The following is a 55,975-nucleotide window of genomic DNA, read 5'->3' as shown; positions in this document are numbered from 1 at the left end:
TTCTGCGCCTTTCGTTGCCCTGACCGAGCTGATCAGCTTCTACGGCACGACGGAAATCCCGATCGAGATGGTCGATGTCCACTTCATGGAAGCGCCGTGGGAGAACTGGATTTCCTATCTGGAAAACAGCCCGACCTATCATGCGCCGGGTTCGACCACGCCGACCCTGATCCTGCATGGCGAAGCCGATACCCGCGTTGATCCGAGCCAGTCCTACATCCTCTACCGCATGCTGAAGATGACCTCCGAGGCTCCGGTGCGCCTGGTGACCTATCCGGGCGAGGGACATGGCAACCGCATGGCGGCGGCCCAGTATGATTACGGCCATCGCGTTCTGCGCTGGATGCAACATTATCTGCAGGGCGAGGGCGGCGAGCCGCCGGCCGCTGACCTGCCGATGGCAGAGATGCTGGGCCTCGAGGACTAAGGTCCGTGCCCATTGCTGAAACGATAAAGGGAGGCCACACGGCCTCCCTTTTTTGCAAATCGCGCCGGCTGGACCCTAGCCAAACCGGGCCCGGAAGCCGACGCGGAAGGTCATGCCGTCATAGTCGCGGACCGAGATATTGGAGTCGTTATCCAGATAACCGACTTCCGCATAAAGCGCCTGGTTCGGGGTGACGAGATAATCGAGACGGGCGCGGGCTTCCCAGCGGTCGTCTTCGCGGGGCAGCGGCTCGGCGGTGGAGAAATCACCCTCGTAATCACGCTGGGCAAAGGCGAAGTTGACCTCGCCGGCCCAGTTCTCATTGAACTGGTCCCAGATACGGCCACGCACTTCCCAGCCATCAAAGGCGAAGCGGTCGGCATCGGCATCGGCGGTGGTGATGGAGGCGCGGACCGCAAGATTGACCGGGAAGGTCTCATCCTTGTAGCGGCGTTGTTCGATACCGGCGCGCCAACGGGTCTGGTCGAGCCCGTCCGTGGCCTTGTCCGTGAAGTCGTAGAGATCGGTCTGCAGCGAGAGGATGGTCTCGTTGTGCTCGTCCGGGCGGTGGCGCCATTGCGCATGGCCGCGCACGCGCGAATAGCGGTGATCGCCATCGCGGTAATTGAAACCGGCATCGACCCAGAAACGCAGCTGGTCTTTTTCGCCCCTGGGCGTCCAGTATTGCAGGCGCGTGGTCAGCAGCTGGCTGTCGAGATCATCGCGGTCGTCATATTCGCGGACCCGGAATTGTTGCTCCAGGCGCCAGACCCGGCCATGGCCCTTGGGCATGACAAGCGAGGCCCAGTTATTGCTGTCAAAGGCGTTTTCCAGGGTCAGGCCGATATCCGGATCCGCCGCATCCTCGACGAAGGTCTCGCCGCGGGTGAAGGCAGTGTCGGTGCGAAACTGTGTCCGCGTCTCCTGGGCATGAACCCCGGTGCTCAATGTACAGGCCACGGCGAGGCCAGAGGCTGCGAGTGCCAGTGTCTTGTCCATTCTTCCCCCTCCTGCCGGTTCAGCCTGGAAATGGTCGCGGCGTGAACCTGTAACGGGCCCGAAATCCTGTCCTGTCGAGCCACTATCAGTTTGCACATAATCCTGCCACGACGCTATGGTGAAGTTCGCGGTGGGACGTATGACAGGGGGCGCGTTAAACGTGGCGTGGGTATGGCGGAAACTGTTTCTCTTCAGGGCGATGCACCGAAAAAACAAGCCCGGGATCAGGCTCTGAACGATCATTTCCGCTCTGTGGACAGTGCGCCGCAGGGTATCAGCGTGAAACGCCCGCGGGTCGCGGCGGACGGGTTTATCGTCAGTTTCACCGCGCTGAGCATCCTCGCCTTCTCGCTGTTTGCCTGGATCAACGCGCAGGTGCCCGATACGATCCCCAAGGATCTGATCTTCTTCACCGCTGACCGGGTCAATGCGATCCTGCCGATCCGGACCTTTTTCCTCGTCTTCTTCCTGGTCTATGCGCTCTATGCCCATGGCGGGCTCTGGGCCAAGCTGCGGCTGGGATTCTCGCTGATTGCCAAACTGGTCGCGATCAGTCTTTTCGTCGACGGCATGGCTTTCCTGTCGTGGAATTTCGCCGCCTCGACCTGGCCGGTCCAGGTGCAGCAGATATTCGTCGGTCTCGTTGGCCTTGCCATCTTTCCGCAGACCATTTTGAGCCAGGCCCGCCTGCCGGTGGATTCGCGCTCGCCGCTGCGGCGTCGCGGCCGCGTGTGGGAATACATGCTGCTGATCAGCGTTACCGTCTTTGCCGGCCTGTTCGCCGCGGTGATGGCCTATTGGTACGCACCGGAGCTGGAACAATTGCACGCCATCGCCCTGCTGGGCGGGATGGGGCCGGGCGTGTTTCTGGCCCAGCAGGTCCTGACCATGACATTGGGCCTGTTGGGGCTGACACGGAACTTCTTCTCCGGCTGGCGCAAATTCAGCCCGCCCATCGCCGTGCTCGTGCCGGCCCATAATGAAGCCCATCTGATCGCCCAGACCATCGATGCCATTGATGAGGCCGCGGCTCATTATGATGGCCCGGTGCGTATTGTGCTGATGGATAATTGCTCCAGCGATGAGACGGCCCGGGTGGCACAGCAGGCGCTCGACAATTGCCGCTGCGCCCGTGGCGAGGTCATCGACAGCCCGGTGCCGGGCAAGGCCAAGGCGCTCAATCACGGTATCAACCTGATCGATGAAGAGTATATCGTCCGCATCGATGCCGACACGGTGATCGCACCGAAATCCCTGCGCAAGGCTCTGCGCCATTTCGCCAGCCGCAGTGTCGGCGTGGTCGGAGGCCTGCCACTGCCGCTGAGCAATAAGGGCACGTTGAGCAAGTTCAGAACCATTGAAGTGCTCAACCGTCACGGCTTTACCCAGGTCGCGCTGGGGGCGTTTAACGGCATTATCGGCGTGCCGGGCATGTTCGTGGTCTACCGCCGCGATATCCTGATCCAGGCGGGCGGGATCACCGAGGAAATGAATGGTGAGGATACCGATATCGTCCTGCGCATGACCAATCTGGGCTTCCGCGCGGTATCCGATCCGCGTATCCGTTTCCGTACTGAAGTGCCCGAAACCATGGTGCATCTGCGCGAACAGCGCACGCGCTGGTTCCGCAGCCTCTATCACGTCACCGCGCATAACCGCGGCATCTTGTTTGAAGGCCGGACCATTACCGGTTCAGTCGTCTTGCCCTTCACCCTGATGAACGGCGCACGGCGGGCCATGATGGCGCCCTTGGCTATTTTCGGGGCCATTCTCTACTTCGTCTATGGCGGGGTCTATCTGCACCCGGAAATCCAGACTGTGCTCGCCGTCCTGCTCGGCATGCCCTTTGTCATGGCGTGTTGTGTGGTCACGCTGTGGGGACGGCCGGACCTCGTGCTCTACATGCCGTTTTACATGGGGTTCCGGCTCCTGCGCTCCTACTACACGCTCGGCGCGGTGCTGACGCTGGTCTATCCGGACAAGGCCTCCGAGCGGGCCTTTGACGCGCCCATGCCGCTGTCGCGTGAGCGCACGCCACGCCGCCGCAACTGGATCCAGAAAGCCCTCGACCCGGCCAATCCGGCCGAGGCCCTGGCCCGGGCGCAGCGCGGGGACGCTGAGCGGGGCAAGGAAAAGGTCTAGGACAAACGGAAAGAAAAGCCCCGCCGCATCGGGTGATGCGGCGGGGCCTGGTGTGCCATGCGGCCGGCGCTAGTTCAGTTCCAGCGCCGAGGCATCATTGTGCAGGATGGCGATCGAGGTGCGCCCGATAGGGGCGCCGCTGAGCCGGGCTGCACCGGGCTGGGCAAAGCCGATCAGGCCCGGGACCGACACAATCGCATCGGGATTGCGGCGCGTCGGAGCGGGCACTTCCGACGCGACCCGTTCCAGCACCGTCAGACCTGTGACATTGGTGATTTCCGCGGCCCGAAGCGGACCGGAATCGCGCAGGCGCAGGGCCCCATCATCAATCACTGAGCGGGCCGCGGCATTGGCCGGGATGTGATTGACGGCGATGAAGGGCGTACGGCTGGTAGCCGTGTCCGCATCGCTCACCGATACCAGCGTGTAATTCACCCCGACCGGGACGAATTTCGCCGTGGCTTCGGCCATGAAGCTGAGCGCGGCCAGGCGGGCCTCACCGGTCAGCCCGTCCGGCAGGCGCAGCTCGACCCCTTGGGCAAAGGCGGCCGGCAAGCCGGCAAGCCCCGGCAGCACCGGGCGCGCCGCCTCATAGGCCAGATGTGACGTCTCCACCAATTGCACCGGGTAGCGCTGCGCGGTGACAGCACACCCACCCAGTTCGCGATGGCGCTGGATGGTGATCTTCAGCGAATTGTTCAGCGACTGCATATTGGCAGGCAGGTCGACCATGACCGAGTTCAGACGGCCGGTTTCCAGGTGCTCGCTGCCGATGATCTGATCATTCAGTGTCGTATGCACCAGATTGGTGAAATCCCCGGGCCCTTCCGGCAGGCGGATATCCAGCTGCAGGCGGCTCGGCGCAAGTCCGCTGGGATATTGGGCCGGCTCGTAATCGACCGTCCAGCTGCGCGTCTGCGTGACCTGCTGCACGCTGGTATCGACCCCGAGGGTGTCGAAGGTGACCCGGTTCTGCCGACTGATCTGGTCGACATATTCCGTCGAGCCGACAGCGCTGGACCGGGCTACCGACAAGACGTCGCCGGTCAGGAAGCCGACCGCGGACAGGTCCTGCGCAGCGGTCAGGGCCAGAAAGGCACGGCCATTGCGGCGCCAGACCAGGCTGTCTTCGTCTGCATTGAGCGCCTCAAATCCGGCCGCCAGCAGCGCATCGCGGTCATCCAGCAAGATCAGGCCGCGACCGCTGACGCCGCCGGAGTGTGCCGTCTGGGCGCTGACAAAGCGGACGCGATAGCCCAGCCGCGTGAGCCGTTCACCGAGACGCACGCCGAGCTCGGTGAAGCGTTGTCCTGCGTCATCATCGGGGATTGAAATGGCGATTTCATTGGGCAGCAGGGCCACGACATCGCGCACGGAGCTGATCTCGTCCTCGATCGAGAATTCGACAGCCGAGACCGCATCAACATGCAGCACCGCGCCGACCGAGCGTTCGTCATGGCACAAATCATCGGGCAAATCGCCGAGCAGCTGGAAGCTGAGATTGATGTCCTCGCCATTCCAGGCGCTGGCCGGAAGGCGCAATATCCATTCAAAATCGCGCACACCGGTCGACAGGACGCGTTCCGAGATGCGCCGGCCATTGGCCATGATCCGGATCGAGGCGACGGTCTGGGCGGAAACCTCCTGCTTGCCGACCAGGCGGATCTGGACGTCCTCGACACTGGCGTCGCGAATACGCGGCAGCCGGACCGAGGCATAGGACGGGTAGCCGGCCAGAAGCAGGCCTTCATCGACGCCGACATCGGCCAGGGTGATGGTGGTTGGTCCGCCGGCGGAGGCGAGTGCAGCGGTTCGGCTTAGACGCTCAAGAACGTCGGAAAGCCGCTGACCGAAACTGCTCTGACCGGCATTCAGAGCTCCGGTATTATACAGTGTGACGACGCTGCTGACCGCGATGGACATCATGATCAGCGAAAACCAGGGCCGCTTGCGGCGCGGTTGTTTTTCCTTCGACAAGACCCTTCCCCCCGAGCGTAGCCCCAAACGCTCTGATGTGTGCTGCGATAGTCCCTCGCATTCACTTTTCTAGGTGTCGAATTTGTAAGAATTGAGACTGGAATGGGGCAGTGTGGGCCATCAGATCAGTGACTTGCCACGTCGTGTCGCAAGCCTCTGTTTTTTAATGGGACTGAAGTGGAGGTGTCAGTCGCAACAAGCGTTCCGGCGCTTTTGGGCTGATGCAGGATGTAGCGGATTTGGCGGTCAACCCGGCCAAAATCGCCCGCAATATTACCGGAACTGAACGCGATTGCCTTATTTGCGCCCCCGCTTGGGCGGGCGCCGGGCGCGCCCCGGGCCATCAGAGCTGTTAATCCAGTCCGACGGCCCGGTTTGCGATTCGAGATCGCCTAGAAAAGGCCTACCACGGCGGCATGGTGCGGCCGGGCGTCCACGGTGCGTTGACACCGGAGAGGGCCTCCTCGAAGGCCGGGATGCTGTCATCCGTGAGCGTCATCAAACGCTCGCGAATGCCGGCGAACTCAGTTTCGGCAAAGCCCAGCTGTTCCTCATGCGCCGGCGAGGGGCCATAGGTGGCATTGCCGGTGCCGAGCTGGGCAAAGCCGAGACGCGAACCAACAGTCGAGGTCTCCGCGCCATAGCGGCCATTAGTGGTCTGGTTGCCGCCGAGCGCCTGCTCGATCGCAAACAGCTCCTGGCGCAGCGCCTCAAGCTGATCGTCGAGCTCGCCCGGTGCCGTGCGCGAGCGGTGCAGGGCCGATTGCAGACGGGCCAGGCGTTGCTCGGTCAGGCCAATGGTCGCATTGGCGGCAGAGACCTGACGCTGCATCTCGGCAAGACGTTCCCAGAAGGCCACGACTTCATCATCCGGCGAGCCGGGCAGGGCGCCTTCGGTGAGGCGTTCCACCTCGAAGCTCTGCGCCTCGCCGATGGTGACCGTCTCGCCATTATGCTGGCGCACGAGCTCGACCGAATACGTGCCCGGCGCCACCAGGAAGCCGGACGTATTGCTGTCCGGCGTGTCCGGCTGCGTCACCGCACCCGTACCCGGATAGGTCAGGTCCCAGGCGACGCGGTGGAAGCCGGAGCCGACCGGGCCGGCCAGGCGGCGCACCACATTGCCATCGACATCGCGCACCACCAGCCACATGCGCGGCGGGGCTTCACGGCGTTCCGCCTCAATGACGTCAAAGCCGGGGAAGGGGGTGTCCTCACCGGCCTCGACCAGCGGGGCTTCCGCTTCCTGGCGCACTTCTTCGGAGGTCTGCAGGCCTTCGGCCATGTAATAGGTGAAGGTTGCGCCATAGGCCGGGTTTTCGGCCTGGAAATAGCCGTCACCCTGATAACCGCGGAAGTCGAAACCGAGTTCGTGCTGGGGCTGATACCACCAGGCCCGGCGGACCGGGAAGAGGCGGGTCTCATTGGCCAGCATGTCTTCGGAAACTTCGCGCAGGGGCGTGATGTCGTCGAGGACATAGATGGAACGCCCGAACGTGCCGACGACGAGATCATCTTCGCGCTCATGGATCAGAAGGTCGCGCGCCGGGATCGGCGGCATGCCGGCGGTCAGCTGAACCCAGTTATCGCCGCCATCCACGGTGAAATAGACGCCGAACTCAGTCCCGATGAACAGGAGGTCCGGGTTTTCATGATCCTGCACGATGCGCCAGACCAGGGTGTTGTCCGGCAGACCATTGGTGATCATGCGCCAGGTCCGGCCGTTATTGTCCGAGCGCAGGAGATAGGGTGAGAAATCGCCCTGTTTGTGATTGTCGAGCGCCATATAGACAGTGCCGGCATCAAAGCGCGACGGCTCGAAATCATTGACATAGGCGAGGTCTGGAACGCCGCGCAGATCGCCTGCTTCCGTCTCGCTCCAGCTCGCACCGCCATCGGTGGTGATCTGGATCAGACCATCATCGGTGCCCGCATAAATAACATTCTCATCGACCGGGCTCTCGGCCAGGGCGCTGATCGTGTTGTAGACGGACATGGCATAGAGATCCCAGCCCGCATCCCAGGACCATTGCCGGCCCATAATGGGCAGCTGCATGCGGTCCTCATCGCGGGTCAGATCGCCGGAAATCGGGGTCCAGGTGTCGCCGCGGTCATCAGAACGCCAGACCCGTTGGGAGGCGTGATAGAGGCGTGTGGGCTGATGCGAGGAGACAACGATGGGCGCATCCCAGTTGAAACGCTCGGCCGGGTCGCCGGGCTGCGGCTGGGCGCGGATATAGACGATTTCGCCCGTCGTGCGGTCATAGCGGACCAGATTGCCCTGCTGCCAGCTGGAATAGGCGATGTCCGGATTGCCCGGTTCGACATCGGGTTCATGACCGTCCCCGAACAGCGTGACCACCCAGTCGGAATTGCGAATACCGTGGCGGCTGTCTGTCCGCGACGGGCCCATCTGGGTATTATTGTCCTGGGTGCCGCCATAGACATTGTAGAAGGGGTCCGCGTCATCGATGGCGATGTCGTAGAATTGTGTGATCGGCATATTGGCGATGAAGCGCCAGGTCGCGTCCCCGTCATAGGTCTCGTACAGACCGCCATCCGAGCCGACCAGCATGTAGTCTTCCTCCGTCGGGTGGAAGCCGATGGCGTGATCATCCACGTGCTTGTTCATATTGTTGAGGTCGCGGAAGGTCGCACCGCCGTCAGAAGAAATCTGCGTCGTGTTGGAGACCAGGATAATGCGGTCGAAATGGTGCGGGTGGGCGTAGAGCTCCTGATAATAGTGCGGGCCGGTGCCGCCGGAGACGGTGTCGGACATGCGCGTCCAGCTCTCACCGCGATTGCTTGAGCGGTAGATCCCGCCCTGGCGCCGGTCCTCTTCGATCGCGGCATAGACCACGTCGGGGTTTTGCGGCGAGATGGCGAGGCCGATCTTGCCCATATTTCCGCTCGGCAGGCCGGCGGTAACCTCGCGCCAGGTTTCCCCGCCATCATCGGACACGTGCAGACCGGTTTCCGGTCCCGCGCCCATATAGGCGGCCACGGTCCGGTGACGTTGCCACGTCGCAGCGACGAGGCGGTCCGGATTGCGCGGATCCATCACGATATCGGTGACGCCGGTCCATTCGCCGGCCGACAGCACGAGGTCCCAGCTCTCCCCGCCATCGGTGGACTTATACAGGCCACGCTCGCCGCCGGAGGACCAGAGCGGGCCCTGGGAGGCGACCCAGATCGTGTTGCTGTCGTCGGGGTGAATAATGATCTCGGAGATATGCTCGGACGCTTCCAGTCCGAGATGCTCCCAGCTCTGGCCGCCATCGCGCGAACGGTACACGCCATCGCCATAGCCGAGGTGACGGCCGCCGTGATTTTCACCCGTACCAACCCAGATGGTATGCGGGTTGTTCGGATCAACGGTCACCGTACCGATGGAATAAATGCCCTGGTTGTCGAAAATCGGTGTCCAGGTCGTGCCGGCATTTTCCGTACGCCAGACGCCGCCGGAACCAACGCCGACAATCCAGGTCGAGGGATCGTCCTGCATGATCTCGATATCGCTGATCCGGCCGGACATCAGGGCAGGGCCGATGGAGCGGAATTCCAGCCCGGTGAAGGTGCCCGCATTCATCGGACCGCTATCGCTGTCGTCCTCCGCCTGGGCACAGGCAGCCTGCGGCAGCACGCCGAGCAGGACGGCACAGATTATTCCTCTCATCTCTCTCTCCCCAACAGATCGGAAGCGGTGACCTTAGCGATGATAGGGGAAAAGAGAAGGGGCGGTTCGCGCATAAAGCGATGAAAACCGCCGCCTTCCGCGCTTGACCGGGGCGGTTCCATGACCACCATGCGCGGTCATGAAAATCGGTAAGCTTCTCCGCGACATCCACCACTGGGCCTCGCCCCTTGTCATGCTCCCGCTCGGCGTCATCATCGTGGCCGGGCTGTTTTTGATGCTGAAGAAGGATGTCGACTGGATCCAGCCGCCCACCCAGCGCAGTGCGATTGAAGTCACCGGCCCGCCCGATACCAGCCTGGCCGAGCTTTATGCCGCGGCCGCCGCGATTGAGGAGCTGGAAATCAGCGCCTGGGACGAGTTTGACCGGATCGATATCCGGTCTGATCGTGGTATTGCCAAATTCATTGCTCCCAATCGCTGGGAGGCGCAGATCGATCTGACGACGCTGGAGGTCCTGTCGCTGCAATACCGCCGCTCCGATCTGTTCGAGCAAATCCATGATGGCAGCTTTTTCGCGGACTGGGTGAAGACCTTCATCTTCCTGCCGGTGGGCGTGATTTTGCTGGTGTTGTGGGCGACCGGCATCTGGCTGTTCATCGAGCCCTACTGGAAGCGTTGGCAGCGCAAGAGAAAGCGCACGGGACGCGCTTAGCGCAGCATATCCCGGGGCGAGGTCCCACCTTGGGCGGGTGTGGTGCGAGTTTATTGTTCCAGTGTGCAACTGTCTGAGCTAGCGTTTGACTCGTCCGGCTTGATCTATGGGGGGATGAATGGCGGCGGCGTTCCAGAATTTCGCGAGACAGGTTTTTGTGGTTGCGCTGTTTGCGGCCAGCCTCACCCTTGCACCGGCTTGGGCGGCGCAGGATGAGTTGGAGATACCGCCGGCCGCGGGGCTTTTGCAGCGCTATGATGTCGCCGCGGCCGAGCAGAACCGCGACCTTCAGGTCGAGCTGGCGCAGGACATTCTGCAAAACCGCGACGCGCTTTACGGCTTCCTCACAGCCGAGGAAATCGCCGACCTGCTGGGCGCGATCGGTCTGGCCATGGGCGAGGCTGGCGAGACCGACCTGGCCTGGATGGCGATGAATGAGGCGGTGGAATATAACCGCGCCTTGCTGGAAACCATCGAGGCCGGCCGCGAGGTTTTCACCACCTACGATGTCTACACCGCGCGTGAGGCCCTGTTCGCCCGGCTCGCCGACGCGACCCGCCTGCATAACCAGCTCTATCCCGCGCCGCCGCCACCACCGCCGCCCACCGATGGTGAAGTGCAGATGGCTCCGAGCTATGGCTCGGCACCGGTTTACGAAATGCAGGCCGACGCGGCCAACATCTATTTCAACCATCTCGCCCCGGGTGAGATCGACCTGCAAACCATGGGCGCCACACCGCAAGCCGGTGATAGCGAATCCGATGCCTTCGAGGTGGTGCGGGTTTTCTACGGCACCAATCGCGCAGCGCTGGGCGACGATCCCAATACGGCCTACGGCAATGACCGCGCTGATCTCGAGCTGGGAGTGATGGAGATTTCGGTGCCGCGCGAGCGTGCGGTCGGCTCTATTCCGCGTCCACGTATTGGCGGTGAACGAGAAGGCCTGCACGTCGTGCTGCGCAATATCGAACGCTATGAGGAGGGAGAAGGTTTCGATGGCGAGCTGCGTGCCGCGATCGAGAATTCCGACACCGGGCGCCGCGAGATCTTCGTCTATATCCACGGCCACAGCGTGCAGTTTGCAGGCGCAGCGCGGCGCACGGCTCAGCTCGCGGTCGATCTGGATATGCGCGATGGCGGGGTGTTTTTCTCCTGGCCGACGGGCAATTCGGTCGCCGCCTATCAGGAAAGCCAGAACAACGTCTCCGTCTCCGCCCGCCGCCTCGCCCGCTTCCTCGAACAGGTCCTGGCCGAGGCCGGTGACGCGGATGTGCACCTGATCGCGCACTCCATGGGCAATCGGGTCCTACTGCAGGCGATGGAGCGGATTTACGAGGATGACAGCGCACCGCTCTTCGCCCAGGTCTTCTGGGCCTCACCCGATGTCGACGCTGAGAATTTCTCCGAAGCCTTGCGGGAAATGCCCGGCATTGCCCAGGGTATGACCGCCTATACGTCCAGCCGTGATCGCGCGCTGCAGGTGTCTCGTGCCCTGTCCGGTGATTACCCGCGGGCTGGCCAGTCCGAGCCTTTGCCGCAGATCGCCGGCATGATCACCGCTGTCGATACCACCCCGCTTTCGGTCGGCATGCTCGGGCATACCGATTTTGCCACCGGAGCGATTGAAGACATCCAGTCGGTCATCTGGCTCAGCCTGGCGCCGGAAGAGCGCTGCATGCTCAAGGCCCGGGAGTTGGAAAGCGAGGGCCTGTTCTGGCAGGCTGCGGACGGCGAGACCACGTGTAGCCGGTCAGCCTTCCGCCGCGCGATCACCTCGTTGCGCTTCTTCGGCGATGGCGCGTCGGAACGTATCGCCGGTGCGATCCAAGCGGGCCAGGTGCCGCAGGACCAGCGCTCCGACTGGGAAGAGGCGCAAAACATCGCAGCCTATATTGAAGCCCTGTCGCGCTAGCGCCTGCGTCCTACACCGTTCTGGAGTCCCTTCATGTTCCGGCTGATCTGCCTGACTTTCTTCATCGCCTGCCTGTCCTCTGGAACAGCCGAAGCCATTGCTCAGAAGGTGCCACGCGCTGGCAATGCGCAGGTCGTCCAACTGTTCCAGGCCGGGCGTGCGGAGGAAGCGGTCGCCCTGGGTGAGCAGGTGCTGCAAACCCAGATCGAAACGCTCGGCGCAGCGCATCCGGCCACGGTCGAGGCGCGGTTGAACCTCGGCGCCATTTATCACGCGCTTGGCCGGTCCCGAGAAGCGCTGCCGCTGGTGAGCGAAGCGGCGGCTTCCTATCTCCGTAGTCAGGGGCCGACCGATCCGACAATGCTCTACGCCGTGGGCCTGCTCCGTCAGGTTAATGTAGCGGTGGGTCAAACCGATCAGGCAATCTCGATTTATGAGTCCGTCCTTGAGTTGCATGAAATCCGGCTAGGGGTGGACCATCCAATCACGCTGGATACGGTGACGGCGATGGCGGAAATGCATGAGGCGCTGCAGCAAAATGCCGAGGCGCTACTGCTGCGCCAAAGGCTGGTGCAAAGCCTTGAGCGCCGGACTGGCCGCGATCACCCCGACACGCTGGAAGCAATGACGCTGGTGGCGACGCTGTTCTACAGCCTCGCCCGCTATGATGAGGCGGAAGCGATTTACCGCGACGTTCTCGTCCGTGTTGAGGCACGCTTCGGCTCCGAGAGTGTTGCGATGATCGGTGGGCTGACCAATCTTGGCGTTCTGCTCTACACCACGGGTCGATATGGTGAGGCCGAGCCGGTTTTGCAGCAGGCCATCGAAACCAATGCGCGCCTCTTCGGACCCGATGACGCCTATGCCATAGCGCCGACGGTTAATCTGGCGACAATCTATGCGGCAACAGACCGGCTCGATGAGGCCGAGCCGCTTATGGTCTGGGCGCTGGAATTATCGGACCGTGTGGCCGGGCCGGATAATCCCCAGTCATTGATGATCGCCAATAATCTTGCGGCTCTCTATGTCAATCTGCAGCGCCCCAACGAAGCCGAGCCGCTGTTTCGCCGCGCCTTAGCGACGAATGAACGCCTGCTGGGACCCGATCATCCCAATACGCTCTACCCACTCAATAATCTCGCTGCGCTGATGACTGATGATGGCCGCTATGGAGAGGCGCAACAGGCCTTCGAGCGGGCCTATGAGGCGCAGGCGCGCACGCTGGGGCCAAGCCACCCCAACACGCTGACACCCCTGTTCAATCTGGCTGTCATGCGTGGAGAGGCGGCCGGTACACTCGCGGCCCCGCTCCGCGGCGACATCCTCGCTGCAAGCCGTGAGCGCTTGGAAGCCTATGCCGCCCGCTTTGAACAGGATGGTATCTCCCCGGCCGATCTGAGCAATCCGACAAGTTCGAGTTTTCTTGCACAGATGTCGATGACGATCACCGCGCAACTGATCCGGGCCGGAGACATCGCCAATACGGACCGGACCTCGGTCGGCCCGGCCTTTTCGCTGGCCCAGGCTTTCATCTTCTCCTCGGCCGGTGATGCCCTGCGTGCCTCGACAGCGGCGTTGACGGTCGATGATCCGCAATTGCGCCAGCTGGTTGACGCATCGACCACAGCCCGTGCCGAGCTGGAGGCCGCGGAGGCGGTGCTCGCGTCTTTACTCACGGAAGAGGCCGGAGCTGCGGACCGGTCCGCGATCGAAGCCGCTGAAGCCAATGTCGCCAATTCACTGGCCGCTTATACAAGGGCCAATAATGCCCTGGCCGCGGCGGATATTGACCTGGCTGACATTGCCGTCAACCGGTCGGCCAGCGTCGAGGCGGTCCAGCAGGTGCTGGCGCCGGACGAGGCGGTGATCCTCTATGCCCAGGTTCTCAATCAAGAGGCCATGATGGCGTTTGTGGTGACGCCGGATGGGGCAGCGGCCCAGCCCATCCTGGTCACGTCGGACGAGCTGGCGCAGCAGGTCGGGGCGGTTCGTGCAGGACTGGCGCTGGATCCGGGCAGCGATTACCAGCTGAGCACTGCGGACCTGGAAACCCAGCCCTTTGATCTGGAGGCGGCCAAGGCCCTGCATGACGGTCTGTTTGATCCCCTGCGCCCATATCTCGGTGATGCTCGCCGGCTTCTTGTTGTCGCCGACGGGCCGCTGCAGACCGTGCCCTTGCATGTCCTGGTCTCGGCGTTGCCGGAGGCGGGCGCAGACGGGTTTGCCCGTTACCGCGAGGCCCGTTGGCTGGCGGACGAATTCGCTATCTCGCGCCTGCCGGCCGTTTCCAGCCTTGTCGCCCTGCGCCGGGACGAGGCGCCGGGCGCGGCCGGGCGCCGCAAGCTGATCGGTTTCGGCAATCCGGTTCTGGCCGGTTATGAGACGGTCTCGGCGGCGGCACCGAGCGCTGATGAAGTCTTCTTCCAGTTTGCCAACGCCTCCGGCGCCCTCAGCGTCGAGGGCCTGCCGGCCCTGCCGCAAACCGGCGTCCTGCTGCAAGACGTTCAGGCCACTTTGGGGTTGTCCGATGAGGACATCTATCTCGGTCCCGAAGCAATTGAGGCGACGCTCGCGGCGCTCAGTCGGGAACGCGTGCTGGCCGATTACCGGTCGGTGGCCTTTGCCACCCATGCCCTGATCAATGACGAGATCGACGGTCTGGACGAGCCGGCCATCGTGCTGACGCCGACTGAGGCGGATGACGGTTTGCTTCGCGCCAGCGAGGTGGTCGGCCTCGACCTCGATGCCGACCTGGTCATCCTGGCCGCCTGCAACACCGCTGCGGCCGACGGCTCGCCCGGGGCAGAAGCGCTGTCCGGTCTGGCCAAGGCCTTCTTCTACTCCGGTGCCCGCAGCCTGCTGGTGTCCAACTGGCCTGCCGAGGCCAGCGCGACCGCCGAGCTGATCCCGGCATTGGTCGCCGGTATCGAGGAAGACGGGCTGTCGCGGGCCCAGTCCCTGCAACAGGCTATGCGCCGCCTGCGCGATGACCATCCTTTCGACTTCTATGCCCATCCGGCCTTGTGGGCGCCCTTCATGGTGGTGGCTGACGGGTAGGGTGACGAAAAAGGGGAGGCGCTCAGCACCTCCCCCAGCTCGTTCTCTGTGACCGGATCGCCTAGCGATTATAAGTCAGACCGATCCACAGCTTGTCGCGATCGGCCGGGCCGGCATCGCCGCCATTGAAGAAGGCAGCCTTGAACTCCAGCGCCACATTGGCGTTGAGGCGGGAGCTGATGACGGCATCGATTTCCGTCCCCAGATCGCCACCGCTGTTTTCCGCTTCAAAATCATGCAGCACGAGGGCCGCGCTGAGGCTTTCGCCGAACGGGGCGTCGGCAAAGCTGTAGCCGCCGCGCAGATAGATATCGCGGATTCCGTCGGCGGGTGTGACCAGAAAGGCGTCGGCCCAGCCCTGGAATTTGTGCAGGGTCGCAAACGGGGTGGAGAAACCACGCGCACCATTACCCTCGAGCTGTTCGACACCGGCACGGGCATTGAAACGGTTGATTGTCATACCGAGCTCGGCGCGGATCATGTTGAGGTCGAAACTGGCCGGGTTGTCGGCATAGTCGCTCTGTTCCGCATACTCGACCATATAGCGCCAGACCGGCGCACCATCGCCGCCCGCCTGACCGGTGTAATTCACCCCCCAGGTGCTCGAAGACAGCCCCGCCGCATCCTCGACATCAGCCAGAATGGCAAAGCCGGACAGCGTGCCCGGACCGGCGGTATAGCTGGCCCAGAGCGCATGGGCGTCAAGATCGAACTCGCCGGCCGGGTGATCATCACCGAAGATGCGGTGGACGCGGTCGAAATAGGTGTAGGAGACGGTCACATTGTCAGCCGGCACGAAATTGAAGGCCGCCGCGTCGAAGGTCTGCTCATTCTGCCGGAAGCCGACATTGCCGATATAGCGGGCATCGCCGCGGATGACGCGCTGGCGGCCAATCGTGGTGGCAAAGCCTTCGCCGCCATCAAAGGAGAGCTGCAGCCGGTTGAGCTCGGTGGATTCCGGGTCGGCGACGACCGGATAGCCCGCCAAACCGTTGATGGTATCGTTAAAGTCGTCGACCAGGTGGGTGATATTCTCACCCTCGATGAGAAACTTGAACCCCTCGCCAAGACCGGCCTGGACGCCGAACCGGGTGCGCAGGGTCAGCGCCTCTGCCTCATTGGCGACGCCTTGCTGATCGACGCTCTCGCCACGCAGGCGCATGTTCAATATCCAGTCGACATCATCGCCAGTCAGTGCCAGCGCGCTGGCCGGGCTCAGCGCCGCGCTCGCTGCGGCGACCAGAAGCGGGGTCGTAAAGCAGGCGCGTTTCATCATCTCAGTCCCCTTGAAACTCGTGTGCGGGCAAATGGTTGTGTCGCCGCTCTAAAGCGACGTGGTTAATGAGGCGTGAGAGCGCATGCACGGGATGATTGCGGCGGTGGGCCCGGGGCTGCGCGCCTTTAGGTCCCAAACTCACATTTTGCGGATTTGGGACGAAGAGGCTGAGAAGCGCGGCTAGGGGCGTAATGGCCAGCGCGCTTTGACGTTGTCGCTTGGCCCGGGCGTTTGGCCCGGGAACACACTCCGCCCCGTTGCGCGCGGGCGCCGGATCAGTCGTAATCGGTTCATGGAATTTTCCTTTCAGACCTTCCTGGCCCTGCTTTCGGTCCAGATCCTGATCGTGGCCGGATATGCCGTGCTGCGTGCTGGCGGGCGGCGCGAGACGGTTCTGGCGGGCCTGCTGGCCTCCAGCGTTGCGCTTTACACGCTGGCCAAATTCCTTGCTCCGACCGCAGGTCCGGTGGGACTGGAGTGGTTGTTGCGGGCGGTTGCGGCGAGTGAAACCCTGCCGGCAGCCTTATTGACCGTGTTCGCCCTGGCCAGCCTAATCGATCAGCCGCCACGCTGGGCCTATCTCGTCTTTGTCCTGCCGGTGGTCGAGGCGCTGGCCAAGCTGGTCCTGCTACTCGGCGAGGGTATATCCGGGGAGCAGGAGTTCGGCTTTGTCCTCGCCGGCCAGGCCGCCATCTTCTTCGGATCGGTTTTCGCGCTCGCCCTGGCGCTGCGTCATGCGAGCCAATACGAGCAGTTGTTTTCTGACAATCGCCGGGCGGTCACTCTGCTCACAGTATTGCCGGTCGCAGCGCTCAATCTGCTGAATCTGGCCTGGTTTGCCCTCACGGCTCTGCTGCCGCGCGCGCAGGCCGCCAGCCTGTCCCAGCTTCTGTTCGGCCTGCTGTTATGCGCCATGCTGGTCTGGATCGCTTCCCAGGCTCTGATTGCGGATCGTCCGACGGCCAAAATCCGTGTGGCTGGTGAGCCCCCCGATCCCCCGCCTGAGACGCCCGCGCAACGCAAGACGGCCCGGCCCGGGCTCAGCCTTGAGACGGTCAGTGCCTTGATTGCGGATGAGGAACTGTTCGCCGACCCGGACCTGTCCGTCGCCCGCCTGGCCCGCCATCTGGCCACCAACCGGACGCGGCTCTCCGGTCTGATCAATGACGCCTCCGGCGTCAACTTCAGCACCTATATCAACCGTTTCCGCGTAGAACGCGCGCGCCGCCTGCTGCGCGACACCGATCTCTCCATCCTGCAGATCGCCTTCGAATGCGGTTTCAGCTCCAAATCAACCTTCAACCGCGTCTTCAAATCCCTGACCGGCAAGACACCGCGTGAGGAGAGGGGTGGCTAGAGCCCCGCCCGTATCTCTTCCACGCTCAATTCCGGCGACCCGGCTTTTGCGGCATCGGCCGCCTTCACCAGCTCCGCCACCCGGGCGCAGATCGGCGCCTGCAGGCCGAGTTTATGCGCCAGTTCCAGAACGGCGCCCTGCAGCTCGTCGATCTCCGTTGAGCGACGCTTGTCGAGATCTTCCCACATTGAGGAGCGTGCCAGCGGATCGATCTTGATCATCTGCGCGGCGACGATTTTGAACACCGGAGTGGGCAGACGCAAAACGGCCGGGATCAGTCCCGGCGGCAGTGGCGTGGCCGGTCGGGGTTTGATACCGGCCGCCTTCAAGAGCGCTATGGCTTCGGCAATCTGATCGGCCATCAGGCGGCGCCAGCCGGCGGTCTCCAGCTGCGCTTTGAGCGGCAGCCCGGACAGGGCGTTGAGGGCGTTGTTGAGATTGATCAGGAGCTTGCCCCACATGACCGCAGGCATGTCATCGCTCTCGGCGATGTCGAGCCTGTCGCAGGCCAGGGCCTCGAGAAGGCCGGGTATACCCGCGGCGATCATCAGCGTGCCGGACGTGCCCTGATGGAAGCGGCCCCCGCCAAGGGCGGCAACATTGAACGGCACCATGCCGGCGACAACCGGGCGCCCATCCACTCCTTGGCTGAGCGTGTCTGCATTGCTGACGCCGTTCTGCAGGCTGACAATAACGGCATGCTTCGGCGCGTGGTCGGCGATGGCGGCAGCGATTTCGGCCGTATTGCCGCTTTTGACGGCGACAAGGATGATATCGGCCCCGGCCAGGATCTCCGCAGCGCTCGACATTTCGATGGCCGTGGCGGGAAGCGTGGTGTTGGCATCATCGAACCGGGTCAGATGAAGCCCATGTTCGGCCAGCTCTGCCTTGATCCGGTCCCGGCCGAGGAATTTCACCCGGCGCCCGGCCTCTATCAGGCGCCCGCCGACATAACAGCCGATACTGCCGGCGCCGGCGATGACGATGCTCGGATTGTCTGCGATTGCGCTCATCTGGATGTCTCCCATGTCTCCGCCAGACAAGGCGGCCCTCCTGCGCGAAGGGTGGTGCCGGCTGAGGGACTCGAACCCCCGACCCCCTGATTACAAATCAGACGATTTGAGTTGCCTTGAGGTTGCTGCCTATTGCTGTGTTATGTCAAAACAGAGAGTTAGGTCGTTTCTTGATGTTCCGAATTGGCTCTGATTGTATGGGCTTGGCATAAATGTGCGCCCATGGTGCGACCACGAAAGGTGATTCTGTGAAGCTAGGCAAACAAGCAATCGATAAACTGAAGCCTAGAGATACGGCATATTTCGTTTGGGATGATGCGCTCCGGGGGTTCGGTGTGCGAGTGGCCCCAAGTGGTGCAAAACACTATTGGGTGAGGTGTCGGGTTGGTCGGGGTCGCGGAGCGAAGCAGCGGAAAATCAGCATCGGAATGCATGGGTCTCCTTGGACTGTGGATGGTGCACGTGCCGAGGCCTTGAAAATGCTGGCAGACGCAGCTGCTTGCAAGGACCCACTAGACGGACGCGAACAATCGAACGCCGAGACATTTGCTCGATTGGCGGAGCGATATCTTAACGAGCACGCAAGCCTTAAGAAGAAGCCTGCCTCGGTCGTCGAAGACCGAAGGATGATCGAGCGCGTGTTACTCCCAAAGCTTGGTCAGACGAAAATTGTCGATATCACATTCCAGGATGTCGCTCGGATCCACGGGGCACTTTCTAGTACGCCCTACAAAGCGAATCGCGTTGTCTCGTTGGTTTCGAAAATGTTCTCGCTGGCAGAGAAATGGGGACTGCGTGAGCGCGGTTCTAATCCATGTGTAGGGATAGAAAAATTCCGAGAGGAAAAGCGTGAGCGCTTTCTGACAACGGTCGAGCTCAATAATCTGGGAAAGATTCTTTCACACTCCGCAGCGCATGAAATACATCCCAGCTCGGTAATGATAATCCGACTTTTGTTGATGACTGGAGCTCGGCGCGGAGAGGTTGAAAAACTGCGCTGGGATGAGGTCGATCTGGAACGTAGAGTTCTTCTCAAGCGTGATTCCAAGACAGGTCGCAGGGAGATCAAGTTGAGTGTGCCAGCGGCTGAGCTCTTGAGCGACTGGCCAAAACATGGCCGAAGCGAGTTCGTTTTCCCAGCTGCTCGTGGAACCCGACACTACCAAGGGCTGACCAAAAATTGGTTGAAAGTGAGAGGGCTGGCTGACCTCGACGGGGTTCGCATCCATGATCTCCGGCATACGTTCGCCAGCATTACGGTGTCCTCGGGAGCATCTTTAGAAATTGTCGGCAAACTACTGGGGCATACATCGCCGTCGACGACAGCTCGATACGCCCATTTGTCCGACGATCCGGTGGCTAAGGCTCTGCAAAGGACCAACGAAATTCTGGCTGAGCAGATATCTTAGGCTCGCTATTCCCGCAGCCTGACCACCAGAGCCTATTTGGAGTCCCCCAACCGGGCTCTAAGCGGCTTCTACGCTTAGTCCGATTTGATTTGTGGTTACCCCAAGCAATAAGTTGCTCCAGAAAATTCAAAGGTTGTGGAAAATACAAATATTCACTTGAGTGGTAATTGTCTCTCTTAGATTGTCCCGGCCTGGGATGAATCGTGAGTCATTTATGTTCTTGAAATCGTGTTTTGCGGCGGGCGTGAGCGCCTTCGCGTTTGCGGCAGTTTGTGGTGTGCCAGCCCAAGCGCAGACGTATGTCTATGATGACCGAGGGCGATTAAAGAGCGTTACCTACACCGACTGCTCGCAGGTGGTGTTCAACTACGACCTCCAAGGCAACAGGACGAGCCGTAATGTAACGGCCGCTGGATGTGGAGGAGCCAATCAGGCGCCGGTCTGGACGTCAGGCACGGCAGCAAGCGTTGTCGAAAATCAGACGCCGACTGGGTATACGGCGACGGCTACGGACCCTGAGAGTGCGCCGGTTAGCTATTCGATCGCCGGCGGGTTGGACCAGGCGCTGTTCACGGTCAATTCCACATCTGGTGTGTTGAGCTTCCTGAGCGCACCCAACTTTGAGGCGCCAGGCGATAGTGACGGCAACAATGTCTATGACGTGACGCTCCGCGCCAGCGATGGGGCGCTAACGGCGGACCGGGCAGTTGCAATCACTGTTACCGATGACCTGAGCGACAATAATACCGCGCCAAGCTGGACCTCCGGCACAACAGCGTCGATCAACGAGAACCAAACCGTCACAAGCTATATAGCGACAGCGACGGATGCGCAGAGTGACCCGCTGACCTTCTCCATTGTTGGGGGCGCTGATCAAGCAGCGTTTGCCATCAACACGAGCTCGGGCGTGTTGAGCTTCGTTGCGGCGCCGGATTTTGAAGCGCCCACGGATGCCGGCGGCAATAACATCTATGACGTCACCTTGCGGGTGTCCGATGGTGCGCTGAGCGCCGACAGATCGGTAGCTGTATCCGTGACCGATGTTGCCGACGGAAATTCACCGCCTGATGCGGTCAATGACACAACTCATGCCGATGCTGGCGTCGCCGAAGATATCTACGTCCTCATCAATGATTCTGACCCTGATGGCGATCCTCTGACGATCACCAGCGTGTCGAGCACGCTGTATGGAACTGTCCAGATCATCGGCAATTTCATTCGATATACGCCGTTCGGCTTCACCAGCGGCACCCACACGTTTACCTACACGATTAGCGACGGAAACGGCGGCACCGATACCGCCACGATCTCGGTCATCGTTAATCCAGGGATGCCGCTCTAAAGGCGGCGAGGGAAATCATGATGTCTGTTTCTGTGTTTGCACTGATCGCCGCTCTTCAAACGGCCGCACCGGCCGGGTCTTTGGAAGAAGCTGCCGAATGTGGGTGGGCGTTGTCTCGCGAAGCGGGGCTCGCTGAAGGCAGCGCGCGTGAACCTTATCTGGCTGCGCGGGATGCCTGGGGGGCTGAGCTGTCTAGCCGCGCGGTAGCCACTGGTATGCAGCCCGAAGCCACGCATGCCGTGATCGCGTCCGAACGCGCGCTGATCGTTAATCGCATCGCCGCCGATGGGAACGCTGTCTCCAGCCTTGCAGGTTGGTGTCGCGACAATCAGCCGGGCAATTAAGGCGGAGTAGTACAGTGAAGTTTTCTAACACGTTTTCCGCTGCGGCTATGGTGGCCGCTCTCGCGCCCGCAAGTTTGTTGGTCGGGCAAGCCACAGCTCAGGTCGAGACCAATCGGCTTAGCGGCGACCTAGTCTCGCCGGTTTCAGCGCTGAACTATTACGGCACCGGGACGACCCATTCATCGCACTGGACCCATCCGGGTAATGATGCGCGCATTGAGGCGCTGGCCTTTGCGCTGCGCGGTGATGCGCAGGTGATGTTTGAGTGGGTGCACGACAATGTTGAGTATGTGCCGCTCTTTGGTTTGCAGAAGGGCGGAAGCGGCGCGCTCCTGGATCGCGCGGGTACCGCTTTTGACCAGTCACAGCTCTTGGTCGAACTGCTTCGGTCGAGTGGGCATTCGGCAAACTATGCAATGGGCACCATCAATCTGACGGCTGACGAATTCGGCCGTTGGATGGGGCTGGCCTACAACGTCAATGAGACCAATCAAACCTTCCAGCTGAGTGCTGGAGCGGTCTGTCAGCATCTGGCTGACGGCGGCATTCCGGCTTTGGTCAACGGGTCAACCAATTGTGCGGCGCTTGGGTCAGCGTCTGTGACCGGGGTGTCGCTGCTGCATACCTGGGTTGAAGCGACGGTGGACGGGACCCCGCAGACTTACGACCCCGCGCGCAAAAGTCATTGGCTCTACGATCAAATCGATCTGACGCTTCAGGCTAATTGTAGCTTCAGCGAGGCCAGTCATGCGGTGAGCTACTCCACCGGATCAGCGTCCGGCATCACCTATAACAGCGCTACAAGTGCCGCTTCGATTGAAAGCTCGGTCAATAGTTGTGCCGGGTCGCTGCGATCTTATTTCGATACCGCTGCCATGAATGGTGTCGGACTGGATGAGGTGATCGGGGGGCGGCGTCAGCTGGCTTGGCACGAGCGCTCTGATGCCATAGCTCCGAGCTACACCGCTCAACGCAGCTGGACCGAGGTACCTGACGCTTATCGCGGTACGCTGTCCGTCGCATTCAACGGTATCAACGAGACGTTCTTCGCTGACGAGGTCTATGGCGAGCGCATGACCGTGCGTTGGGTGAATACCCCGTTTGGCCGCACCACCGTTGCTGAGACGACCTACGGCACGGCTGCAGGCACCTGTACGGTAGCTGGTGGCGATAACAAGATGCGTCCGTATCTTTATGTGGGTCACACCTCAATTTCGGATTTTGATGCGACCCGACCGGCGGACTCGGCCGGGTATGCTGAGTATGACGATTACCTGCTGGCTTGCGGCAATGAGGTGACAGTGCCGACCAACCCTGAGACCAGCGCTTACAACATCACCCTTAGCTATGACGCGCCCTATGCGGCGCAGGCTGGTGCCTACGCAGATGTTGCAAATCGCGTTGTTCAGATGCCGCGCCAGGACCGTTATGCGGAGATCTTCTTCGCGGTTGGGGGCGCGCGCCGCGAAATGGTCTCCAACTATGAGCGGGCAGTGAACTCTAACCCGCATCGCAACTATGCAAGTCGCGATGATTATCGGGTCAACGCGGATAAGGATATTACGCCTAACAACCTTCCTGTTCCATCGTTCTGGCCCTACCGGGAAAACCCGGCCGATCACGTCGAACAATCTGGTGCTCAGTCTGATCTGACCTGGAGGCATTGGACGGCGTTGTTCCATCAAACGCTGGGTCTTGCCGCTGACCTCAACGATGAGGCCGGCCAGGCACAGCACCTGATGGGTATCGCCCACGGTGAGAACAACAACTGGGATGAAGTTCGCAGGAACCGGCACCGTGTTCGGTTTGAAGGCGCGATAGCGGCAACGGCTACCTATTCGGCGCAGTCACGTTTTGGGGCTGCAGCGGGTGATCAACTCGCGCATACGATCGATGCAATGGCGGAGCCGGTCGCGGCTGCAGCCTTGCGGCAAGTTCAGCGTACGCATGTCGGCGATGATTTTGTTGAGGCGTGGAACAACGGCGCTGCGACCGCCACACCGTTTGCTAGCAAGGTGCTGCCCACGGGCTATCAGCGGATTTATCACATCACATCGGCGAACGCTGCCGGCTCTTCTCTGATTATCGCAGATCTCTCCGCTGACGCAGAGGCTGAACTGGTCAGCCTTACCGCCGGCGGCGATAGCTATTGGGTCTTCTCTGGAAACTTGGACTATCCGACCAATCCCGCGGTCATCGTGCCGGCGCCTACGGGGATGCCATTTGCGTCTGCGGCAGCGTCTCTGCCAGAACTGGGAGACGATATCCTCGTCGACGGGGTTACCAAGTTGAATAACCCGCAATCGGGAGAGGAAGTCCCGGTGGCACCGACCGACCCTGAGCCTTTGGAGATTGCTGAACCTGAAATCACACAGGAAGCCCTTCAAGGCCGTTTGCCGATTTATGGCGGCCTGGGCATTGACAACCAGAGTGGGTCGGTCTCGCTGGAGGAGCCTGTATTTATTTCTGCGGGCGAAGGCGAGTTTCCGTTCTCGCTCAGCTTTCAGCGGAACTATAACTCTGACTCCGGTCAATGGTCCCACAACTGGCAACATGCAGCGACCCTGTCGAGCGATGCCTTCGGCACCCTTCGCGATGCGCGGCCTTACGAGGCAGCGCATACTTTGGCGACTTTGCTTGGTTTGGAGGCGAGCCAGAGCTGGAGCGCGAGCAATCGTGATATCGCGATGGCAAGCCTGGGGCAGGGATGGCGTGATGCGGTTACCTTCAATACCGTGGGGCTGAGTGCTCCAGGTGGTGGTGCGACTTTCGTGCGCGCGCCCGGCGCGGCGTGGTGGGCGCCTCAGTCGACGGCTTCGCTTGCCCAGAACACGAATGCCGCTTTGTGCACGAGCCAGATTGAACCAACCGTCGATCTGCTTTTCACGGCTGAGGATAATACCCAGACCTGTTTCGGTGTTGTGGTGTACAGCGCTGCGCTGTTCAGCCGGGTGGAGCAGGTTGATTACTTCTCCCAACACGCCAACACCACCACCTTCACCAATGGCGTGTCCATTACGCTGGAATATGAGAGCCAGTACACGGGGCAGTTGGCGCGCATCACCAACACGGCCGGGGCCTTCCTCGATATCACCTATCCGGACTTGCTCCTGGAAGGCGAGCCGCTTCCCGATGAAACCCCGGGGCGCCGTAAAGGTCAGGCCTGGGATCAGATCCTTCAGGTCGAGAATGAAGACGGACGCTACATTCGGGCGCTCACCGACCAGTCCCAGGCCTTACGGGGCCGAGGAGGTTGGGTGCATTTTGACACCGGCGGGATTAATCCGACCCCGCTTGTGGCCTATCGCTATACGACGCTCGCAAACTGTGGGCCCTATGTCGAACTGGGCTTGAACGGAGAGTGTTTGACGGAAGTCCTGGTGCCGGCGGAGGCGAATGACCCTACCCGGGAGACACTGGACGGTTACGAGTTCACAAGTCTTCAGACTGTCGCATACTCGCCGGTCTCGGCGGCGGCCTTTGTACGCTATCGCCAGCCGCGTATTGGCCGCTCCGTCACTGATGTCGAGGGGGGAGTGCGTGAGTTTTTCATCACCGATCGCTATTCCATTTCAGAGGATGCGCTCGACCACGCCTCGGTGACTGATTTCCGCATTGATGGACGCGCCGAGCGCAGCATTTCCGCGCGCGATGTTCTCAGCGTCACCGAGTATGATGGTTGGGGCCGCACGCTAGAAAGCCGGACCGGGTATGCCGCGACGCCGGATGTCTATGAATCACGTGTCAGCTACACCTATGACGGTCTTGGCAACCGCAAGACCGAGACCATCCATCCGCGCACGGGAACGAGCGGAGCACCGCTTGTAACGACGCTTGTTTATGGCGACCCGCTCTGGCCCCGTGCGGTAACGCAGGTCACCGATGCCCGTGGCAATAACTCTACGTTTGGGTATCACCCGACATTTGGCAGCGTGGTGAGCTATAGCGGACCTGAAGGCGAGCAGATTGATCTCTCCTATAACGCCATGGGGCTGCCGACCGAGTTCCGGTCCCTTGTGGACGCGACCACTGGAGAACAGCGGGTTGTCCAGACGCTCTATAATCCGGGCGAAAACCTGCCTTACCGGCACCGCCGCACCGTTGCTCCTACAGGCGGAGCAATCGATGGGACGCGGATGCTCAACTGGAGTTATGTCTGGGACATTCATGGCAATATCGAGCGGGTCACAAACCCGCGCTATCATGTGACCGAGGCTGAATACGACAGCCTCAACCGGCTAATCGGGATTACCCGTGACCCCGGGCAGACCTATCAGAAGTATTCGCGTTTCATCTACGGCGCGAACGGGCGACTTCGTTTCTCTGGTCTTTCTGATGATGGGACGCCGACGGGCAATTTCATCGAGACCGAAGCTCAATATGACCGCTTGGGCCAGCTCTCCGCTATCATCGATCCAGCCGGGGATACGCAGCGCTATGAGTATGACCTGAACGGTCAGCTGCGCGATGCAATCGACCCGGAAGGCCGCACAACGCGGACATCCTATCTGCCAGACGGTCTGACGGCATACATCATTGAAGCCTACGGATCGGCCGATGAGGCCTATTCTGCGGCCTTCCAATATAACGCGCTGGGCGAGCGGCGGGTGCTTCATCCCGCCTTCGGTATTCCCAATAATGCCGGTGGAACCAGCAGCGACGATTTTGACTCGATTTGGTCCTTTGATGCCTATGGCCGCGTCGCACATTGGGATCTGCCCCGAAATGCCGACAGTAGCCGGTATCGCGAAAGCTATACCTATGACGCCAACAGAAATCTGGATCTTCGCACGACGCGGGCTGGGGACGCGATCGATCTCGATCATGATGCGTCCAACCGGGTAACCACCAAGACCACACCGGACGGTGTGACCACGACCACCTATTACGAAAGTGGTGAGGTCAAACAAATCATCTCGCCGAACCTACATGGTGCTGGCAATTGGCAGCTCGATTACACCTACGACTTTGCCGGGCGGTTGGAGAGTGAAACCCAAACGACGCCGGAAGGTGTGTCACGCACTGTCAGCTATCAATATGACAATAATGGCAACCGGATCCGGATCACCTGGCCGGATGGGTATTTCGTTAGCTACACCTACAATACTTTAAATCAGCTGACCCATGTCCGCTCCAATGGGGGCGATCTGTTGGCGTGGTATCGTTACGATCAACAAGGGCGCGTTGACGCCAACTCGCTGTCTGTGCGCCAGCAGGAAGGCGTGGGTTTCCTGTTCCTCGCCTATGAGGTGGACAGCGATATCGACCGGATCGATTACTCCTTCACCAACGACACCAATGTCAGCTTTGACTACACCTATGACCGCTCCGGGCGTCTGACGGGGCAAAGCGTCAACCAGGCAAGCTGGGAGTGGTCGCCGGCGACCTCAAGCGTGGCCTTTGGCAATGAGACCTATGCTCGCAATAATCTCGACCAGTACACCTCGGTGTCCGGTCAGGCCCTGAGTTATGACGCCAATGGTAATCTGACCTCTGACGGCGCGCGCAGCTTTACCTATACCGCCGAGAACCAGCTCTCCACCTTCACCGGAACCGGCGTCGTCGCGCGCTATGGCTACGGGCCGGCGGCGCGGCGGGTGCGCAAGGAAACGGGACCGAACACATCCGGCCTGACGCGCACGGATTTTCTGCATGCCGGTGAGATGGAAATTGCGGAGTATGACAGTGCGGGCAATCTGCTCCGCCGATACATCCCGGGGGCGGGCGTAGATCAACGCATCCTGATGGTCGACTGCGGCACATCGGCGGGCTGTGTGCCCAATGAGACCGGCACGAATACGCTGTATTACTTCGCCGACCGTCTGGGCAATGTTCTCGCCGTCACCGACAATACCGGCGCGATCCAGCAGCGCTTCTTCTACACGCCCTTCGGCGTGGAAATGGTCGGCAATGCGACGGGGAACCCGTTCCGCTATACCGGCCGCCGCTATGACGCCGAGACGGGACTGTATTATTACCGAGCTCGTTACTATGACGCGGATCTCGGGCGGTTCCTGCAGGTCGACCCGATCGGGTATGCGGATCAGTGGAATTTGTATGCGTATGTCGGGAATGATCCGCTGAATGCGACTGATCCGAGTGGTCTTTGTGGCTCTCGAATCAAGGGAAATGTGTCTGCGAGTTGCCGCTCAGGTGCTTTTACGGGCGCAAATGTCTCCGCAGCTGATAATGCAGGTGGAGGTCGAGTTAATACTGGCTCCTCACATGATGTATTGGGGCCAGGGGCGGGGAGCCAGGGCGCAGCCAGCCGACCCAATAGTGGGAATATGGCCACTGGTCATATTGCCCATGGTGTTACTATAGTTCCTTGGTATATTATCAACAATATGCAGCACGAAGAGGCCGTAGCGTATTTTATGGCTCAAGATGCCGCGGCAGGGCTTTCTCCATCATTCCAAGGAACGAATGCCGTTGTGAACGGGCAGCTGCGAATTTACGATTACATGATAACTGCACCGGATGGGCATCTTATAGGGGTGGAGGTGAAGTCGACCCGTAGGGGGGTAATACCCTTGGTGGCTCGTCAGGTGCACTTGGATGCTGAGGTTGTGGCTCGAGGGCGCGGAGCGAACCCTGTGTTGAATGATATTGGACAGGAAATAAACGGGGTGGGATATAGAGGGAGAGTTGTTGGGCCCGGGAATGGACTTGACGCCGCATTCTCGAGTAATGCACTTCGGATAATATTGGAGCGGGCAGGAGTAGAAATTGAAGTTGAGCACGGGGCGCATGTTTCGGAATGAATGTGTGGAAAAAGACTCAGATAAATGAAATTGATTCAAATGCCATCTCTTGGGATACAGGCAAAGGGGTAGAATTCGAATTTCGTCAGAGGCGGCACTCGAAGCACTCTTTCAATATTGTTGTACTTGTTTGTGACGTGTTGAGTGTACGGTCGACCGTTTCAGATTTCTTAGCGACGAACTACGGTCATGACCTTCTGGTTCCTTGGCATAACCCTGGTAATTTTTCGTTCTCTATGCCGGTAGAATTGATTGGAGGCCGGATTTCTGAATTCGTCGCGCCTGGAAAATCTTCGATATTAGAAAAGCTAATGCATGGTTCCTCGGATAGTTTTGAAGAGTGCATAGCATCATGCGGGCCGGAGGCTATACTTGAATATATTGCGGACCCTGGAAACCGTTACTGGCTATATGCAGCGCGGTTGCAAGGTTTCGTCGCATTCGCAATTCTTTCGAAGACTCTCGGTCGCGAGAGGCTTGTGGAGACAATATTGTCGGATGAAAATTTGAAGAAAATGATTCTTAGGGATATAGACCGTTTAATCGGTGTGAGTGATATTGGTGAACTAAGGCGCCAGCTGGATAAGTATTGTGTGCGGTCCGATTTTTACGAGTTGAATAGAGTGTAGACGTTTGCCCGTTATTTTCTTTCTTTTTTGAATAATTGTCCCATTTTGGAATAGCTAAATTGGGCTAGCAAAGCGTTCTCGCGTGTGGGATCTGAGATGAGAGTAGGAGCGGGTGCATTGGTTGGGTTTTTCAACCGTTACGATAACGCTATTCTTCAATTGAGCAGGGGCGAGCTCCGACTTTTTTGCAGTAGGCGCGCCAGTCAGCTGAGTCCTCCGCCTCTCCTCCCTAGAGGTCATCATAACCCGCTTCATCCGCACCTTGCTCGCTTCATGAACCCCTGCTACGCCTAGCGTGCGCAGGCTAAACCAGCCGCGTTTGAGTGGTGTGAGGGGACCGGATGCGCAAGATGTCTGGCCCCTCAGATATGGTGGCGGCGCGCGTGTTCTACGCCTTGAAATTCTCTTTTGATCGAATTCTGAGTGGCATGGTTTTGGCGGTGATGGCGCTGGCTATGCCCGGTGGCGTGACGCAGGCCAACGCACAAACAGTTCCGCCCCAAACCGAACCAGAGATTACGTATGGCAATGGCGATTTTATCCGCTCGGATGATCAGCCACAGCGCCGCGGGCCGGACCGGCTTGCCGACCACGTTAGCGCCACCTATCGCAATGCCGAGATTGAAGCGGTCGTAAACCAGATTATCGGTGAAGCACTCGGGCTGGATTTTACCGTCGCCAACGATGTGCGCGGCCAGATCACTTTGCGAATGAACAACATCGAGACTCGCTCGGGTGTGATCCGGCAGTTACGCGATGCGCTTGCGGCTGTCGGCGTCACCCTGATTGACCGCGGCGATTTTATCGCCGTTGTCCGTGGAGGAGGGGCCGGCCAGAACGGAGCTGTCGCATTGCTGCGCCCGGGCGAGCCGGCACCGCCTGGCTCCGGTGTAGCTGTGTTCTCTCTCGATCATGCAAGTGCCAGTGAGATCGGTAATATGGTCGTCGCCCTCGCGCCGGGTGCACGATTGGCTCTGGCGGATGATCGTCGCCGGGTGCTGATTTACTCTGGCGAGGCTGCGGTTTTGTCGGCGGTCTCTGAAGCCGTGGCAATGGTCGATGTGGACTGGTTCGCCCAGGTTTCTACCGGGCTTTTTACCCTGCAACACGTTTCGCCAAGCGAGCTGATCGGTGAGATGCGGCCCTTGCTTGGGGTTGCCGCTGGCGGCGTTGAGTTCGTCGCAATCGACCGTCTCAACATTCTGGTGGTCATGGCGACCTCGCCGGGACTGTTGCGTCGTCTGGAAACCTGGATTGGGCGGCTGGACGAGCCGCGGACGATGGCGACGTCTTCGGGCCAGCTGGTCTACACGGTCCAACATGCCGATCCTGAAGATCTGTTGTCTTCGCTCTACCAACTGCTGGGCGTGCAGCAATATGGCGCCGGGGCTGGCGGCTTCGGTCAGGCGGGAAGCTTCGCGCCGGATCAGACCTATCGCGATCCGTCACGGCGCACGCCCGCGGGTGGTGGAATGACCAGCGCGGCTCTTGACGATGTCCAGATCGGAGCGGCACCGAACCAGAATATTATCCTGGTGCGGGGCGAGCCGGAGCGCGTCGCCGAGATCTCCGAGCTTCTTGAACTACTTGATCGTCCGCGCCCGCAAGTTCTGATCGAGGCTGCGATTGTTGAGGCTACACTGACCGATTCCATGAGTTTTGGAGTGAATTGGGCCGGTATACTCAACGAGCATGTTGCTATTGCATGGTCCGACAATGCGACGGCCGCACCGGAAGCGCGTTTCCCCGGTGTGTCCGCAACCTATCTCAATACCGACCTCGAAGCTGCGATCACGGCATTGTCGTCCGAGACAGAGCTGGAGGTCATCTCCCGTCCCAGCGTATTGGCCTTGCACAATGAGCAGGCCGAGCTTCAGGTCGGCGATCAGGTACCGGTGGTTCTGCAGTCGGCCGTTTCAATCGATAATCCCGACGCACCGCTGGTCAATCAGACCGCCTATCGCAATACCGGGGTTATTTTGACTGTGCGCCCGCAGATCCGCGCCGGGGGTATGGTTGAGATCGAGATCAGCCAGGAAGTGTCCGGCGTTGCCCAGACAACATCCTCAGGCATCGACAGCCCGACCATTACGCAGCGCCGCATCTCATCCACCTTATTGATCCCGTCCGGTGAGGCGGTGGCACTGGGCGGCCTTATTTCTACGCGCCGCACCAGCGGGGCCAGCGGCGTGCCAATCCTCCGCGACGTACCGGTTTTGGGGCGGGCCTTTCGCTCCGATAGCCAATCTGAAGATCGCACTGAACTCTTGGTCTTGCTCACGCCGCGTATTATCGCTGACCCCAATGAGCTTAGCGATGTCATGACGACGCTTCCCGGCGCGCTTGCGCGGCTGGAGGCGCGGTTGCAGGCGCAATGATGCGAGACCGCGATAACGGCTATATCTTGGCGGGTGTTACCGTTGTGACGGCCATGCTGGCTATTGTCGCAACCGCATTGGTGGCGATGGCCGCCAATGAGCTGCGCTCGGTAGCCCGTGAAGAGCGCCAGGTTGTCGAGGATCTGCGTCTGCAAGGCATTGCACTGCGCGTGGCCTCGGAACTCGCCATCGCGCCCGGCCGCCGCACGATCATACTCGACGCCGGAGCGGCAATATGGAGCGAGAATGAGCACCGCTTCCTCGTCTCGGTCGTTCCGGAAACGGCCAAGCTCGATCTCAATCAGGCAAGCATCACAGCGCTTGAAGCGGGCGCGGGAGATCGCTTGGTGGCGGTCTGGCCGGATTTGCGAGGCGAGATTGATACTCTTCGAGCCGAGGGCGCTGAGTTGCGCCTGGTCGATGACATCCTGCCCCAACCCGGTTTCGCCGCGCCGTGCTTGCACGAGCGCTTTACCGTCTTCTCCGGTTGGAATGGTGAGGGGATACGCCCTGCCGCGCCGGACTACAACAGCTCTATCGGGCCGGGCACGCGTCTGGCCGTCACCGTACAAGAGATGGGCGCCACGCGGGCAGTAACCGTGGTGTTTTTGATGCTCGGGCGGATCGACCGACCAGCGGAAATCCTCGATATGCGATTTCATGAAGCTCTAACCGATGAGGCGCGTGCTGCGTGTAGTATTTATGGCAGATCAGAACACGCGGCGTGAGGCCGGTTATACCTTATCGGAGTTGCTAATCGTACTGGCAGTCCTAGCCATGGTGGCAGCGGCTGTGACGCCTGCATTGTTATCGCGCTTCAATAATGGCCAGACCCGCTCCGCACAGCTCCAAGCCACTACGCTTGCCATGGCGATGGACGATTTCCTGATTGATGTGGGCCGCTACCCAACTCCGCAGGAGGGGGTTAGCGCGCTCTGGCAGGCGCCGGATGCTGTGACCGGTTGGAGTGGACCCTACGTGCGCTCACCGAGGACATTGGAGGACCCCTGGGGCAATCATTTCGTCATCGAACTCTCCAGCGATCCCAATATCCCACCTTTTGTCGTCTCGCTTGGTGCCGACGGGGCTCCTGGTGGGGACGGTCAGGCCGCGGATATACGTTTTCCGGAATGAACGAGCTTGGCGGGGACATATACCTTGCGGCCACAGTGACTTTTGCTGGGCTTGCATTGATGTCTGGCGCTTACGTCGCGACCAGGCGGCTGAGGCCCTATATAGCCGCGCCGCCCCAGTGGAATGTACCTCTCATATGGGGCTTAATGGTAACCGGGACCGTTTGGCCGACAATACTAATCCTCGCAAATGGGATCGACGGCTTGGTTCCGAGCGTCTTTGTTTGGGGCGTTGTGGTTGCGGCCTATGCGGATCTACGCGCGCGTCGTATCCCCCGTCTGGCGTCTGCGGGGTTCGGCATTTTGGGCCTGGCCGCCGCGACAACGACCTCAATGAGCGCCGGATTGATTAGCGCAGGGGGCGTTGCTGTCGTGGCTATTCTGCTCTGGGGCGCCAGTGCGGCCTTCCGCCGGGACCGTAGCGTGGTGGGGCTCGGTGGCGGAGATATTGTCTTTGTTGCTGCGACCGCGGCCTGGCTCGGGCCCTATTCGGCGCTCGTATCTCTTGTCGTCGCAGGCTTGCTTGCTGCTGGTGTCGGGGCGGCGCTAAAGCTCAACTCTATCCCCTTCACGGCCGTTTACGCCCTGCCTGCGGTCCTTGGGGCTGTTTTTGCGCCACAGCTTTTTTGGCACTCGGGAGGATGGGCATGAGTGGGCCGGATATTGCTCATCTTGGCCACGTCGATGTCGAGCCCGTGGCCGGCGCGGATTATGGCTCCGTTCTGGCCTGGCTAGAGCGCCATGGGCGAGTGCGTGAGCATTCCGCGGAGGCCGCTTCGCGGACGGCTCAGCAAAAGCGTGAACCTTTGGTCCTGGCGCTCAATCGTCTTGGTGCGATTGATGACGATGATTTGCGCGACGCGTTCTGCGCGATTACCGGTCTGCATCCTTCACGGCTCGTGATCGATCCGGAGCTTCTTGCCAATGCCGACGCCCAATCGGTTTCGTTGAAGTTCTTGGAAGCCAACCGTGCTGTCCTGCTCGCGGTGAGTGATGCCTGCGTTGAAGTTGGAGCCGTAGATCCTTTGAATCCGCGGCTCGTTCCAGGGCTTCGATTTGCCTTGCAGCGTGACGTGAAACTCTGTGTCATCCGCGCCCGCGACGAACGCAGGGCGCGCTCTGATCGTCTTGCTGAAAGCGAAGAATGGGGGAGTGCTGTCGACGAAGAGGACAGCACCTCTATGCGCCAGGCCCTGGAGTTTGACCGGGACGCACCTGTCGCGCGACGCGTTTCAAAATGGCTAGGTGAAGCCGTTGAGATGCGAGCCTCGGATGTCCACATTGAGCCGCGCTCAAATCAGTTGGAAGTGCGCTATCGGGTCGATGGGGTTCTCAACACTATGGCGCGCGAGCCCATCGAGAGCGCCACAGCCGTGATCGCCCGTATCAAAGTACTCGCAGATCTTGATTTGGGTGAGCGCCGTGTCGATCAAGATGGCCGGGCCACGATCGTGGTTGGCGGTCGAAAGGTCGATATTCGCGTGTCCGTCGTTCCCTCCGTTCATGGCGAGGCGGCCGTTCTGCGTATCCTGGATCGGGGAGAGGTTCGGTTAGATTTTGAGGCGCTCGGGTTTTCCAAGCCACAGCGCGATTTGCTCGACGATGCGATCAATTGGCCGCATGGGCTTTTCCTGGTCACCGGCCCTACGGGCTCCGGCAAAACGACGACACTCTATGCGGCGCTGGAACGCATGCGCGGGCAGGGCAAGAAAATCCTGACGGTCGAAGACCCGGTCGAGTTTCATTTCGATCACGTCACCCAGGTGCAAGTTGCTGCGAAGGCAGGCGTCGGCTTTGCCAGCTCCATCCGCTCGTTTTTGCGCCAGGACCCCGATGTTATTTTCGTAGGCGAAATTCGCGACGCCGAGACCGCCAAAGCCGCCGTTCAAGCCGCGCTGACGGGGCACCTGGTCCTTGCGAGCGTGCATACGATCGATGCAACTAAAGCCCTGCCGCGATTGCTGGATATGGGCGTTGAGCCGTTCCAGCTTTCGGCGTGTTTTAGAGGCGTGTTGGCCCAAAGGCTCGTTCGCCGTCTATGTCCGGAATGCCGCGCTGCTCGCCCGGCAAGCGCCCATGAGGCTCAGCTGACAGGAGGAGCTGCCGGGGAACGAATCTGGATCGCGGGAGAAGGATGTCCGTCTTGCGATGCGAACGGGTATCGAGGCCGCCTGACGATCGCCGAGAGTTTCCGTAGCGATGAGCGCATAGCCGCTGCAATCCGTGATGGCGAAGGCTACGAAGCGCTGGCGCGCGACGCGCTGGGTTTGAACTTGGTCGATGATGGTCTTGCCAAGGTGCGATTGGGTCTGACTACGCTCGATGAAGTCGAACGTGCGATGTCGAGTTAAACTATGGCACGATTTCGATATTCAGCTCTAAAGCCTGATGGTGAAATCGCACGCGGCCTCATTGAGGCCAGGGACCCGGCTGAGGCTGCCGATCACATCAGTGGCTTTGGACAAACGCCTTTGAGCGTTCGTCCGGCGGACCGATTTATGGGGCTCGAGCTCAAGTCCGGACCAGGTAAGAAAGAACTCGCCGATTTTCTCGACGACCTGGCCACACTTCATGATGCCGGTGTGCCGTTGCGCCGGGCCTTGGATTTGCTTGCCGGGCACGATGCCAGCCGGCATGTGCGTGAGCTGTCCCAACTCATGATGGAGCGCCTGGATGCGGGAGCTGATTTAGGCGCTGCGGCCAGGATCAGCGGACAGGGCGACTTAGCGCTCGCGGCTGAACTCGCCCGCGCTGGCGAAATGTCTGGTCGGCTTGGAGAAACCCTCCGCGTCGGTTCGACGATACTGGAACGCCAGTCCGTCTTCGCTACGCGTCTTCGCTCAGCTATGGCTTACCCTGTTTTTCTGTTGGTCCTATCGTTCGCCGCGATCATAGCGTTATCGGTGTTCGCCGGGCCGGCCCTTGCGCCAATCCTGGAAGAAGCGCCTGGCGACGCTGGAGGGCTGGCTGGGCTTATAGCATTTGGCAATTTCCTGCGTGCGCACGGGCTATTCCTGCTTGCGCTCAGCGCAGCGTTTGGCAGCGCATTCGTTCTTGCGTCCCGGCGCCCCCCATTAGATAAGGCATTGGCTGTGATCAGGCTAAAGACACCGGGGATTGCGCCACTGGTGCGTGATCTGAATTGCGGTGCGTTTGCACGTACTTTCGGTGCCCTGGTAGCGGGCGGGGCCCCCGCGGCGCGGGCGCTAGAACTGGCGGCAGCGAGTGCCACGAACTCTGCTTGGCGAGCCCGTTTGAACGTGAGCGCTGACGCTCTTCGCGAGGGGCGCACAGTGGCAGCGGCGCTGCAGGCGATTGAGGGGCTTCCTGAGGAGCTGATCCACCTCACAAAAGTCGGGCAAGAAGCGGGTGCGCTTGGTGATATGGCTCGGCGTGCAGGGGATATTCTCATAGCGCGCGCATTGCGCCGTCTGGATGTGATTGCCGCGCTTGCCGGGCCGGTTCTACTGGTTGCAATGGGGGGCATTATTGCTTGGATTATGAGCGCGTTTCTGGGCGGGTTGTCTGGCGTCGGAGACTTCGCGATATGAGCGAGCGTGGATTCACTCTGACGGAAACAGTGATGGCACTGGTTTTGGCATCCAGTGTGATGTTGGGGCTGTTGGGGGCCCTTTCGAGTGCGCGGTCCATGGCGGATGAGGCCCGGGCAAGGGCAACGGCACTCTCGGCAGCGCAAGCGGTCCTGGCGCAGTTGGATCATGGCTTGTTGCTAGCTGACATCGGGCCCGCTCCGCAGGACGGGCTTCAATGGCATGTCATTCGCCAGCGCCGCAATCCGTCTAAATCGGCTGAGGTTGTCACCGTCGTAATGCCTTGGCGCTCCGGGATCGAAAGCGGGGAGATTCGGCTGGAAGCCTATCGATGGGGCGGTCATGAACGCTAATGCACTTCCCCCGCCTGATGCTGCTTTCACGCTAACCGAGATGGCTGTCAGTTTGGCGTTATCGGCTTTTGTCTTGTTAGCTTTGGGCGAGGCGACGCGTTGGGTGTCGCGGACCTATGTCGATGTGAAGGCTGATGTTTCGTTTGCCCAGGATGGGCGACGGGCGATGGGTGTGTTGAACCGGATGGAGCGTGCAGATCCAGGCGCTCTTGGCATAATCTACAGGATCGGTACGCGGGAGACGGTGTCTCTGCCTGCTCAGAATGATCAGAGTATAACGTTGCAAACCCGCGATGTTCGTTACGAGTTGGGGATGGGTCTAAACGTACTTTTCGCGAACGACCGCGTGATCATATTAGATCGCGACGGGACGCCTCATGTCGACTTCGCGACCAGCCTTCAACGCACAGCTCCGTTTGATTGCCGGTTCGACTTTGTGGCGGGCAGTTGTAGATGAGACACCCCATTCAATTCCATCCCGGTCCCTATGATCAGCTCGGTCCGATCGAGCGGATTGTCCGCAGCATATCGCAAGATATCGGCGCGTTCTGGAGGACGGTGTTCGACCGCAGCGAGCCTCACGGGACAATCGACGCCTCAAAAGTGTTTCTCTTCGACTTGGAAATGCCCCAAGCGCGCTGGCCGGTGCACGAAAAGGCGATCTGCATGCAGGCGGCCGAGCTCTGCCCGATCGAAATTGATGAAGCCGTGATGGCAGTGCGGTCCCTACCCTCTAACGGGCGAGACACCTGCAAGTATGAAATCGCGATGGTGCGTGCTGCCCATTTACGAGAGGCGAGCCCGGCCAAGCCCATTGCTGTTGCAAACTCGATGCTGACGTTCACCGCACCTGAAAAATGGCGGGAGATGCGTGTGCGTCATAAGGCCTTGGCGCTTGTTAGCGTTGTCGGAGTAGCCGCAAGCGTGTGGTTCGCTCAAGACTATATCCAATCGCAACAGGAGCGCTTGCTGCAGCTGGCAAGTGACAAGCGTGCTGCGCAGCTATCGCTAAGGCGTGCGGAGGCAGATGCCGAGTTCTTGGCGCGATGGTCGCAGGTTTCGCCTCCCGGAGAGTATGGATCAGAGCTGGCCTTAGCGTCACTGATCCCCGATTTGTTGCCCATCGGCGTGACGTTCCAAAGCCTCATGATTGAAGGTTGCGGTGCCGAACTAAGCTTGGCTGGTGATAACGTTGCACAACAGGGGATCGATTGGGCTCTCTTACAACAGGCAGGCTGGCGTCTTTCTGAAAGCCCTGCAGACAACATCTATCGGCTGGAGAGGTTGCCATGATTGCAGCGCGCTCTTCTCGCCGTGGCGGCGCGTATCTGGTCGCCGCAATCGCGACAATCATGCTGACGGTAGGGTGGCCGCTAGTCGATACTAGCTGGCAAGTGTGGCGAGCGCAGGCGGAGCTTGATGCGCTTCAACACGCACTTGATGAGGTCGGCTCAGGAGAGGCTTTGGGCTTATTGGACCCTGGAGCCGCTTTGCCGGCGGCATCCCCAGAGGATGCAAGCCAGCAAGCCTCACGGCGTCTTATCAGTGCTCTAACAGGTCTTGTGCAGCCGCCGCGCGTTCGCGAAGGCGAATTGACCTCAGGCGGGTTTGAAGAGATGGGGCGTGTGTCGATCGCGGTGGATGTGATTGGCGACCCCATAGACCTTGATCGCACGATCACCGCGCTCGACAGGTCAGGCTATTCGCGGGTAGGGCGTCTGAGGATCTCTCTAGATAGTCCCGACCAGTTGCAGGTTTCGGCCGTGCTTTTGTGGCCATGGGTCGGACCGGAGGCAGCTGAGCGTCTGGCGACTTTGGCGCCGCTAGCTTCCCCGATCAGTATTGATAACGGCGTGTCAACTCAGTCGCTCTGGGCCGCACGCTCTCCGCTTGACCCCGAGCACAAACCTTATGTTCGTTCCTCTCCGCCACCGCCGCCTCCGGTGCCCGAGTTGCTGGGAATTTACTCGGCTCAAGGCATCCGCGTGGCGACCTTGCGCATCGATGGTGTGGACGTCGATGTGCAGTTGGGAGCGACAACACGAGCCGGTGTCATAGAAGAAATTGGCCCTGACTATGTTGTTGTGCGGGGAGCAGAGCGGAGACGGGTAGGCCTGTTTGAGTAATGGTTATGCGGCCGAAAGAAGTTGAATTCGCTGCTTCGCTGTGCGGCACGTTGACGAAGGTCAACTGTCAACCTTCCAAAAAATCTGTGTGTGTTGATAAGGTCGGCGCTCTGCCGCCCCGTAAACGGCAAAGCGCCAGGAAGGACCCGCGCGGTTTTCTGTTACCGCAGAAGTTTAGATGTGTGAAAGACTAGGGCGCGCCGTGGTGTGAAGACATCGGATAGAGCCTGCTTCAGCTGGACCCATGTCGGCCACCATTCGGAGTGATCCGGCCAAGTCGTGAGCACATGCCGTACAATATCGCCTGGATACTCACGAAGCTTTTCGCAATACGCGCGCAGAACGAGCTCCGCTTCGAAATCGGAGTGGCTTGGGGCTCGTACTAGCGTTCGTAGAATTGCGAGCCACCCCATAATTTCCCCATCAAGCGCCGGCTGTTCGGCTATGCTCAAAAGCTTCAGTGCTTGTCTGGTGGAGTCTCGCGAAGGGCTGCTGATCGATGCATTCGCAACTTTTCTTAGGAACGGACGCTCACCTGTCCAATCACGCCTCGTATCAAGAGTCACGGATAATCCGAGCTGCGACGTCAGCAAACCCACTAGCGCGTTGTCGACCTCGTCCGGGGTGCTTAGGCCCGCTAGGTCGGCTAGTTCTCCAAACATTCGCAATTCTTCTGAGGTAACTTCGGAAATGGCTCTTCCAGTCTGATTTTTGGCCGCCTGGTTGATGGCTTCTATCGCGCCAGTAAGCGCGGTACTCACGGGTTGCATCTTCAAATTCCTCGTTGGTGAAGCCGAGATTGCTAATGGCAAGCTCGTGTTCGGCTGAATCCGGTTTCCAGTTCTCATCAAGGGCGCGTGGATATTGTTGATTGATGATAATTTTTCGCTGTTCTTTTTGGGCTGTCTGTTTATCTGCGACAGGGGGTGTGTCGCGCCCGTCGACATCGCCATGTCGCACTTTTTCTTTGCCGGGCAGGCGAATGCTGTAGCGATTAGCAGTCCGTCCTCGCCTCGGCAGAATTTGCGGCTCTGACGTGATCCACTCATTGCCGACTAGCCGTTTAACTGCGCGATTGACCGTTTGTCGGGTTAGGCCCAATTCGCGGGCTAGGTGAGACTGCGAGGGAAAACACTCCCTTGTTCGCGCGTTAGCGAAACTGGCGAGGGCAATCAATACTCTCAGATCGGTCGCGTTAAGCGAGGGGTCTGCTGCCACATTCGACGGTATGATCGACAAAGGCGGCATCATTGATTCTGGCCTCTAGAGCCGGAAGATGTCGACGACCTTTTGTTTTGTTCCAACCAGTCGAAAAGATCCGACTGATCGTAAAACACTCGAGCTCCGACCTTTGTGAAGGTCGGGCCCGCGCCGGTGACGCGCCATTTGGCTAGCGTGCTGGGGGAAACGCATAGTCGGACGGCAGTTTGACTTGGAGAAAGTAATTGTTGGGGGGTGGTCATAGGGAGCTCCTCGGCTGTTTTCAGCGACATCTATGCATCGCTCGCCAAGGATGCGCGGGTTTACGGCGGGTGCGAAACTTCGTTTCAACCCCAACAAAACGCGCTGAAAGTACTCCAATTAATGAAACAAGAATCGAAAGGCTATTCGTCTTCGATCGGTGTTCCGACCATGGCCATATAGCGTTTATAGGCATCAAACGGCGCGACGTTGAAACCGCTCCAAGACAGTGTGGTTTCTAATCCCTCTGCGCGGTCTGCTTCGATGAAGTCAGAAACAGCTATAGCGTGGCTTTGACTGTCGCTGATGGCGGAATGCGCCAAGTTCTCTACAGTGGCGATGCTTCTAGACGTTTCGTGAAAACCGAGCTCGATGAGAGTTGTAACGAAGCGAAGTCCATTGTTTCTTTTGTTGGCTATTAAGTCTTTACCGCGGTAGCCGCTTGCCCATCTCGCTTGTAGCCAGGCGGAAACTGCTTGATGCGCACACTCGTCGCGTTCTGGAAAACGTGGGCGACCTCGACCAGATGGTTTGGGAAGCGACGCTTCAAGCTCAAGGGTGGCCTTTTTGAGTAGAAATAGGAGAGGTTGGAATTCTTGAATGGAAGTTTCGAGAATTTGCTCTCTCTGCTCTCGCGGTCGTGTTTGAGAGTAGTAGCGGCGGTTATAATCAGCGAACCTTTCCCAGAGCGTAGAAAAGCCGTGAACCTCGATGTGCTCGGCGTGAAGAATCCGCTTTAGCTTTGCCTCTATACCTTCGATTAGATCTGCAAATTCTGTTAGGTCCCGGTGGAATTTGCGCTGAGCGTCTCGAGCCTTTTTGCTTGGCGGATGACGAAGGCGATACCGCATGTTGCAGACAAGGTACTTCAATTCGGAGCGCAATTCGGCCACGTCGGACCCAGCATATCGACAAAGATCATCCCAAGTGCGACTCGGCACTTGAGACTCCAAATCTTTCATAATTGCTGAAATTTCAATCGAGCGCTCTGATTTGGCGCGAGACTCCAACAAGCGCTGAACGAATACGTCGATTTCATTTTGGTCGTGATCTTCCACCTAGCTAATTGGATACAGAATGCCAGCAGTGTCTAGAGGAACTTAATCCTTCTGGCTGTTTTGCATTTAATTGTGCGCCTATGGTGCGGCCACGCTCGCCCTTGTCTTGGCGGAATTTCCCGCAACTAATTGAATATTATGGTGCCGGCTGAGGGACTCGAACCCCCGACCCCCTGATTACAAATCAGGTGCTCTACCAGCTGAGCTAAGCCGGCCCAGGAAGAGGGGAAGCCTTACTGTGCGTGGGCCAGCGGCACAAGAGCGAGGTGCGGCCACAGCAGCGGTTTGGTACGCAGGCGGTGCTGCAGGCGATATAGCCCTGCCCAGAATAAAACTATTCGCCAAATCATTTGCAGCATCATCAACCTTGTGGCGTAATGAAACCTCAATAACGGCCATGAACTGCCCCTCAACAGTTGTGCGGCCGGTATGCAAAGCCCCAGCGCCCTCTCTTGGCCCTCTTGCGCTGGGGTTTTTGATTCCCTCTGGTGGGATTTCGCCGCCGCGGGCTTTTTCCCAACGTCGCTATCGGTCAGAATAACCCCTGACTCGCATTTGCAGGCCGGGGGGATGATGTTCAGCACGGCAATATTGGTTTTGGCGCTTTCGTTCGCGATGGCAGCGGATGACGCCGGGGCGGAGGATGTGCGGACCGGACAGGATTATGCTGGCCTGGATGCGGAGGTGGACGCGCTTTATGCGGAGTACGCCATTGCCAGTGAGGTTCGCGACGGGGCCGACTTCGCCGGGGCCTATACCCTGGATATGCGGGGGTGCGGATCTGCCTGTCAGTTCGTCACCCTGATCAGGCTAGCTGATGGCGAGGAGCTGCGCGGGGTGACGGCTTCGGAGGGCATGGACTGGCGCGAGGATAGCCGCCTGGTCATCGCCAATCCGCCGGTTGATCTCATGCATTATGGTGAGACCCAATTGCCCGACTACCTGAGGCCCAAATGCTTTGTTCTGACCGCCGAGGAGAGTTTCGAGCAGGTTGACTGCGGATTCTGACAATAACCCTGCGGCGATTGTGGCCATGGCCGCCCGGCCACGGCTCTGCTAAGCGCTAGGCATGACCAAGCTGAACCGGGTTATCGGGCCGTTCGAGCTCACCTTGTATGGCGTCGGCGTGACGCTGGGGGCGGGAATATATGCCCTTGTCGGCGAAATGGCCGGGGCTGCGGGTAGCTATGCCCCGCTGGCGTTTTTGCTCGCCGGAGCCCTCGCGGCGCTGACCGGGCTCTCCTATGCTGAGCTCGGTTCACGCTATCCGGAAAGTGCGGGCGAGGCGGCCTATGTCGCCAACGGTTTTGACCGCCGCTGGATCACGGCGATCGCCGGTTATGGCGTCGCTCTTACCGGCTCGATTTCCTCCGCTGTCGTGCTGCACGGGTTTGCCGGCTATATCGGCGAGCTGGTGGATGTACCGGGATGGCTGGCCATAACGGGCGCTCTGGCGCTGCTTGTCGCCGTGGCGGCCTGGGGCGTGCGCACCTCGATCTGGATGGCCGGCGCGATTACGCTGATCGAGGCGGCGGGATTGCTCCTGATCATCGTGGTGGCTGCACCCGACGCGCTGCAGGCACCGGCCTGGCCGCAACCGCCGATCGACGGCCTGCCCTGGGCGGGGATATTCGCCGCCTCGGTGATGGCGTTCTTCGCCTTTATTGGCTTTGAAGACATCGTCAACATGGCCGAGGAGACGCGCCAGCCGCAGCGCACCATTCCATTGGCCATTCTGATCACCTTGGCCGTGTCATCCGTGCTTTATGTTGCCGTCTCGTTTGTGGCGGTGAACACGATGGAGCCGGCGTTGCTGGCTGAGGAAGGCGGGCCGCTCGCCGCCGTATTTGAACAGGCCACCGGCCTGCCGGGCGCGCCGGTCGCGATCATCGCGGTTCTGGCCATGATCAATGGCGCTTTGGTGCAGATCATTATGGCGTCACGCGTGCTTTACGGTCTCGCCAATCGCAAACTGTCTGTACCAGTCTTCGCTGTGGTTCATCCACAACGCCGGACCCCGGTTTTCGCAACCGCGGCAGCCGGATTCTTCATCTGGATTCTGGCGATGTCCGGCGCCCTGGCACCGTTGGCGATTGCCGCCTCGACCGTAACGCTGCTGGTCTTCGCCCTGGTCAATGCGGCCCTCCTGGCGGTGCGCTACAAGACTCGCGGCCAGGACGCGCCGGGCTTTGCCGCGCCGATCTGGGCACCGGTGCTGGGCGTTGTGGCGAATCTGGCCGTGGTTGCCGGCGTGCTGGTCGACGCTTTTTCCTAGTCCTTGACCATCCAGTTAGCGAGCAGGGAATGGATCACTGCCATAACCGCAAATCCCACCACCTGGTAGGAGGCGTCGATATAGAAGAGCGCCATCGGGGCGAGGGCGTAGACCGGGCCGTAAAGCTGGGTCAGGACGACGAAGCCGAAACACAGGACCAGAGCCATTTTCACCGCGTCGATCAGGCCGTCCGTACCGATCCTGCGCAGGACGAAGCCCAGAAACCCGGAAGAAATCAGGGCAATCAGGAAGCCCATGCCCATGAGCGGGCCCATATTGGCCTCGGCATATTGGTATTGTTCGGGCGTGAAGTTCTGCAGCGCTTCCCAGCTCTCCGAGAAGATGACGCCGTACCAGACATAGCCCAGCATCCAGAATGCGATGCCGGCAATGAGTGTTGTGATGATGTTGAGACCAAACAGGCGTGGCATAAGATGTTTCCTCCCCTGACAAGGCCGGGTATGTGTGCCGGTCCTGTCCCCTGATCACGCGATTTCGTGTGATCGACGAATAAGCATACACAAATTCGCGCAAGAAGAAGATCAAACTGCCATGGCTCGTATCCTGATCACCTCCGCCCTGCCGTATATCAATGGGGTGAAGCATCTGGGCAATCTCGCCGGATCCATGCTGCCGGCCGACGTCTATGCGCGCTTCCAGCGCCTGCGCGGCCATGATGTTCTCTATATCTGCGCTACCGATGAACACGGTACTCCCGCCGAGTTGGCCGCGGCGAGCTCGGACATGGATGTCCGCGCCTATTGCGATGAGCAGCACGATATCCAGAAACGTGCCGGTGATGGCTTCTCACTGAGCTATGATTATTTCGGCCGCACATCGAATGCGCCCAATATCGAGCTGACCCAGCATTTCGCTGCGGTGTTGGAGGAGAAGGGCCTGATCGAGGAGCGCGTCGAGCACCAGGTCTTCTCCATCGATGATGATCGCTTCCTGCCGGACCGTTATGTCGAGGGTACATGCCCGCACTGTGGCTTTGAGCGCGCGCGCGGTGACCAGTGCGATAATTGCGGTCGCCTCTTGGAGCCGACCGATCTGAAAGAGCCGTATTCGAAGATTTCCGGCTCGAAGAATTTGGAAGTGCGCGAGACCGCGCATCTGCACCTCATCCAGACCAAGATGGAAGGCAAGATCCGCGCTTGGGTCGATGCCTCGACCGAATGGCCGTCCCTGGCCAAATCCATCGCCTACAAATGGCTCGATGAAGGACTGCGCGACCGCTCCATCACCCGCGATCTGAAATGGGGTGTGCCGGTGGCCAAGGATGGCGTCGCGCGGCCGGGCTTTGAGACCAAGGTCTTCTATGTCTGGTTCGACGCTCCGATCGGCTATATCGGCGCCACCTGGGAGTGGGCCGAAGCCAATAACGGCGATTGGGAGAGCTGGTGGCGCACTGACAAGGGCGCCGATGACGTCACCTATGTCCAGTTCATGGGCAAGGATAATGTTGCCTTCCACACGGTCAGCTTCCCGGCCACCATTCTGGGCTCGGAAGAGCCCTGGAAGTCGGTCGACAAGCTCAAAGCCTTCAACTGGCTGACCTGGTATGGCGGCAAGTTCTCAACTTCTGAAAACCGCGGCGTCTTCATGGACCAGGCGCTGGATATCCTGCCGGGCGATTACTGGCGCTGGTATCTCACCGCCAATGCGCCGGAAGGCTCCGACAGCGCCTTCACCTGGGATCATTTCCAGTCGCTGATCAACAAGGACCTGGCCGATGTGCTGGGCAATTACGTCAACCGCGTTCTGCGCTTCAACAAATCCCGCTTCGAGGCCGTGGTGCCGGCAGGCGGTGAGTGGGGCGAGCATGAGGATTGGCTCGCCGGCGAGATGGATGCGCGTCTGAAATCCGCGGCGGAGAATTTCGAAGCGATGGAATTCCGCAAGGCCGCCGGCGATGTCCGCGCGATCTGGGCGCTGGGCAATGAATATCTCACCCGCGCAGAACCCTGGACCAAGTTCAAGACTGACCCGGATGCCGCCGCAATCGGCGTGCGCACGGCGCTGAACTTCATGACCGTCATGGCCAAGATTGCTCAGCCGGTCATCCCCAACGCCGCTGCAACCATCCTCGATGCGCTCGGCATTGCCGAAGACGAACGCGCCTGGCCGCAGGGCGAGGCCAAGACGCTGCTCACCGCCCTGCCGACCGGCCAGTCGGTGGAACCGCCTGAGGTCCTCTTCAAGAAGATCGAAGAGGCCGATATCGAGGCCTGGTCGGAACGCTTTGGCGGGGCGGAGGGGTAGCTGCTGCACGCAAAAAAGGCGAGCCAGTGGCTCGCCTTTTTCTGTTTCCGGCCAGGGCCGTTACCAGCGGCCATATCCGTCGATACGGCGCAGGGACGAGATCCGGTTGTGGAAGCCGTAGCGGCCAAGGTCTGAGAGGCTCTCACTGTCGACGACTTCGCAGCGACCGCGATAATTGGCGTGCTCGCAGACTTCCCAGGTCTCTCCCCGCGCAACCACGATACTGTCGGCACGGTCGTTGAAGCGGCGGTGGTCCAGGTTCGGGATGTCATAGACCGCCTCGAAACGCTGGCCCCTGAAGTCGCGAGCATCGAAGAGCCAGACACCTTCCCGCGGCCGGGTGCCGCGGCGATTGGAGTTGTAGTCAGGCGATGCCGACGAGACCTCACCGGCCATGCCGCCACCCAGGTAGGGCCGGTCTTCGCGGATCTGCATGCAAGCACCGCCGTAATTGGCGTGCTGGCAGATCTGCCAGGAGCCACGTCCCTGAATGCGGATCGAGCGCGCAGTGTCGTTGAAGTTATAGCTGCGCAGATTATCAGCGGGGCCGTGCAAGGTGATGGACCGGCCGGTAAAGTTCGGGCCGGAATAGAGCGTGATTTCAGCTGGTCCGCGACCCCCGCCACGACTGCCACGTCCACCCCGGTCGCGGCGTCCGCGACGGTTATCCCAGCGATCGTCCCGATCCCGGTGATCATCCCAGTGTCCGCCACGATCGTGACCGCGCCGGTCATCACGCCACACGCCTGCCGGACGAGCCGAGGACATCGTGTCATTGAAGCCAGGCAGGCTGCGGCGGTCATTATTGGCCGTGAAGCAGGAGCCGCGATAGTTCGAGTGCTGGCAGAATTCCCAAGTGCCGGAGATGATCCGGATGGACGAGACACGGTCATTCATGCCGGTGCGGTCCAGATTCGGCGTATCCGCGGTAATCCGGATGCTGCGACCCTGGAAATTATCATGTTCGTAGAGAATGGCTTCCTGCGCGCTTGCGCTGAAAGCCTGTGCAGCTGCCAGGGCGATGCCACCGATTGCGATCCGAAAAAGACTCATCTTGTGTCCCTCACTCATTGTCCGAGGTGAGTCTGTCAGCGCAAAGCTGAACGCAGTCGGACCCGCGCTTTCATCTGGCATTCAGAAATCAGAAATCGCCGGACATGAACCGGGACACGGACATGAACCGGGACACGTACCCATTCCACACTCCCTCATCCCGGGCTTGATCCGGGACCTAGCGCTGGCACACTCGACGTCATCGAGGTCCTGACTTGCGTCAGGATGAGGGAGTTGTGTGTTGTCATTGTCCAAAGCGGTTCCCGGCGCTGCGCGCCCTTGACCGCCCGGCGTCAACGCTGCGAACTGGCTGGCATGGGGTTTTAGGGGAGAGGGGCGCCACATGCGTTTGATGTCTACGGTCTTGCTCGGCGCGGTACTGGCCGGGTGCCAACAGCCGGTCTGTGGCGATTGCGGTCCGGACGCGATGCCGCCAGAGCCCGCTGCTCCGACAGAAACCGCCGCCGCCCCCGATTTCACCAATATCCCTGACTGGCGCCCGGTCGACCCGGAAAACCTGCTCCTGATCGAAACGCAGGACGGTACCGTCGCTGTCGAACTCTCTACCGTCTTCGCCCCAAACCACGCTGCCCGCATGCGCGATGCGGCCCGCGCGGGTTTCTATGACGGGTTGAGTTTTTACCGGGTCATTGATGGCTTCGTCGTCCAGGGCGGGCGGGGCGAAGGCGAGGGCACCGCGGCGCTGGAGGCCTTTCCGCCCCTGACGCGCGAGTTCGTCGCCCCGGCCGAGGGCGTCTCGTTCACCCCCATGATCGACCCCGATCATTATACCGACACTGTCGGTCATGTTGACGGTTTCGCAGCTGGTATGAACGCCGCCGGAGACGAGGTCTGGGCGCTGCATTGTCCAGGAGTGATGGCAATGGCGCGGGATAATGATCCCGACAGCGGCGATGCCGAATTCTACATCGTGACCGGGCAGGCCCCGCGCTATCTCGACCGCAATATGAGCATATTTGGCCGGGTCATTGACGGCATGGAGCATGTCCAGGCCGTGCGCCGGGGGGATCGCAATATCAAAAGCGGCGTGATCGCCCCGGAAGACGGCCCCGATCCAATCCTGTCGATGCGGATCGCGGCGGACCTGCCCGCGTCGGAACGGCCGGCCTATGAGATCATGGATACGCGCGGGCAAGCCTTTCATGCGGCCAAGGCCCGCTATCGCAACCGGACGCATGAATTCTTCTACGAGACGCCACCGGCAGTGATGGAGGCGTGCCACATGCCCGCGCCGGCACGGCGGCTCGAGCCTGCCAACGCGTCAGAGCCAGTCACGCCGTGACAGCCAGATAATCGCTGCGGCGTAGAGTATCAGGCCGCCGGTTGTGCCCAGGGTAATCGCCAGGGCCGCCCGTTCGGCGTCGCTGGCCAGTACATTGACCGGCATCAGCCAGGGGAAATACAGCCCGGAACGGGCGCTGGTGGCGGCGACGGCTACAAACGTACCGGCAATACCCAGCGAAACGGGCACCGCGAAACTGGCAAAGCGCATGGCCAGGGTCCACTGGATGGCCGTCACCAGGAAGCTGGCCAGGAACATCAGGCCATAAAGCCGGCCGCTCAAAAGAAGATCGATATCGCCCTGGGCGGCATGATCCGGGCTGATCCAGCCGCCGGCCAGCCCGCCGCCGATCGAGGCCAGTGCGACCAGCACGCTGATTATCAGCATCAGGATCTGGGCGGTGACAGCCTTGGCGAGGAAGATTTTCCATTTGGCGACCGGCAGGGCGAGGGTGTGTGACCAGGTGCCCGGCGTGTGTTCAAGCTGGGCCAGGAGGGCGGTAACCCCGATCGCCGTCATCGGCAGCAGGAAATAGGCCCAGACAGCGGCACCGGCCGCGATCTGGAGAGACCATTCTTCCGGTGCATTGCCGGTTACCCGCACCATGACGGCAAGTGCGAACACCATGACGGGTGGTGTCGCACCGACCAGCAGCACGAGAGAACGGCGCAGTTTCAAGACTTCCGCAGCAAAGATAGAGATCATGCGGCGTCTCCTGCCGTTGCGCCGGTCAGCTTAATAAACACGCTTTCCAGATCGCCGTGCTCCAGGCTGAGCCGGCTGACTTGCAGTCCGGCGGCGACGAGGTCCGCATTGAGTGCCGCGAGGCGCTCACGCGTCAGTGGCGCTGCAGAGCGCAGCGCCAGCCCGCCATCGCTGCGCGGTATCGCGGTCAGGCCCTGAGCGCCGGCCAGTTCAGCGGCCCGTACATCATCATCCGTGTCGATATGGACATGGCCCGGACGATGCTCGGCCAGGGCGCCGATCTCGCCTTCGAATATGATGCGCCCGGCCCTCATCAGCGCGAGATGGGTCGCCGTCTGCTCGACCTCGCTGAGGAGGTGGCTCGACATGAATACCGTGGTCCCCTCGCGCTCCGGCAGGGAGCGAATCAGCTGACGCATATCGCGGATGCCGGCCGGGTCGAGGCCATTGGTAGGTTCATCGAGGATAAGCAGGCGAGGGCGCCCCAGGAGCGCCCGGGCAATGCCGAGCCGCTGCCGCATGCCGAGAGAATAATGCGCCACCTTGCGCCCGGAGGCTTGGCGCAGGTCGACAATCTCCAGCACCCGGTCGATGGCGCGGCTATCCGCCTGGATCAGTCGGGCCGTGACGTCCAGGTTTTCCCGACCGGTGAGGTTTTTGAAAAGCGCCGGCGTTTCCACCACCGCACCAACACTGGCGAGCGCCTGCGCCCGGTTGCGAGCAAGATCGTGCCCAGCGATGCGCACTTGCCCGGCATCAGCCCGGATCAGGCCGAGGATGCAACGGATCGTGGTCGTCTTGCCCGCACCATTGGGTCCCAAAAACCCGTAAACGCTGCGCTCGGGAACACTCAGGCTGACCGCATCAAGCGCGAGGAAGTCGGCAAAGCGGCGGGTCAGGTCGATGGCTTGCAATGTCGTCATGCGGGCAGGCTAAGCATTGCGTCTTGTCTGTCGCCTTACCAATGCGTCATCCGCAGGGCGCGGCGGCGCGATTCCCAGCGGCCATCGGCCTTGTGTTCGCTTGACCTTTTGCCCGCATCTGTCAGGAATTTAACCTTGAACGTTGGAGGGGATTAGCCATATGCGCCGGATTTTGATGCTTGCGGTGTCAGCGATAACGCTGGCTGCGTGTTCACAGCCTGCTGAGGAAGCCACTGCCTTGCCTGAAGGTTCGGCACCGAGCGACGGAGAGAGCGCAGCGGTCGAGGTGGCCACCGCCATTGGTGATGACGCCCTGCGTCAGGCGATCCGGGACGACTACACGGCCCATCTACAGGGGCTTTACGAGCATTTCCATGCCAATCCCGAACTCTCTTTCATGGAGGTCGAGACATCCGCTCGCCTCGCCGAGGAGCTGCGGGCCATCGGGTTTGAGGTCACCGAAGGTGTGGGTCAGACCGGTGTTGTTGCCGTGATGCAAAATGGTGAGGGGCCGACGCTGATGCTCCGTGCCGATATGGACGGGCTGCCCGTCGTGGAAGATACCGGCATGTCCTACGCTTCGCGCGTTGTGGCCATGAACCGCTTCAATGAAGAACAGCCGGTCATGCATGCCTGCGCCCATGATACGCATATGACGGCGCTGGTCGGTGCGGCGCGGCAATTGGTGGAACGGACCGATGAATGGTCGGGCACGCTGGTGCTGATCGGTCAGCCGGCCGAGGAGATCGGCTTGGGTGCCGTGGCGATGATCCAGGACGGGCTCTATACCCGCTTCCCGACGCCGGACTTCAACGTGTCATTTCATACCTTTGCAGCGGTTCCGGTAGGGCAGATCACCTATCATCCGGGCTTTGCCATGGCCAATGTCGACACGGTCGATCTCTACGTTCGAGGCCGCGGCGGCCATGGCGCCTATCCGCACACGACCAAGGATCCGATCTATCTGGCGTCCCAGATTGTGGTGAACCTGCAAGGCCTGATGTCCCGCGAAATCAATCCGCTCGAGCCGGGTGTGGTCACGGTCGGGGCGTTCAATGCGGGGCTCAAGCACAATATCATCTCCGATGAAGCGCACCTCCAGCTCACCGTGCGGTCCTATTCCGATGAAACGCGGCAATACCTGCTCGATGGTATCCGGCGCATCGCGGAAGGCCAGGCGGCGTCCTACGGGCTGACACCGGAGGAATATCCGCGCGTCGAGATCGAGGAGACCTACACCCCGGCGCTTTATAACAACCCAGAGCTTGCGGCCCGGGCCGTCGGCGCCATGCGCGCCCGCTTCGGTAGCGATGCGGTGGCAGAAGTTCCACCGATCATGGGCGGCGAGGATTTCTCGCAATACCACCGGACCGAGGAAAATATCCCGACCTTCATGTTCTGGGTTGGCGGCACGACGCAGGAGCGGCTGCAATCCTATCTCGACCAGGGCATTGCCATCCCGTCCAACCACTCGCCCTTCTTCGCCCCGGATGACCCGGCCGAAACCATTGGCCAGGCGGCGGAGGCAATGACGGCGATCGCGCTGGATATCCTGGCGGCGGAGCAGGAGACCTGAGCGTGGCCGGCACGCGGCGCGCCTTCACCGGAGCGCGCTGGGAAAAAGAGGTCGGCTATTGCCGGGCGATCCGGCGCGGCAATCATGTCTGGGTAACGGGGACGGTCGCTGTTGATGACACCGGCGCACCGGTCGCGATCGGCGATCCGGCCGGTCAGGCCCGGCGCTGTTTTGATATAATCGAAAACGCGCTGGGGCAGCTCGATGCCCAGTTCAGCGATATTGTCCGCACCCGCATGTTCGTCACCGATATCGAAGCCCATTCCGGCGCTTTCGGTGCAGTTCATGGTGAGCGTTTCAAAGGGCACGAGCCAGCCACGACCATGATCGAGGTCTCGCGCTTCATCGCCCCGGAATTTCTGATCGAGATTGAAGCCGACGCCTATGTCGAGGAGAGCTGATATGGCCTTGAGCCTCTATTATTGCCCGCAAACGCGCTGCCGCACGGCGCTGTGGATGCTGGAAGAGGCGGGGGCAGACTATGACCTCGTCGACGTCAATATCCGCGACGATATCGCCCGCGAGGCCTATGCCGAAGTCAACCCGATGCGCAAGGTTCCGGCCCTGCGGGTCGGCGATGAAGTGGTCACCGAGACCGCGGCGATCTGCGCTTTCCTCGCCGATGCCTATCCTGATGCGGGCTTGGCGCCGGCCATCGGTGCGCCTGGCCGGGCGAGCTATCTGCGCTGGCTGTTCTTCGGTTCGGCGGTGATGGAACCGGCCTGTTTCGAAAACGCGGCGGGGAAAACATCGCCCGGCGGCGCGGTCGGCTGGGGCGATTGGGAGCGCGCGCTGGCCACACTGCACGCCGGGCTCGACGGTCAGGACTATCTCGTCAACAACACCTTCTCCGCCGCCGATATCACGATCGGCGCCACGATGGGCTTTCTCACCCATTTCAAGATGATGGAACCCGACCCGGTCTTTGCCGCCTATCTGGAACGCATTATGTCCCGGCCTGCCTATCAGCGCGCCAATGCGATCGACAGTGAAAAGGCCGGCGCGGCCTAAACAGAACTTCCCGGAGTAGCTTCATGTCTCTCATTCCCGCCGACAACGCGTTTGCCGCCGTTGCCGCCCTGTTCGTTATCGCCGCTCTGGGCTTCGCCATGGAGAAGACGCGGATCGGCGCGCTCCTGACCGGTGCCGTCTGGGCCATCCTGTTTGCCATTCTGGCCTCCAATATCGGCCTGATCCCGCAATCCTCGCCCGGCTATTCCTTCGTCTTTACCTATTTCGTGCCGGTCCTGATCCCGCTCTTCCTGATGAAGGCTGATCTGAAGAAGATCTTCTTTGAGACGACGCGGATGACCGGAGCCTTCCTGCTGGCGACGCTGGGTACGGTGGCGGGCGCTGTCGTGGCGTTTTCCTTGATCGACATCGGTGAAAACCAGGCCGCAGCTGCGGGCACGTTTACGGCCACCTATATCGGTGGCTCGGTCAATTACGCGGCTCTGGTCGATCTCACCGGCCTGCGTGCGAATGATCCCAGCTTCGTTTCGGCCGCAACGGCTGTCGACAATCTCTTCTCCGGCCTCTTCCTGGCCCTCCTGGCGGTGATGCCGGGGATCGCCTGGATCTCCAAACGCTTCGTCGACCGGGACCACTCCGAGGGTGAGGTCGAAGTTGAGGAGACCGGCAAGCCGACGGCGATGACGCTGACTGTTTCGATCACCTTCGCCCTAGTCGTGGTCGTGCTCGGTGATCTCATTACCGGTTATCTGCGCGAAAATTTCGGCGATGCCTGGGGCAATTGGCGCTACGCCATCATCACCGTCCTGGCCCTGGTCCCAGCGACGCTGATCCCGAAGACCATGGCCCGACTGCATGGCGGTTATGAGCTCGGCCTCGGTTTGAGCTTCGTCTTCTTTGCGGCCATCGCCGCGGGGGCTGATGTCGTCGGTCTGGTGCAGTCTGCGCCGGTGCTGATCGGGCTGATTGCCATCCTGCTTTCGGTGCACGGACTGGTCACTTTCGGTCTCGGATCGGTGTTCCGCCTGTCCCTTCCCGAACTGATTACCGCGTCCAATGCGGCCATTCTCGGTGCGACCACGGCGCCGGCTCTGGCCGCTGCGAAGGGCTGGAAGGACCTGGTCACCCCGGGTGTTCTGGTCGGTGTCTTCGGCTATGCCATTGGCACGGTGATCGCGACGGCGGTTTATCAGTTGTGGCCGAGCTAAGCAGGCTAGGTCGATAATCTGAGCTGAGCCGGGGTGCGAGACGCGCTCCGGCCCAGTCCCTCTTTTTCCCTAGCTCTCTTGGGTGCATTACCGCGCTGTCATCTGCCGGACAGTGTCGTGAAGACCCTGCTGGTTATGATGTGCATCCAATCCGGGCGATTGAAGCATCTAGGGATCAAAAGGGACATTCAGCAAGGGATCAGCCATGTCACTCAAACTTACCCTCCTGGCCGGTGCGGCCGCTATCCTTGCCGGTACGGCAGCCTTTGGCGCCAGCACGGCGGTGCAGAGCAGCTCGGACAGCTATACTGCCGACGCGCTGATGATCGAGAATTTCATCGGCCGGGTGGAAATCCGCGAAGGCTCTGGCAATCGCATCAGCGTCGCCATGACGAATTCCGGTGAGCACGCCGAAGACCCGTCGATCAGCGAAGCCGGCGGTACGGTCTCCATTGATGGCGGCCAGGAAATGCGCCGCCTGAGCTGTAATGTCCGCAATGACCGCATGCGCATCGGTTATGGCCGCAGCCGCCACCCGATCGAGGAATACCCCAGCCTGATCATTACGGCTCCGGCCTCGGTGGCCCTGGAACTGCGCCGCAGCGCCTTTGTCGGCGAAGCCGGTGACCTTGGCTCACTGGACATCTCCATGTCGAGCTGCGGTAACTTCACCGCTGGCGACATTGCCGGCAATGCCGATGTCCGCATCAGCGGCTCGGGGGATGTCACGGCCCGCTCTGTCGGCGGCTCTGCCGATGTCGATATCAATGGCTCCGGTGACGTAATCCTGACCGCAATCGGTGGCGACACGTCTATCGACATTTCCGGTTCCGGCGATGTTGCCATGGACGATGTTGATGGGGGTGTGGATATCTCGATCAACGGGTCCGGCGATGTCGAGCTGGGCTCGATCGGTGACCTCTCCATTAATGTGTCCGGCTCCGGCGATGTCGAGGCAGATCGCATGAATGGCGCCTTCTCGGCCCGCATCAATGGCTCCGGCGATATTCATGTCCGCGGCGGTCGCGCCGAGCCGATGGAAGCGCGCATCCATGGCTCTGGCGATATCCGCTTCGACGGCACGGCAGTGAATGTCACCGTGGTCGAAGGCGGCTCCGGCGATGTGCATATCGATGATGTCGAGGGTTCGGTGAACTGGCGCCGTAATGGCCGTACCGTGCTGCGCATCGGTAATGCCGAATAGCGACTGACGATTTCTCTCCCGCGGCGCTGGCCTAGCCCCGCCGCGGGGGCAGAATGCCGGCTTCCCGCAAAGCCGGTGCAAAGGTGCGGCTGACCGGTGCGGTCAGCCCGCCCTTGAGCGCGATGCTTCCTGATCCGCGCTTGAAACTTGCGGCTTCGATTCCCGTTTGTGTGACCCACCAGGACCGGTGCGCTTGATAGCCGCCCAGCGGCGCGGTTTCTCCAATTGCATCACCCAGGCGTATCGGGTTCAGCTCGGCGCCGGCTCTGGCGACCCTTCGCTCTGACCCTCGCGGCGGTGACGCTACTTTTCTGGCTGCCCGGATTGACCTTTGGCGCGGGCATGCCGTTCGAGACGGCTTACCCGCTGATCGCCTGGCTGTGCTGGGTCCCGAATCTGGTTCTGGCGGAGATCTATTTGCGCGTCTCGCCGGGAGCGGGACGCCATCTCGCTGCCTCGTAAAGCGAGATCGCGGCGGCGTTTGAGACGTTCAGGCTTTCCACCTTGTCGCTCATCGGAATGCGCGCCAGCACGTCACAGGCCTCGCGGACGCGGGGCCTGATGCCTTTTTCTTCCGAGCCCATAACCAGGACCAGGCCGGGCCCGTGTCCCTGATTGTCCGGCCCGGCGATCGCATCGGCCAGGCTTGTTTCACCTTCCCCGGCAAGCCCGATCGCAAACCGGCCGGCCTTGCGCATCTCCAAGATCGTGTCAGCGATATTGGTAACCCGTACATGGGCGACGCGTTCGGCGGCGCCGACGGCACTTTTGCAGACGGTTCCGAACAGGGGCGGGGCCTTGCGGTCCTGCATCACCACGGCGCGGACGCCGAAGGCTGCCGCCGAGCGCAGGATGGCGCCGACATTGTGCGGATCGGTGATCTGGTCGAGCACCAGGACCAGCCCGTGGGTCGGATCGATTACCGCATTGACCGGTTCTGGCTGGAGCGCGCTGACCTCGGCGGCAAAACCCTGGTGTACTGCACCGGGGGGAAGCAGCCGGTCGATTGCGTCCGGTTCGCTCATTGTGTGGGCTGTGTCGCTGGGCAGATCGCGGGCCGCATTGCGGGTGACATGCAGGGCCCGAATCTCACGGCGTGGATTGTCGACTGCAGCGAGCACGGCGTGGCGCCCCCATATCCAGCCGGAATCGCTTGTCCCAGCAGGCTTGGAGCGGCGTGTGTAATCGGTGCGTTTGCGAGTGTTGCGAATAGGGGGCTTCGTCACTATAGTCCGCGCTCCTGTTTCAGGGCGGTATCGAGATTTGCGGCGTGCATAGCACGCGTTAGCGCGGTTCGAGAGGCTTTGTTGCAGACGCCGTTCCGGTCCGGCTCCCAAGGATCGGAACCACCCTGTGGAGGGGTGGGAGAGTGGTTAAATCCAGCAGACTGTAAATCTGCCCGCTATGCGTACGCTGGTTCGAATCCAGCCCCCT

Annotated in this window: 45 protein-coding genes, 1 tRNA gene and 1 pseudogene; 32 read left to right on the top strand and 15 right to left on the bottom strand. The window is 60.7% G+C overall.

Translation table 11 applies throughout. From position 1 onward, the window contains the following. On the top strand, positions 1-427 hold a 427-nt coding region (locus tag Q1V57_RS12490; protein ID WP_300531366.1), incomplete at its 5' end, for a prolyl oligopeptidase family serine peptidase. A gap of 75 nt (positions 428-502) precedes the next feature. Here the strand turns inward: Q1V57_RS12490 and Q1V57_RS12485 are convergent. Beyond that, positions 503-1,426 (bottom strand): outer membrane beta-barrel protein, encoded by a 924-nt coding sequence (locus tag Q1V57_RS12485; protein ID WP_300531364.1) that lies wholly within the window; start codon positions 1,424-1,426, stop codon positions 503-505. A 171-nt stretch (positions 1,427-1,597) separates the two neighbouring features. Here Q1V57_RS12485 and Q1V57_RS12480 point away from each other — a divergent pair, with 171 nt between their 5' ends. Continuing rightward, positions 1,598-3,568, top strand: a complete 1,971-nt coding sequence (locus Q1V57_RS12480; RefSeq protein ID WP_300531361.1) for a glycosyltransferase family 2 protein — start codon at positions 1,598-1,600, stop codon at positions 3,566-3,568. A 69-nt stretch (positions 3,569-3,637) separates the two neighbouring features. Here the strand turns inward: Q1V57_RS12480 and Q1V57_RS12475 are convergent, their stop codons facing one another. Further along, positions 3,638-5,545 carry a hypothetical protein gene (locus tag Q1V57_RS12475; RefSeq protein WP_300531359.1) on the bottom strand — a complete coding sequence of 636 codons (1,908 nt, stop codon included), beginning with the start codon at positions 5,543-5,545 and terminating at the stop codon, positions 3,638-3,640. A 403-nt stretch (positions 5,546-5,948) separates the two neighbouring features. Beyond that, the gene (locus Q1V57_RS12470; protein WP_300531357.1) at positions 5,949-9,221 is read right to left on the bottom strand and encodes a glycosyl hydrolase; all 3,273 of its coding nucleotides are present in this window, start codon (positions 9,219-9,221) and stop codon (positions 5,949-5,951) included. Between the two features lie 139 nt (positions 9,222-9,360). On the opposite strand from Q1V57_RS12470, the gene Q1V57_RS12465 reads away from it, so the two are divergent. The 3 genes from Q1V57_RS12465 (at position 9,361) to Q1V57_RS12455 (ending at position 14,863) form a co-directional block, all read left to right on the top strand. Then, a complete protein-coding gene (locus tag Q1V57_RS12465; RefSeq protein ID WP_300531354.1) occupies positions 9,361-9,894 on the top strand; it encodes a PepSY domain-containing protein in 534 nt (177 codons plus the stop codon). Positions 9,895-10,012: 118 nt separating this feature from the next. Next, positions 10,013-11,806 (top strand): alpha/beta hydrolase, encoded by a 1,794-nt coding sequence (locus Q1V57_RS12460; RefSeq protein WP_300531352.1) that lies wholly within the window; start codon positions 10,013-10,015, stop codon positions 11,804-11,806. A 33-nt stretch (positions 11,807-11,839) separates the two neighbouring features. Then, on the top strand, positions 11,840-14,863 hold the full coding sequence (locus tag Q1V57_RS12455; RefSeq protein ID WP_300531349.1) for a CHAT domain-containing protein: 3,024 nt from the start codon (positions 11,840-11,842) through the stop codon (positions 14,861-14,863). Between the two features lie 61 nt (positions 14,864-14,924). Here Q1V57_RS12455 and Q1V57_RS12450 read toward each other — a convergent pair whose 3' ends face one another. Beyond that, a complete protein-coding gene (locus Q1V57_RS12450; RefSeq protein WP_300531314.1) occupies positions 14,925-16,139 on the bottom strand; it encodes a hypothetical protein in 1,215 nt (404 codons plus the stop codon). A 292-nt stretch (positions 16,140-16,431) separates the two neighbouring features. On the opposite strand from Q1V57_RS12450, the gene Q1V57_RS12445 reads away from it, so the two are divergent. Continuing rightward, on the top strand, positions 16,432-17,496 hold the full coding sequence (locus tag Q1V57_RS12445; protein WP_300531311.1) for a helix-turn-helix transcriptional regulator: 1,065 nt from the start codon (positions 16,432-16,434) through the stop codon (positions 17,494-17,496). Here the strand turns inward: Q1V57_RS12445 and Q1V57_RS12440 are convergent. Then, positions 17,493-18,509, bottom strand: coding sequence for a 2-dehydropantoate 2-reductase (locus tag Q1V57_RS12440; protein WP_300531308.1), 1,017 nt, complete (start codon positions 18,507-18,509; stop codon positions 17,493-17,495). The two genes, Q1V57_RS12445 and Q1V57_RS12440, sit on opposite strands and share 4 nt — an antisense overlap. 212 nt (positions 18,510-18,721) lie before the next feature. Between Q1V57_RS12440 and Q1V57_RS15960 the strand changes: the two are divergent. The 16 genes and pseudogenes from Q1V57_RS15960 to Q1V57_RS12370 all read left to right on the top strand — a co-directional run. Then, positions 18,722-19,027 (top strand): annotated as a pseudogene (locus Q1V57_RS15960) (Arm DNA-binding domain-containing protein); the annotation flags it as partial. Positions 19,028-19,135: 108 nt separating this feature from the next. Beyond that, entirely contained in the window at positions 19,136-19,918 is a 783-nt protein-coding gene (locus Q1V57_RS12435) for a site-specific integrase (protein WP_300531306.1), read from the top strand. 214 nt (positions 19,919-20,132) lie between these two features. After that, positions 20,133-21,260 carry an Ig-like domain-containing protein gene (locus Q1V57_RS12430; protein ID WP_300531304.1) on the top strand — a complete coding sequence of 376 codons (1,128 nt, stop codon included), beginning with the start codon at positions 20,133-20,135 and terminating at the stop codon, positions 21,258-21,260. 17 nt (positions 21,261-21,277) lie between these two features. Next, positions 21,278-21,604, top strand: a complete 327-nt coding sequence (locus Q1V57_RS12425) for a hypothetical protein (RefSeq protein ID WP_300531301.1) — start codon at positions 21,278-21,280, stop codon at positions 21,602-21,604. Positions 21,605-21,618: 14 nt separating this feature from the next. Further along, positions 21,619-28,368: an RHS repeat-associated core domain-containing protein gene (locus Q1V57_RS12420; RefSeq protein ID WP_300531299.1), complete on the top strand. Its 6,750-nt coding sequence runs from the start codon at positions 21,619-21,621 to the stop codon at positions 28,366-28,368. Further along, positions 28,365-28,997, top strand: coding sequence for a hypothetical protein (locus tag Q1V57_RS12415; protein ID WP_300531296.1), 633 nt, complete (start codon positions 28,365-28,367; stop codon positions 28,995-28,997). The genes Q1V57_RS12420 and Q1V57_RS12415 overlap by 4 nt, the downstream gene beginning before the upstream one ends. Before the next feature lie 350 nt (positions 28,998-29,347). Then, entirely contained in the window at positions 29,348-31,375 is a 2,028-nt protein-coding gene (locus Q1V57_RS12410; RefSeq protein WP_300531294.1) for a secretin N-terminal domain-containing protein, read from the top strand. Then, positions 31,372-32,103, top strand: a complete 732-nt coding sequence (locus Q1V57_RS12405) for a hypothetical protein (protein WP_300531292.1) — start codon at positions 31,372-31,374, stop codon at positions 32,101-32,103. Before Q1V57_RS12410 ends, Q1V57_RS12405 begins: the two co-directional genes overlap by 4 nt. After that, positions 32,051-32,509, top strand: coding sequence for a type II secretion system major pseudopilin GspG (gene gspG / locus Q1V57_RS12400; protein ID WP_366145154.1), 459 nt, complete (start codon positions 32,051-32,053; stop codon positions 32,507-32,509). Before Q1V57_RS12405 ends, gspG begins: the two co-directional genes overlap by 53 nt. After that, complete coding sequence (locus Q1V57_RS15955; RefSeq protein WP_366145153.1) at positions 32,506-33,159, top strand: prepilin peptidase; 654 nt, start codon at positions 32,506-32,508, stop codon at positions 33,157-33,159. The genes gspG and Q1V57_RS15955 overlap by 4 nt, the downstream gene beginning before the upstream one ends. A gap of 155 nt (positions 33,160-33,314) precedes the next feature. After that, the gene (locus Q1V57_RS12395; protein WP_300531286.1) at positions 33,315-34,859 is read left to right on the top strand and encodes a GspE/PulE family protein; all 1,545 of its coding nucleotides are present in this window, start codon (positions 33,315-33,317) and stop codon (positions 34,857-34,859) included. A gap of 3 nt (positions 34,860-34,862) precedes the next feature. After that, positions 34,863-36,059: a type II secretion system F family protein gene (locus Q1V57_RS12390; protein WP_300531283.1), complete on the top strand. Its 1,197-nt coding sequence runs from the start codon at positions 34,863-34,865 to the stop codon at positions 36,057-36,059. Then, positions 36,056-36,412: a type II secretion system protein gene (locus tag Q1V57_RS12385; protein WP_300531280.1), complete on the top strand. Its 357-nt coding sequence runs from the start codon at positions 36,056-36,058 to the stop codon at positions 36,410-36,412. The genes Q1V57_RS12390 and Q1V57_RS12385 overlap by 4 nt, the downstream gene beginning before the upstream one ends. Further along, entirely contained in the window at positions 36,402-36,869 is a 468-nt protein-coding gene (locus tag Q1V57_RS12380) for a hypothetical protein (RefSeq protein WP_300531277.1), read from the top strand. Before Q1V57_RS12385 ends, Q1V57_RS12380 begins: the two co-directional genes overlap by 11 nt. Beyond that, complete coding sequence (locus Q1V57_RS12375; RefSeq protein WP_300531274.1) at positions 36,866-37,705, top strand: hypothetical protein; 840 nt, start codon at positions 36,866-36,868, stop codon at positions 37,703-37,705. The genes Q1V57_RS12380 and Q1V57_RS12375 overlap by 4 nt, the downstream gene beginning before the upstream one ends. After that, positions 37,702-38,538: a hypothetical protein gene (locus tag Q1V57_RS12370; RefSeq protein ID WP_300531271.1), complete on the top strand. Its 837-nt coding sequence runs from the start codon at positions 37,702-37,704 to the stop codon at positions 38,536-38,538. The genes Q1V57_RS12375 and Q1V57_RS12370 overlap by 4 nt, the downstream gene beginning before the upstream one ends. Positions 38,539-39,093: 555 nt before the next feature. Here Q1V57_RS12370 and Q1V57_RS15950 read toward each other — a convergent pair. From Q1V57_RS15950 to Q1V57_RS12355, 4 genes are all read right to left on the bottom strand, one after another. Then, the gene (locus tag Q1V57_RS15950) at positions 39,094-39,786 is read right to left on the bottom strand and encodes a helix-turn-helix domain-containing protein (protein WP_366145158.1); all 693 of its coding nucleotides are present in this window, start codon (positions 39,784-39,786) and stop codon (positions 39,094-39,096) included. Beyond that, positions 39,786-40,001, bottom strand: coding sequence for a helix-turn-helix domain-containing protein (locus Q1V57_RS15945; protein ID WP_366145151.1), 216 nt, complete (start codon positions 39,999-40,001; stop codon positions 39,786-39,788). The genes Q1V57_RS15950 and Q1V57_RS15945 overlap by 1 nt, the downstream gene beginning before the upstream one ends. Before the next feature lie 141 nt (positions 40,002-40,142). Continuing rightward, positions 40,143-41,057: a hypothetical protein gene (locus Q1V57_RS12360; RefSeq protein ID WP_300531265.1), complete on the bottom strand. Its 915-nt coding sequence runs from the start codon at positions 41,055-41,057 to the stop codon at positions 40,143-40,145. Between the two features lie 139 nt (positions 41,058-41,196). After that, positions 41,197-41,272, bottom strand: a tRNA-Thr gene (locus Q1V57_RS12355). Positions 41,273-41,672: 400 nt separating this feature from the next. On the opposite strand from Q1V57_RS12355, the gene Q1V57_RS12350 reads away from it, so the two are divergent. Continuing rightward, entirely contained in the window at positions 41,673-42,065 is a 393-nt protein-coding gene (locus tag Q1V57_RS12350) for a hypothetical protein (protein ID WP_300531262.1), read from the top strand. A 61-nt stretch (positions 42,066-42,126) separates the two neighbouring features. After that, positions 42,127-43,332: an amino acid permease gene (locus tag Q1V57_RS12345; RefSeq protein ID WP_300531259.1), complete on the top strand. Its 1,206-nt coding sequence runs from the start codon at positions 42,127-42,129 to the stop codon at positions 43,330-43,332. On the opposite strand, the gene Q1V57_RS12340 is transcribed toward Q1V57_RS12345, so the two are convergent. Then, the gene (locus Q1V57_RS12340; RefSeq protein ID WP_300531256.1) at positions 43,329-43,763 is read right to left on the bottom strand and encodes a DUF1761 domain-containing protein; all 435 of its coding nucleotides are present in this window, start codon (positions 43,761-43,763) and stop codon (positions 43,329-43,331) included. The two genes, Q1V57_RS12345 and Q1V57_RS12340, sit on opposite strands and share 4 nt — an antisense overlap. 85 nt (positions 43,764-43,848) lie before the next feature. Here Q1V57_RS12340 and metG point away from each other — a divergent pair, with 85 nt between their 5' ends. Next, a complete protein-coding gene (gene metG, locus Q1V57_RS12335) occupies positions 43,849-45,597 on the top strand; it encodes a methionine--tRNA ligase (protein ID WP_366145157.1) in 1,749 nt (582 codons plus the stop codon). A 60-nt stretch (positions 45,598-45,657) separates the two neighbouring features. Here metG and Q1V57_RS12330 read toward each other — a convergent pair whose 3' ends face one another. Next, the gene (locus Q1V57_RS12330; protein ID WP_300531250.1) at positions 45,658-46,650 is read right to left on the bottom strand and encodes a beta/gamma crystallin-related protein; all 993 of its coding nucleotides are present in this window, start codon (positions 46,648-46,650) and stop codon (positions 45,658-45,660) included. Between the two features lie 343 nt (positions 46,651-46,993). On the opposite strand from Q1V57_RS12330, the gene Q1V57_RS12325 reads away from it, so the two are divergent. Next, the gene (locus Q1V57_RS12325) at positions 46,994-47,953 is read left to right on the top strand and encodes a peptidylprolyl isomerase (protein WP_300531248.1); all 960 of its coding nucleotides are present in this window, start codon (positions 46,994-46,996) and stop codon (positions 47,951-47,953) included. Here the strand turns inward: Q1V57_RS12325 and Q1V57_RS12320 are convergent. Together Q1V57_RS12320 and Q1V57_RS12315 are read right to left on the bottom strand one after the other, a co-directional pair. Then, a complete protein-coding gene (locus tag Q1V57_RS12320; protein WP_300531245.1) occupies positions 47,933-48,658 on the bottom strand; it encodes an ABC transporter permease in 726 nt (241 codons plus the stop codon). The genes Q1V57_RS12325 and Q1V57_RS12320 overlap by 21 nt on opposite strands. Beyond that, complete coding sequence (locus Q1V57_RS12315) at positions 48,655-49,581, bottom strand: ABC transporter ATP-binding protein (RefSeq protein ID WP_300531242.1); 927 nt, start codon at positions 49,579-49,581, stop codon at positions 48,655-48,657. Before Q1V57_RS12315 ends, Q1V57_RS12320 begins: the two co-directional genes overlap by 4 nt. Before the next feature lie 160 nt (positions 49,582-49,741). On the opposite strand from Q1V57_RS12315, the gene Q1V57_RS12310 reads away from it, so the two are divergent. From Q1V57_RS12310 to Q1V57_RS12290, 5 genes are all read left to right on the top strand, one after another. Beyond that, positions 49,742-51,157, top strand: coding sequence for an amidohydrolase (locus Q1V57_RS12310; protein ID WP_300531239.1), 1,416 nt, complete (start codon positions 49,742-49,744; stop codon positions 51,155-51,157). Positions 51,158-51,159: 2 nt separating this feature from the next. After that, positions 51,160-51,558, top strand: a complete 399-nt coding sequence (locus Q1V57_RS12305; RefSeq protein ID WP_300531238.1) for a RidA family protein — start codon at positions 51,160-51,162, stop codon at positions 51,556-51,558. 1 nt (position 51,559) lies between these two features. Then, the gene (locus Q1V57_RS12300; protein WP_300531236.1) at positions 51,560-52,168 is read left to right on the top strand and encodes a glutathione S-transferase family protein; all 609 of its coding nucleotides are present in this window, start codon (positions 51,560-51,562) and stop codon (positions 52,166-52,168) included. A 23-nt stretch (positions 52,169-52,191) separates the two neighbouring features. Beyond that, on the top strand, positions 52,192-53,337 hold the full coding sequence (locus Q1V57_RS12295; RefSeq protein ID WP_300531233.1) for a DUF819 family protein: 1,146 nt from the start codon (positions 52,192-52,194) through the stop codon (positions 53,335-53,337). 205 nt (positions 53,338-53,542) lie between these two features. Next, entirely contained in the window at positions 53,543-54,541 is a 999-nt protein-coding gene (locus tag Q1V57_RS12290) for a DUF2807 domain-containing protein (RefSeq protein WP_300531230.1), read from the top strand. Between the two features lie 31 nt (positions 54,542-54,572). Here Q1V57_RS12290 and Q1V57_RS15940 read toward each other — a convergent pair whose 3' ends face one another. Beyond that, on the bottom strand, positions 54,573-54,749 hold the full coding sequence (locus Q1V57_RS15940) for a LytTR family transcriptional regulator DNA-binding domain-containing protein (RefSeq protein ID WP_366145156.1): 177 nt from the start codon (positions 54,747-54,749) through the stop codon (positions 54,573-54,575). 89 nt (positions 54,750-54,838) lie between these two features. On the opposite strand from Q1V57_RS15940, the gene Q1V57_RS15935 reads away from it, so the two are divergent. Beyond that, complete coding sequence (locus tag Q1V57_RS15935; RefSeq protein WP_366145149.1) at positions 54,839-55,003, top strand: hypothetical protein; 165 nt, start codon at positions 54,839-54,841, stop codon at positions 55,001-55,003. On the opposite strand, the gene rlmB is transcribed toward Q1V57_RS15935, so the two are convergent. Then, the gene (gene rlmB / locus Q1V57_RS12285; protein WP_300531227.1) at positions 54,955-55,767 is read right to left on the bottom strand and encodes a 23S rRNA (guanosine(2251)-2'-O)-methyltransferase RlmB; all 813 of its coding nucleotides are present in this window, start codon (positions 55,765-55,767) and stop codon (positions 54,955-54,957) included. The genes Q1V57_RS15935 and rlmB overlap by 49 nt on opposite strands. Positions 55,768-55,975 lie beyond the last annotated feature (208 nt).

Origin of the sequence: Maricaulis sp. (assembly GCF_030149425.1) — a bacterium.
GTDB lineage: Bacteria > Pseudomonadota > Alphaproteobacteria > Caulobacterales > Maricaulaceae > Maricaulis.
This window is presented reverse-complemented; position numbering and strand designations above follow the sequence as displayed.

Excerpts from the sequence above, each read along its gene's own strand:
- Q1V57_RS12425 (WP_300531301.1), top strand. The coding sequence starts at position 21,278 with ATGATGTCTGTTTCTGTGTTTGCACTGATCGCCGCTCTTCAAACGGCC.
- Q1V57_RS12370 (WP_300531271.1), top strand. The coding sequence starts at position 37,702 with ATGATTGCAGCGCGCTCTTCTCGCCGTGGCGGCGCGTATCTGGTCGCC.
- Q1V57_RS12485 (WP_300531364.1), bottom strand. The coding sequence starts at position 1,426 with ATGGACAAGACACTGGCACTCGCAGCCTCTGGCCTCGCCGTGGCCTGT.
- Q1V57_RS15950 (WP_366145158.1), bottom strand. The coding sequence starts at position 39,786 with ATGCCGCCTTTGTCGATCATACCGTCGAATGTGGCAGCAGACCCCTCG.
- Q1V57_RS12350 (WP_300531262.1), top strand. The coding sequence starts at position 41,673 with ATGGCAGCGGATGACGCCGGGGCGGAGGATGTGCGGACCGGACAGGAT.
- Q1V57_RS12405 (WP_300531292.1), top strand. The coding sequence starts at position 31,372 with ATGATGCGAGACCGCGATAACGGCTATATCTTGGCGGGTGTTACCGTT.
- Q1V57_RS12410 (WP_300531294.1), top strand. The coding sequence starts at position 29,348 with ATGTCTGGCCCCTCAGATATGGTGGCGGCGCGCGTGTTCTACGCCTTG.
- Q1V57_RS12465 (WP_300531354.1), top strand. The coding sequence starts at position 9,361 with ATGAAAATCGGTAAGCTTCTCCGCGACATCCACCACTGGGCCTCGCCC.
- Q1V57_RS12380 (WP_300531277.1), top strand. The coding sequence starts at position 36,402 with ATGAACGCTAATGCACTTCCCCCGCCTGATGCTGCTTTCACGCTAACC.
- Q1V57_RS12450 (WP_300531314.1), bottom strand. The coding sequence starts at position 16,139 with ATGATGAAACGCGCCTGCTTTACGACCCCGCTTCTGGTCGCCGCAGCG.
- Q1V57_RS15955 (WP_366145153.1), top strand. The coding sequence starts at position 32,506 with ATGAACGAGCTTGGCGGGGACATATACCTTGCGGCCACAGTGACTTTT.
- Q1V57_RS12340 (WP_300531256.1), bottom strand. The coding sequence starts at position 43,763 with ATGCCACGCCTGTTTGGTCTCAACATCATCACAACACTCATTGCCGGC.
- Q1V57_RS12375 (WP_300531274.1), top strand. The coding sequence starts at position 36,866 with ATGAGACACCCCATTCAATTCCATCCCGGTCCCTATGATCAGCTCGGT.
- gspG (WP_366145154.1), top strand. The coding sequence starts at position 32,051 with ATGAGGCGCGTGCTGCGTGTAGTATTTATGGCAGATCAGAACACGCGG.
- Q1V57_RS12430 (WP_300531304.1), top strand. The coding sequence starts at position 20,133 with ATGTTCTTGAAATCGTGTTTTGCGGCGGGCGTGAGCGCCTTCGCGTTT.
- Q1V57_RS12440 (WP_300531308.1), bottom strand. The coding sequence starts at position 18,509 with ATGAGCGCAATCGCAGACAATCCGAGCATCGTCATCGCCGGCGCCGGC.
- Q1V57_RS12290 (WP_300531230.1), top strand. The coding sequence starts at position 53,543 with ATGTCACTCAAACTTACCCTCCTGGCCGGTGCGGCCGCTATCCTTGCC.
- Q1V57_RS12445 (WP_300531311.1), top strand. The coding sequence starts at position 16,432 with ATGGAATTTTCCTTTCAGACCTTCCTGGCCCTGCTTTCGGTCCAGATC.
- Q1V57_RS12455 (WP_300531349.1), top strand. The coding sequence starts at position 11,840 with ATGTTCCGGCTGATCTGCCTGACTTTCTTCATCGCCTGCCTGTCCTCT.
- Q1V57_RS12295 (WP_300531233.1), top strand. The coding sequence starts at position 52,192 with ATGTCTCTCATTCCCGCCGACAACGCGTTTGCCGCCGTTGCCGCCCTG.
- Q1V57_RS12330 (WP_300531250.1), bottom strand. The coding sequence starts at position 46,650 with ATGAGTCTTTTTCGGATCGCAATCGGTGGCATCGCCCTGGCAGCTGCA.
- Q1V57_RS12320 (WP_300531245.1), bottom strand. The coding sequence starts at position 48,658 with ATGATCTCTATCTTTGCTGCGGAAGTCTTGAAACTGCGCCGTTCTCTC.
- Q1V57_RS12415 (WP_300531296.1), top strand. The coding sequence starts at position 28,365 with ATGAATGTGTGGAAAAAGACTCAGATAAATGAAATTGATTCAAATGCC.
- Q1V57_RS12435 (WP_300531306.1), top strand. The coding sequence starts at position 19,136 with ATGATCGAGCGCGTGTTACTCCCAAAGCTTGGTCAGACGAAAATTGTC.
- Q1V57_RS12325 (WP_300531248.1), top strand. The coding sequence starts at position 46,994 with ATGCGTTTGATGTCTACGGTCTTGCTCGGCGCGGTACTGGCCGGGTGC.
- Q1V57_RS12460 (WP_300531352.1), top strand. The coding sequence starts at position 10,013 with ATGGCGGCGGCGTTCCAGAATTTCGCGAGACAGGTTTTTGTGGTTGCG.
- Q1V57_RS12480 (WP_300531361.1), top strand. The coding sequence starts at position 1,598 with ATGGCGGAAACTGTTTCTCTTCAGGGCGATGCACCGAAAAAACAAGCC.
- Q1V57_RS12310 (WP_300531239.1), top strand. The coding sequence starts at position 49,742 with ATGCGCCGGATTTTGATGCTTGCGGTGTCAGCGATAACGCTGGCTGCG.
- Q1V57_RS12470 (WP_300531357.1), bottom strand. The coding sequence starts at position 9,221 with ATGAGAGGAATAATCTGTGCCGTCCTGCTCGGCGTGCTGCCGCAGGCT.
- Q1V57_RS15945 (WP_366145151.1), bottom strand. The coding sequence starts at position 40,001 with ATGACCACCCCCCAACAATTACTTTCTCCAAGTCAAACTGCCGTCCGA.
- Q1V57_RS12300 (WP_300531236.1), top strand. The coding sequence starts at position 51,560 with ATGGCCTTGAGCCTCTATTATTGCCCGCAAACGCGCTGCCGCACGGCG.
- Q1V57_RS12345 (WP_300531259.1), top strand. The coding sequence starts at position 42,127 with ATGACCAAGCTGAACCGGGTTATCGGGCCGTTCGAGCTCACCTTGTAT.
- Q1V57_RS12385 (WP_300531280.1), top strand. The coding sequence starts at position 36,056 with ATGAGCGAGCGTGGATTCACTCTGACGGAAACAGTGATGGCACTGGTT.
- Q1V57_RS12315 (WP_300531242.1), bottom strand. The coding sequence starts at position 49,581 with ATGACGACATTGCAAGCCATCGACCTGACCCGCCGCTTTGCCGACTTC.
- Q1V57_RS12390 (WP_300531283.1), top strand. The coding sequence starts at position 34,863 with ATGGCACGATTTCGATATTCAGCTCTAAAGCCTGATGGTGAAATCGCA.